This window comes from Flavisolibacter nicotianae (assembly GCF_003628535.1).
GTDB classification, from domain to species: Bacteria; Bacteroidota; Bacteroidia; order Chitinophagales; family Chitinophagaceae; genus Flavisolibacter; species Flavisolibacter nicotianae.
Genome location: NZ_RBCI01000003.1, coordinates 691,672 through 749,342 on the forward strand (window position 1 = coordinate 691,672; position 57,671 = coordinate 749,342).

General features: G+C 50.2%; 51 protein-coding genes (1 of these 51 running past the window's edge). 24 read left to right on the forward strand and 27 right to left on the reverse strand.

Annotation, left to right across the window (positions count from 1 at the left end):
- The 4 genes in view from D6024_RS11355 to D6024_RS11370 are tightly spaced (at most 1 nt apart) and all read left to right on the forward strand, a layout consistent with a single transcriptional unit that may run on beyond the window.
- Positions 1-337, forward strand: the 3' end of a protein-coding gene (locus D6024_RS11355; protein ID WP_121354702.1) for a DUF4129 domain-containing protein. It extends 422 nt beyond the left edge of the window; only the last 337 of its 759 coding nucleotides appear in the window; the start codon falls outside the window, past its left edge; its stop codon occupies positions 335-337.
- Entirely contained in the window at positions 334-1,551 is a 1,218-nt protein-coding gene (locus tag D6024_RS11360; protein WP_121354703.1) for a DUF4350 domain-containing protein, read from the forward strand. The genes D6024_RS11355 and D6024_RS11360 overlap by 4 nt, the downstream gene beginning before the upstream one ends.
- Position 1,552: 1 nt before the next feature.
- On the forward strand, positions 1,553-2,533 hold the full coding sequence (locus D6024_RS11365; RefSeq protein WP_121354704.1) for an AAA family ATPase: 981 nt from the start codon (positions 1,553-1,555) through the stop codon (positions 2,531-2,533).
- The gene (locus D6024_RS11370) at positions 2,533-3,882 is read left to right on the forward strand and encodes a DUF58 domain-containing protein (protein ID WP_162944711.1); all 1,350 of its coding nucleotides are present in this window, start codon (positions 2,533-2,535) and stop codon (positions 3,880-3,882) included. The genes D6024_RS11365 and D6024_RS11370 overlap by 1 nt, the downstream gene beginning before the upstream one ends.
- A gap of 88 nt (positions 3,883-3,970) precedes the next feature.
- Here D6024_RS11370 and D6024_RS11375 read toward each other — a convergent pair whose 3' ends face one another.
- The 12 genes from D6024_RS11375 to D6024_RS26685 form a co-directional block, all read right to left on the reverse strand.
- On the reverse strand, positions 3,971-4,789 hold the full coding sequence (locus tag D6024_RS11375; protein WP_121354705.1) for a TIGR03915 family putative DNA repair protein: 819 nt from the start codon (positions 4,787-4,789) through the stop codon (positions 3,971-3,973).
- 301 nt (positions 4,790-5,090) lie between these two features.
- Positions 5,091-5,621, reverse strand: a complete 531-nt coding sequence (locus D6024_RS11380) for a DinB family protein (protein ID WP_121354706.1) — start codon at positions 5,619-5,621, stop codon at positions 5,091-5,093.
- 111 nt (positions 5,622-5,732) lie between these two features.
- The gene (locus D6024_RS11385; RefSeq protein ID WP_121354707.1) at positions 5,733-6,467 is read right to left on the reverse strand and encodes a DUF72 domain-containing protein; all 735 of its coding nucleotides are present in this window, start codon (positions 6,465-6,467) and stop codon (positions 5,733-5,735) included.
- A 134-nt stretch (positions 6,468-6,601) separates the two neighbouring features.
- Positions 6,602-7,003, reverse strand: a complete 402-nt coding sequence (locus tag D6024_RS11390) for a response regulator (RefSeq protein WP_121354708.1) — start codon at positions 7,001-7,003, stop codon at positions 6,602-6,604.
- The gene (locus D6024_RS11395; protein WP_162944712.1) at positions 7,000-10,605 is read right to left on the reverse strand and encodes a PAS domain-containing protein; all 3,606 of its coding nucleotides are present in this window, start codon (positions 10,603-10,605) and stop codon (positions 7,000-7,002) included. Before D6024_RS11395 ends, D6024_RS11390 begins: the two co-directional genes overlap by 4 nt.
- A 106-nt stretch (positions 10,606-10,711) precedes the next feature.
- The gene (locus tag D6024_RS11400) at positions 10,712-11,110 is read right to left on the reverse strand and encodes a hypothetical protein (RefSeq protein WP_121354710.1); all 399 of its coding nucleotides are present in this window, start codon (positions 11,108-11,110) and stop codon (positions 10,712-10,714) included.
- Between the two features lie 50 nt (positions 11,111-11,160).
- Positions 11,161-11,592, reverse strand: coding sequence for a hypothetical protein (locus D6024_RS11405; RefSeq protein WP_121354711.1), 432 nt, complete (start codon positions 11,590-11,592; stop codon positions 11,161-11,163).
- Between the two features lie 423 nt (positions 11,593-12,015).
- Positions 12,016-12,897: an ABC transporter ATP-binding protein gene (locus D6024_RS11410; RefSeq protein WP_121354712.1), complete on the reverse strand. Its 882-nt coding sequence runs from the start codon at positions 12,895-12,897 to the stop codon at positions 12,016-12,018.
- A 3-nt stretch (positions 12,898-12,900) separates the two neighbouring features.
- Positions 12,901-13,638: an MlaE family ABC transporter permease gene (locus D6024_RS11415; protein ID WP_205573264.1), complete on the reverse strand. Its 738-nt coding sequence runs from the start codon at positions 13,636-13,638 to the stop codon at positions 12,901-12,903.
- Between the two features lie 107 nt (positions 13,639-13,745).
- Entirely contained in the window at positions 13,746-16,097 is a 2,352-nt protein-coding gene (locus D6024_RS11420) for an NADP-dependent malic enzyme (RefSeq protein WP_121354713.1), read from the reverse strand.
- A gap of 251 nt (positions 16,098-16,348) precedes the next feature.
- The gene (gene ytxJ / locus D6024_RS11430) at positions 16,349-16,684 is read right to left on the reverse strand and encodes a bacillithiol system redox-active protein YtxJ (RefSeq protein ID WP_121354715.1); all 336 of its coding nucleotides are present in this window, start codon (positions 16,682-16,684) and stop codon (positions 16,349-16,351) included.
- 20 nt (positions 16,685-16,704) lie between these two features.
- Positions 16,705-16,845, reverse strand: a complete 141-nt coding sequence (locus D6024_RS26685; RefSeq protein WP_162944713.1) for a hypothetical protein — start codon at positions 16,843-16,845, stop codon at positions 16,705-16,707.
- A 148-nt stretch (positions 16,846-16,993) separates the two neighbouring features.
- On the opposite strand from D6024_RS26685, the gene D6024_RS11435 reads away from it, so the two are divergent.
- The 5 genes from D6024_RS11435 to D6024_RS11455 all read left to right on the forward strand — a co-directional run bounded on the left by D6024_RS11435 (position 16,994) and on the right by D6024_RS11455 (position 24,597).
- On the forward strand, positions 16,994-18,361 hold the full coding sequence (locus D6024_RS11435) for a UDP-N-acetylmuramate--L-alanine ligase (RefSeq protein WP_121354716.1): 1,368 nt from the start codon (positions 16,994-16,996) through the stop codon (positions 18,359-18,361).
- A gap of 60 nt (positions 18,362-18,421) precedes the next feature.
- Positions 18,422-19,198 (forward strand): exonuclease domain-containing protein, encoded by a 777-nt coding sequence (locus tag D6024_RS11440; RefSeq protein ID WP_121354717.1) that lies wholly within the window; start codon positions 18,422-18,424, stop codon positions 19,196-19,198.
- 4 nt (positions 19,199-19,202) lie between these two features.
- Positions 19,203-19,973 carry a polyprenol monophosphomannose synthase gene (locus D6024_RS11445; RefSeq protein WP_121354718.1) on the forward strand — a complete coding sequence of 257 codons (771 nt, stop codon included), beginning with the start codon at positions 19,203-19,205 and terminating at the stop codon, positions 19,971-19,973.
- A 697-nt stretch (positions 19,974-20,670) separates the two neighbouring features.
- Complete coding sequence (locus D6024_RS11450; protein ID WP_121354820.1) at positions 20,671-21,567, forward strand: DMT family transporter; 897 nt, start codon at positions 20,671-20,673, stop codon at positions 21,565-21,567.
- Between the two features lie 105 nt (positions 21,568-21,672).
- Positions 21,673-24,597, forward strand: coding sequence for an alpha/beta hydrolase family protein (locus D6024_RS11455; protein WP_121354719.1), 2,925 nt, complete (start codon positions 21,673-21,675; stop codon positions 24,595-24,597).
- A 92-nt stretch (positions 24,598-24,689) separates the two neighbouring features.
- On the opposite strand, the gene D6024_RS11460 is transcribed toward D6024_RS11455, so the two are convergent.
- Positions 24,690-25,400 (reverse strand): hypothetical protein, encoded by a 711-nt coding sequence (locus D6024_RS11460; RefSeq protein WP_121354720.1) that lies wholly within the window; start codon positions 25,398-25,400, stop codon positions 24,690-24,692.
- A gap of 86 nt (positions 25,401-25,486) precedes the next feature.
- Here D6024_RS11460 and D6024_RS11465 point away from each other — a divergent pair, with 86 nt between their 5' ends.
- On the forward strand, positions 25,487-25,987 hold the full coding sequence (locus D6024_RS11465) for a SixA phosphatase family protein (RefSeq protein ID WP_162944714.1): 501 nt from the start codon (positions 25,487-25,489) through the stop codon (positions 25,985-25,987).
- 339 nt (positions 25,988-26,326) lie between these two features.
- On the opposite strand, the gene D6024_RS11470 is transcribed toward D6024_RS11465, so the two are convergent.
- The gene (locus D6024_RS11470; protein WP_121354821.1) at positions 26,327-27,700 is read right to left on the reverse strand and encodes a dihydrolipoamide acetyltransferase family protein; all 1,374 of its coding nucleotides are present in this window, start codon (positions 27,698-27,700) and stop codon (positions 26,327-26,329) included.
- A 244-nt stretch (positions 27,701-27,944) separates the two neighbouring features.
- Positions 27,945-29,207 carry a CinA family nicotinamide mononucleotide deamidase-related protein gene (locus D6024_RS11475; RefSeq protein ID WP_121354722.1) on the reverse strand — a complete coding sequence of 421 codons (1,263 nt, stop codon included), beginning with the start codon at positions 29,205-29,207 and terminating at the stop codon, positions 27,945-27,947.
- Positions 29,208-29,244: 37 nt separating this feature from the next.
- Here D6024_RS11475 and dacB point away from each other — a divergent pair, with 37 nt between their 5' ends.
- Entirely contained in the window at positions 29,245-30,654 is a 1,410-nt protein-coding gene (gene dacB, locus D6024_RS11480; protein WP_162944715.1) for a D-alanyl-D-alanine carboxypeptidase/D-alanyl-D-alanine endopeptidase, read from the forward strand.
- Between the two features lie 83 nt (positions 30,655-30,737).
- Here dacB and D6024_RS11485 read toward each other — a convergent pair whose 3' ends face one another.
- Positions 30,738-31,148 carry a DoxX family protein gene (locus D6024_RS11485; RefSeq protein WP_121354724.1) on the reverse strand — a complete coding sequence of 137 codons (411 nt, stop codon included), beginning with the start codon at positions 31,146-31,148 and terminating at the stop codon, positions 30,738-30,740.
- Positions 31,149-31,318: 170 nt separating this feature from the next.
- Between D6024_RS11485 and D6024_RS11490 the strand changes: the two genes are divergently transcribed.
- The 4 genes from D6024_RS11490 to D6024_RS11505 all read left to right on the forward strand — a co-directional run bounded on the left by D6024_RS11490 (position 31,319) and on the right by D6024_RS11505 (position 37,704).
- Positions 31,319-34,354: a tetratricopeptide repeat protein gene (locus tag D6024_RS11490; RefSeq protein WP_121354725.1), complete on the forward strand. Its 3,036-nt coding sequence runs from the start codon at positions 31,319-31,321 to the stop codon at positions 34,352-34,354.
- Between the two features lie 121 nt (positions 34,355-34,475).
- A complete protein-coding gene (locus D6024_RS11495) occupies positions 34,476-36,104 on the forward strand; it encodes a TonB-dependent receptor (protein WP_121354726.1) in 1,629 nt (542 codons plus the stop codon).
- Position 36,105: 1 nt separating this feature from the next.
- Complete coding sequence (locus D6024_RS11500; protein WP_121354727.1) at positions 36,106-36,738, forward strand: hypothetical protein; 633 nt, start codon at positions 36,106-36,108, stop codon at positions 36,736-36,738.
- Positions 36,739-36,807: 69 nt separating this feature from the next.
- A complete protein-coding gene (locus D6024_RS11505) occupies positions 36,808-37,704 on the forward strand; it encodes a class I SAM-dependent methyltransferase (RefSeq protein ID WP_121354822.1) in 897 nt (298 codons plus the stop codon).
- Between the two features lie 23 nt (positions 37,705-37,727).
- Here D6024_RS11505 and D6024_RS11510 read toward each other — a convergent pair whose 3' ends face one another.
- A complete protein-coding gene (locus D6024_RS11510; protein ID WP_121354728.1) occupies positions 37,728-38,531 on the reverse strand; it encodes a glutaminyl-peptide cyclotransferase in 804 nt (267 codons plus the stop codon).
- A 205-nt stretch (positions 38,532-38,736) separates the two neighbouring features.
- On the opposite strand from D6024_RS11510, the gene D6024_RS11515 reads away from it, so the two are divergent.
- Positions 38,737-39,927: a M43 family zinc metalloprotease gene (locus D6024_RS11515; protein WP_121354729.1), complete on the forward strand. Its 1,191-nt coding sequence runs from the start codon at positions 38,737-38,739 to the stop codon at positions 39,925-39,927.
- Here D6024_RS11515 and D6024_RS11520 read toward each other — a convergent pair.
- The gene (locus D6024_RS11520; RefSeq protein WP_121354730.1) at positions 39,924-41,054 is read right to left on the reverse strand and encodes an NAD(P)/FAD-dependent oxidoreductase; all 1,131 of its coding nucleotides are present in this window, start codon (positions 41,052-41,054) and stop codon (positions 39,924-39,926) included. The genes D6024_RS11515 and D6024_RS11520 overlap by 4 nt on opposite strands.
- A 64-nt stretch (positions 41,055-41,118) precedes the next feature.
- On the opposite strand from D6024_RS11520, the gene D6024_RS11525 reads away from it, so the two are divergent.
- Entirely contained in the window at positions 41,119-41,856 is a 738-nt protein-coding gene (locus D6024_RS11525; RefSeq protein ID WP_121354823.1) for a DUF4197 domain-containing protein, read from the forward strand.
- Between the two features lie 48 nt (positions 41,857-41,904).
- On the opposite strand, the gene D6024_RS11530 is transcribed toward D6024_RS11525, so the two are convergent.
- A complete protein-coding gene (locus D6024_RS11530; protein ID WP_121354731.1) occupies positions 41,905-42,639 on the reverse strand; it encodes a DUF3575 domain-containing protein in 735 nt (244 codons plus the stop codon).
- A gap of 105 nt (positions 42,640-42,744) precedes the next feature.
- Positions 42,745-44,148 carry a dihydrolipoyl dehydrogenase gene (gene lpdA, locus D6024_RS11535; protein ID WP_121354732.1) on the reverse strand — a complete coding sequence of 468 codons (1,404 nt, stop codon included), beginning with the start codon at positions 44,146-44,148 and terminating at the stop codon, positions 42,745-42,747.
- 150 nt (positions 44,149-44,298) lie between these two features.
- Here lpdA and D6024_RS26690 point away from each other — a divergent pair, with 150 nt between their 5' ends.
- The 5 genes from D6024_RS26690 to ftsY all read left to right on the forward strand — a co-directional run bounded on the left by D6024_RS26690 (position 44,299) and on the right by ftsY (position 46,475).
- Positions 44,299-44,520, forward strand: a complete 222-nt coding sequence (locus D6024_RS26690) for a hypothetical protein (RefSeq protein WP_162944716.1) — start codon at positions 44,299-44,301, stop codon at positions 44,518-44,520.
- Positions 44,521-44,609: 89 nt separating this feature from the next.
- Positions 44,610-44,846, forward strand: coding sequence for a 50S ribosomal protein L28 (gene rpmB, locus D6024_RS11545; protein WP_121354824.1), 237 nt, complete (start codon positions 44,610-44,612; stop codon positions 44,844-44,846).
- Between the two features lie 83 nt (positions 44,847-44,929).
- Positions 44,930-45,112, forward strand: coding sequence for a 50S ribosomal protein L33 (rpmG, locus tag D6024_RS11550; RefSeq protein WP_121354734.1), 183 nt, complete (start codon positions 44,930-44,932; stop codon positions 45,110-45,112).
- A gap of 86 nt (positions 45,113-45,198) precedes the next feature.
- On the forward strand, positions 45,199-45,372 hold the full coding sequence (locus D6024_RS11555; RefSeq protein WP_121354735.1) for a DUF4295 domain-containing protein: 174 nt from the start codon (positions 45,199-45,201) through the stop codon (positions 45,370-45,372).
- 137 nt (positions 45,373-45,509) lie between these two features.
- A complete protein-coding gene (gene ftsY, locus D6024_RS11560) occupies positions 45,510-46,475 on the forward strand; it encodes a signal recognition particle-docking protein FtsY (RefSeq protein ID WP_121354736.1) in 966 nt (321 codons plus the stop codon).
- A 58-nt stretch (positions 46,476-46,533) separates the two neighbouring features.
- Here ftsY and D6024_RS11565 read toward each other — a convergent pair whose 3' ends face one another.
- The 4 genes from D6024_RS11565 to D6024_RS11580 form a co-directional block, all read right to left on the reverse strand.
- Positions 46,534-48,747: a family 1 glycosylhydrolase gene (locus D6024_RS11565; RefSeq protein ID WP_121354737.1), complete on the reverse strand. Its 2,214-nt coding sequence runs from the start codon at positions 48,745-48,747 to the stop codon at positions 46,534-46,536.
- Between the two features lie 72 nt (positions 48,748-48,819).
- Complete coding sequence (locus D6024_RS11570; protein WP_121354738.1) at positions 48,820-49,998, reverse strand: glycosyltransferase family 1 protein; 1,179 nt, start codon at positions 49,996-49,998, stop codon at positions 48,820-48,822.
- Between the two features lie 185 nt (positions 49,999-50,183).
- Complete coding sequence (locus D6024_RS11575) at positions 50,184-51,722, reverse strand: aromatic hydrocarbon degradation protein (protein WP_121354739.1); 1,539 nt, start codon at positions 51,720-51,722, stop codon at positions 50,184-50,186.
- Positions 51,723-51,817: 95 nt separating this feature from the next.
- On the reverse strand, positions 51,818-52,546 hold the full coding sequence (locus D6024_RS11580) for a hypothetical protein (protein ID WP_121354740.1): 729 nt from the start codon (positions 52,544-52,546) through the stop codon (positions 51,818-51,820).
- Between the two features lie 167 nt (positions 52,547-52,713).
- Here D6024_RS11580 and proS point away from each other — a divergent pair, with 167 nt between their 5' ends.
- Both proS and D6024_RS11590 read left to right on the forward strand, forming a co-directional pair.
- Positions 52,714-54,192, forward strand: coding sequence for a proline--tRNA ligase (gene proS / locus D6024_RS11585; RefSeq protein ID WP_121354741.1), 1,479 nt, complete (start codon positions 52,714-52,716; stop codon positions 54,190-54,192).
- A gap of 110 nt (positions 54,193-54,302) precedes the next feature.
- Entirely contained in the window at positions 54,303-54,758 is a 456-nt protein-coding gene (locus D6024_RS11590; RefSeq protein WP_121354742.1) for a DUF5362 family protein, read from the forward strand.
- On the opposite strand, the gene D6024_RS11595 is transcribed toward D6024_RS11590, so the two are convergent.
- The 3 genes from D6024_RS11595 to D6024_RS11605 all read right to left on the reverse strand — a co-directional run bounded on the left by D6024_RS11595 (position 54,755) and on the right by D6024_RS11605 (position 57,217).
- Complete coding sequence (locus tag D6024_RS11595; RefSeq protein ID WP_121354743.1) at positions 54,755-55,558, reverse strand: RDD family protein; 804 nt, start codon at positions 55,556-55,558, stop codon at positions 54,755-54,757. The two genes, D6024_RS11590 and D6024_RS11595, sit on opposite strands and share 4 nt — an antisense overlap.
- Before the next feature lie 129 nt (positions 55,559-55,687).
- Positions 55,688-56,419: a hypothetical protein gene (locus D6024_RS11600; protein ID WP_121354744.1), complete on the reverse strand. Its 732-nt coding sequence runs from the start codon at positions 56,417-56,419 to the stop codon at positions 55,688-55,690.
- Positions 56,420-56,440: 21 nt separating this feature from the next.
- A complete protein-coding gene (locus D6024_RS11605) occupies positions 56,441-57,217 on the reverse strand; it encodes a hypothetical protein (protein ID WP_121354745.1) in 777 nt (258 codons plus the stop codon).
- Positions 57,218-57,671: the final 454 nt, after the last annotated feature.

Genomic DNA, 57,671 nt, shown 5'->3' on the forward strand with positions numbered 1-57,671 from the left:
AGATGGGGAGGATGCCGTGCCCGACGACATTTTTGCACTGGCGTATGCTACCGAAATTGCCAACGCCGAAAATTCGGCAAACTTCCGCCTGGCCGTGCGTCTGCGTTACCTGCAAACCCTGAATGAACTGGCCGAAAAAAGCCGCATTGAATACCAACACGGACGAACCAACAGCGACTATGTGCGGCAGTTGCAATCCTCGCCGCTATACCGCGACTTCTTTCGCCTGACCCGCAATTTCGAATACACCTGGTACGGGCAATTTGATTTATCGGAGGCAGCTTATGAAATGATGCGAAACGATTTTTCTTCTTTTCAAAACCGGCTGCGCGGATGAAAAAGTTTACACCCTATATCGTTGGTGGCGCTGTGCTGCTGTTGTTCGTTGTGGTGTTGCTCGCAAGCAGGGGTAAACCCAGCCGCCGCCTGGATGAACGCATAACGCTTCGCCAGCAGGATAAAATTCCCTACGGAACAGCCGTGGCCCGTCACCTTTTGCCCACGCTTTTCCCGGTGGCCGACGTGGCAACCGATTCCCGCTACCCGGGTTCGTGGGATCGGATCGACATGGATGATTCTGGCCAGGCCGTAATTCTCGTGGCAGATTATTTTGACGCCGAGGAATCCGAACTGCGCAGGCTGGGACGTTTCGTGGAAAAGGGCAATGCCGTATTCATCATTGCCCGTGCATTTTCGGATGATGCTTCAAACTTCTTCCACATTGCTGCCAGCGGCTATAACAGCCTTTTTTACGAAAGCAACGAAGACAGTTTGCAAATACGGTTGGAGCGGACGTCGTTTGCACCCGACTCTTTTTTTGTTTATCCCGGCAAACGCTACGAAAGTTACCTCCGCCGGTTCGACACGGCAAGAACAATAGTTTTGGGCCGCAATGATGGTGGCTGGGCCAACTTTATCAGTATGAAAAAGGGGAGTGGGAACTTTTTTCTTCACACGGCACCGCTGGCCTTCAGTAACTATTTTATCCTGCACAAACAAAACATCATCTATTACCAGAATGCGTTGTCGGTGCTGCCGCAAAATGTAAAGACAGTTGTATGGAACGAGTATTATTTGCAGAAGGCGCATAATCCTTCCGATGATAAAGACGTCAACTGGCTGGGTGCTTTGTTCCGTCAGCCGGCTTTCCGGCGAGGCTTCTTAACGGCGATCGCCACGTTGCTGTTTTTTCTCCTGCTCGGCATGCGCAGAAAACAGCGGATGATACCGCCTCACGAAAAACCCAAAAACGATTCGCTTGATTTTGTTAAAACCTTGGGCCGCCTTTATTACGACAAGGGTGATCATCAAAACCTGGCGGAGAAAATGGGTGCTTACTTTTTGGAGCATGTGCGGTCGAAATACAAAATTCCAACGCATACGTTTGACGAAGACTTTGTAAAGACGCTGCAGGCTAAAAGCGGCTACCCCGAACCGGAACTCAACCAGATCGTCAGGGAGATGAAGCGGTTTTCCGATTCGGATTATGTGAGCGAAGAAGAGCTGGCGCATTTTCACAAAAACCTGGAACTATTTTATCAAAATACCTGAGATGGAAGAACAAGTCATATTTGAGCAACGAACCGACTTAACCAAATTGAACGAAGCGGTGCAGGCCGTGCGGCAACAGATCAAAAAGATCATTGTCGGGCAGGACGAGATGGTAAAACTGATCCTCGCGGCGATCCTGGCCGATGGTCATGTGTTGATTGAAGGCGTGCCGGGTGTTGCCAAGACCCTTACCGCAAAACTGGTTTCCAAATCATTGGCGGTGGGATTTTCACGCATCCAGTTTACTCCCGATTTAATGCCCTCCGATGTGCTGGGCACACCTGTTTTCAACCCGAAGGATGCCGTATTCGATTTCAAGCGGGGACCGCTTTTCAGTAACATCGTGCTGATTGACGAGATCAACAGGGCACCGGCCAAAACGCAATCGGCGTTGTTTGAAGTGATGGAGGAAAGACAGATTACGGTTGATGGAAAGACCTATGCCATGCAGGCGCCGTTCATGGTAATGGCGACGCAAAATCCCATCGAGCAGGAGGGGACCTATCGCCTTCCGGAAGCGCAGTTGGATCGTTTCCTTTTTAAAATCGTGGTGCCTTATCCCAACGAAGCCGAGGAGTTGGAGATCCTCACCCAGTTCCACCAGCTTGGTAGCACCGATGTTCTGTCTGCCATTGAACCGGTGTTGAAGGGCGAGGTGATCGTGGAGATCCGCAAGGTGGTCAAGCAAATCGTGATCGAAGAGAGGCTGCTGGCATTTATTGCCAAACTGGTGCACCAGACACGGAATCACAAATCGATCTACCTGGGTGCTTCACCACGGGCTTCGCTTGCCATCATGAATGCTGCGAAGGCGATCGCTGCGATGAACGGTCGGGATTTTGTAACACCGGAAGACATCCTTGAAGTGGTGCCACCCGTTTTGCGGCACCGCATCATCCTGTCGCCGGAAAAGGAAATGGAAGGCGTAACCGAAGACATCGTGATCAAGCAAATCATTCAAACCTTCGATATCCCCCGCTGATGCTGCGACGCCTGCTTCACTATTGGGACATTACAACCTTTTACCTTGACAGGAAGGTATACTATGCCGGCTATTCTATCGCGGCTCTTTTTGTCCTTTCGTTTTTTGTGCCGCTGCTGGAGTCAATTGCTTTTTTTCTCCTCCTTGCACTGGCGTTGCTGGTGGTCGCCGACACGTTCCTGCTTTACCAGAAAAAAGGACTGACCGCCGCCCGGCTCCTGCAGGACCGGTTCAGCATTGGTGACGAAAACAAGGTTGTGGTTCTTTTTCACAACGAATACCCGTTTGCCGTTACGGCGACCGTCATCGATGAATTGCCTTTTCAGTTGCAGGAGCGTAAATGGAAGCGTGCGTTAACAGTGGCAGGCAACAGTACGGCCGAATTGGTTTACGCCATCACGCCGCAGGAAAGGGGCGAATACCGGTTCGGATTTATCAATGCATTTGTCCGTGGTCCGCTGAATGTGGTGCAGCGACGTTTTATCCTTGGTGAAGAGCAAACGGTGAAAGTATACCCCTCCTATATCCAAATGCGCCGCTATCAACTGCTGGCCGTTGCCAACCGCCTGCAGGAGACCGGCTTAAAGCGGTTGCGCCGGCTGGGGCACAGCATGGAGTTTGAGCAGATCAAGGAATATGTGCGTGGCGATGATTACCGCACCATCAACTGGAAGGCCACCGCCCGTAAAGGGGACCTGATGGTGAACAATTACACGGATGAGCGCAGCCAACAGATTTATTGCCTGATCAACAAAGGCCGGGTGATGAAGATGCCGTTTGAAGGGATGACCCTGCTCGATTACGCCATTAACGCATCCCTTGTGCTTTCGGGTGTTGCCGTGCAAAAGCAGGACAAAGCCGGACTGATTACGTTTGGGCAGACCATCGATGCCTTCGTAACGGCTGATAAAAAGCCCACGCAGATCAATGCGATTTTAGAAGCGCTTTACAAGCAGCAGACGGCATTTCTGGAGCCTGATTTGGAAAAGCTTTTTTCGGCTGTACGCAACCGCATTACCCAACGCAGCCTTCTGGTATTGTTCACCAATTTCGAATCGTTCGACAGTCTCGACCGGGTGCTTCCTTCGCTGAAACGGCTGGCGCATTATCACCTGTTGATGGTGGTGTTTTTCGACAATACGGAGCTGAAGGTGCTTACGGAAAAACGAGCAAATACAACGGAGGAAATTTATATCAAAACAATCGCGGAGAAATACCGCTACGAAAAGCACCTGATTGTAAAAGAACTCCAACAAAACGGCATTATAGCGGTTTTATCGACCCCGCAAAACTTGACGATAAACGCCCTGAACAAATACCTGGAACTGAAGACGAGGCAGTCAATTTAGCAGGATATTGTGCTATTTTGATATTATGATTTTGGTGGCATAAAATATCCCAATATCCCACTATCTGATTATCCGAGTCTCCTGCTATCTACGCTCTCCTGTATGTCCAATTGGTCAGACGGTCCTGCAAGTTGCCACCGGTAAACGGAGATTTTTCTGGTAGGTATTTCCAATAGCGACGCGGCATGTGCTGAATGTGCAGCTTTGTATTTTTCCGGGCTGCGATGTTCACGCCTTTGAAATACTGTTTCCACAGCTGCTGGTAAATGACTTCCGTTTCGTCGTAAACAGGCGAAACATCCTTGCCTCCTGAAGTTGTTTCGGAGAACTGGATTTGCACAGTGCTTACTGTGTTCAGGTCGTAATAAAGCCCATAGCGGCGGCGGCCGTCGTAGATCATCCACCGCTGGTGCTGGTAGCGGGTTTTGAAGTGCTCCGCGATCAGGGGCAGCACGTTATAATCCGGCTCAATGATGGCATAGTACAAATCGTCGGTCGTGCGCTGAAACTGTACAAAGGCCTCCATGCGGTGCTTTTCCCGCCACACTTTTTTGGCTGTCTGAACTACTGACACGACAGCAGTATGGCTGTAATCTTCTTCCACGAAGGCGTCGGAAGAAAACACATACTGGATGTATTGCAGCAGCGTGTTTTCGATGCCATCCAGTTCGGAAAGGAAAGCCCTTTGTAGCTGGTCCTGCGCCTCGTGGGTGAGCTTTTTTTGCAGCCCTTTCCAAACACGGTCGCTGTGGCGCAGGTCAGGGTTGGCGATATGCGGTTCGGCAAAAAGCGAAGGCTGGTGCCTGTGTGCCGGTACGATATCCACATCGGTGAACTTGTATTCGTACACATCGAAAACTGCGCACAGAAAGCCCTCAAAACTGCCGTTGTAAACAATTGTTTGCATGGTTTAAAACAGGTTTAATTGGGTTGAATGATTTGCAGCGTATTTGGCATGCGGGGTCGCCAGGATTAACTCCCGATCTGCCCCGGTGTGGTCATTGAGTGGGAAATCCTGCCCTTCCTTTTCGTTAGCTGCCGTTCGGCGATAGGTCGTATTTGGCAGCGTCGGCAAGGATCGAAAGCTTCTCCAGCACCCGTTCATTCATCCTTTAAAAATACTAAAAAACATAGCAAAAACGGGTGCCGAAATGTGGTAATTTTCTTAAAGAAACAGCGCCTTGAAGCGCGGCTTTCCAGAGAAGAAATCATTGAATAAATTCTTCCGGCTCTTTGCGCAAAAGGCCAGAAATTTTAGCAATGTGATGGTCGTCGTGCTCCGCCACAAAATAGAGCGAATCGATCAGGCGCATGGGCTGCTGCAGGCGGGGATGCACCGATTGCAAACCCAATGTGCCCCTGTCTAATCCATACGCCGTTTCCAGGAGTCGCTGCCGTTCAACGATAAATGATTGCAGCAACTGTTCCAGGGATTTTTCGTTGTGGCGGGCTTCTTTGGTTTTGGTATTGTTCAGGTCTGCCGTGGCCAGAATTTCTTTTCCTTCAAGAAAATCCTGCAGGCGCTTCCACCAAAGTTCTTCCAGGTCGTACAGGTGCCCCAAATGTTCTTTCACTGACCATCCATCATTGCTTGCACCGGAAGCTTCCTCATCGGCCGTGGCCAGGATGTATTGCAGTCGGAATATCGTGCCTTCGAGCCGGCTGAAAATCACCGGGAAATTGGTAACGGGAAAGTCAAAGTTGAACGACCGTTCGAACCAGGGCGTTTGCTGTATCATGCGATATGCATTTAGGTCACTAAAGATAGTTTACAAGTTCTCTTGTTCACCAGTTCAGATGAAGACTATTTACGTACAAAAAAGTTTCTTTTGCAGGTTTATCGGGTTCATTCAGGGGCTTGTTGCGACGAGGTATTGCAGGTATTTCGCATTTTCCAGTGCGGCGCCTTCGGCCGTGTTGTTGAAGTATACATACGCTTCCCTTGTTTCGCTGCCGGCGATCTGCCTGGCAATGCGGTCGACAAAGCTGTCGTCGTACCGCGAGTAATACAGTTTTGGCACACCGTGAAAGCGGTAATAATTCACCGGCAGGTCAACCACCGGATCGCTGATCAGGCCCGGGTAGCTCACCCCGCAAAAAATAATATTGGCTTCTTTTAAGGCGGCATACACTTCCTTTCGCCACCAGCTGTTGTGGCGAAACTCAATGACGTTTTTGTAACGGACGTTCAATTGGCTGATGATATTCTGCAGCAGGCCCTCCTCATACTTCATTGACGGAGGGAGTTGAAACAGCACAGGCCCGAGCTTTTCTTTCAGTCCCTGGTGCGCAATGGTGTAAAAATCGTCGAGGATTTTTTGGGTATCCCTGAACCGTTGGAAATGGGTAATGAGCTGTGGGACTTTCACCGAAAAGCAAAAATCCGGGAGGGCTTTGGCGTACCAATTATCGAAGAGCTTTTGCTCCGGAAACCGGTAAAACGTATTGTTGATTTCGATGGTGTTGAAATGCTGCGCATAAAATTCAAACCATTTTTTTTGTGCCAGCTTTTCGGGGTAAAACAGGCCTTTCCATTCGCGGTAATAAAACCCGGAGCAGCCGATATGCCACTGGATATGTTGCATGGTATAAGCTGCTAAAAATCTGTGCCGGGAGGAAAGGATATTGGGATATTGATTATTGGACTATTATACGTCGCTGGTATTGGCAGCGGTTACCGAATATCCATTATCCCAATAGCCAATATCTTTTTGAAAACTCACTGCAGCCACAGCTTCGTGATCGAATTGGTCATCTCGATCAGCTTATTGAAGGTGTCGGGTTTGGTGATGAAACAATTGGCCCCGAGTTCGTAGACCATCTGCTTGTCGCGTTGTGAGGAGGAGGTCGTAAAAACGATCGTGGGGATGTGTTGAAAACGACCGTTCATCTTCAGTTCTTTCAGTGTTTCCCGGCCGTCTTTTCCCGGCATATTTAAATCGAGCATGATCAGCGACGGCGTATCGCCGTTGGTTGCGTTTTCAAGGTATTCAAGGAGCTTGTCCCCGTTTTCGATAAAGACGTATTCCTGTTCATCGACAGAACTCATAAAGGCATCGCGAATGATTTCCCTGTCGTCGGCGTCATCATCAACGATCAATATCTGGTGTTTTCGTTTCATGCTGGCAGAATAATGGTAAAAGTCGCTCCCTCACCGGGTTTGCCTTCGGCAAAAATAACGCCTCCGTGATGCTCCACAATTTTTTTGCAAATGGCCAAACCGATGCCCGATCCTTCGTACTCGCTGCGGCCGTGGAGGCGCTGGAAAATGGCAAATATTTTTTGTGCGTATTCGTTTTCAAAGCCGATGCCGTTATCGGCAAACCTGATCTTGATGTAACGATTGGCTTTCGCCAGTTGGTAGGGAGCCACTTCGTACGCATCGGCTTCGCTGCAGGTAATTGCGATCACCGGCTGCACATCCTCCCGCACAAATTTGAGGGAATTGGCCAGCAGGTTTTGGAACAGTTGCCTGAATTGGGAAGGGATAATGCTCACTTCCGGGAGCTGCTCGTAGCGAATGACGGCGTGCTGGCTTTCGATCTTGTATTCCAGTGTTTGTACGGTTTCTTCCAGGATCTTTTGCAGGCTGTACATTTCGAAGGAGCGGTTGCCGCTGATCATGGAGATGGAAAGCAGGTCGGAAATCATGTTCTGCATGCGCTGCGACGCATCCACGATTTTGCGGAGATAGATTTTGCCGTCGTCGTTCAAGCGGTCGATCTGCGACGCCACAAGGCGGTCGCCAAATGTTGATATTTTGCGGAGCGGCTCTTTCAGGTCGTGGCTGGCTACGTAGGCAAATTCTTCCAGGCTCGCATTCGACTGCTCCAGTTGCAGCGTGTTTTGCAAAATGGTCCGCTCCATTTCTTTTCGCCGGTTGATGTCGAGTGCCGCACCAATGATTTGGCGAATGCTGCCGTCTTCACCAGTCTTGAACACGATTTCCCGCACCAGCAGCCAGCGATAATCACCATCCTTGTGTTTCATCCGGCATTCGTACTGGATCATGCTGTCCACCTGCTGAAATGCTTTGGTGCTTTGCTTGCGGCAGGGCAGGAGGGCCATGTCTTCCGGGTGGTAGAGAAAGTCGGTGATGTTGGCGCCTTCTTCCAGGATTTCATCCGGCAAATAGCCCAGCACAAAAAAGGCTTCCCGGTTGATATAGGCCATGCTTTGCGTGGGAACGTCAAACAGGTAAAGTATAGTGGGCGAGGCATCGGCGATCTGCTGGATAAAATGTTCCTGTTCCTTGATCTTTTCCGAAGCCTGCATTTGGTCGGTCACGTCCAGCGAAATGTTGAGAATATTCTCAACGCGGCCCTGGCTATTGTAATCGAAGACCGTTCCATACGTATGAAGCCACCGCCACGATCCGTTTTTGTGCCTGACCCGGTAAATGAATTCTGCGACAACATTCGACTTGTCTTTCTCTTCGTTGGCTTTTTCGAGAGCCTTTGCGTTTTTATCCAGCAATTCCGGCAGGTCGTCCGGGTGAATGGTGTTGATAAAAAAGTCTATACCTTTTTCCAGCACATCTGCCGGCTGGTATCCCAGGAGCTTTATAATGCCTTCGCTAACGAAGGTGTACTGGCCGCTGTTAACGTTATACGTGGTGATAATGGATGGCGTGGCGTCGGTAATCTTGCGGATAAAGATCTGGCTTTCCATCAACTCATTTTGTACCCTGAATTGTTCGGTTACGTCCTGTGTGGAACCCACAATTTTCAGGGCGTTGCCGCTTGCATCAAAAATGGCTTCCCCTTTGCGGTGAAGCACTTTTTTCTTTCCGCTTTCCAATACGATGGAATGGATGATATCCATGGGTTTTTTTTCTTCGATGGCCAACCGGAATTGTTCCCGTACCGTGTCGCGGTCGACAGGGTTCACAAAGGAGAACCATTCCTCGTAGGTTAGCGGCTTCCCTTTTTCCCGCTCGTAAATGGCATATAGTTCGTCCGACCAGGTCACTTCTTTTGTTTGCAGGTCGTAGACCCAACTGCCAAGATGGGACAATGCCTGTGCCTGTTTGAAAAGTTTTTCACTTTGTTGCAGCCGTTCGATCAATTCTTCTTTTTCGGTGACGTCCTGTGCTGTACCGACAATGCAGCGGACATTGCCTTCTTTGTCAAGGCGTACATCGGTGTGCAGGTTGATGTACCGCAGCCGGCCGTCTGCCAACCGGATCGCATAATTCACGCTCTGGCCCTCTTTGGTGAAAACGACTTGCTGGATGGCCTTTTGTACGGTTGTTTTGTGTTCGTCTACGATTGATGTGAATGCATCTTCAAAACGCACCGGTGTGCCAAATGGCCGTTCGTAGATCTTGTAAACTTCATCCGACCAAAACACCTCGTTTGTCTTTATGTCCCAGGAAAAATTACCCATATGGGACAGCTCCTGCGCCTGTTTATAAAGCCGCTGGCTTTCCTGCAGTTTGTCGATCAGGCGTTGTTTTTCGGTTACATCCTGCTCAATACCGATGATCGTACTGACCCTGCCTTCCTTGTCACGGATCACATGCGCAATGGAGCGGAGCCATTTTGTTGTGCCGTTGGCGGTGATGATGCGGAAGGTGTAATCGAGGCTTGATTCCGAATGGAGTTTTTCCACGCCGGCACTGACAAATTCCCTGTCGTCGGGGTGTATAAAGGAGAGGAACCGGTCGATGGTGATTTCTTCCGACTGCGGTTCCAATCCGTAAATGCGGTAAAGCTGGTCGGTCCAGTCGAGCCGGTTTTTCTTCACATACCAGGCCCAGTTGCCCATGTTGGCAATCTCTTCCGCCTTTTTATAAAGCGCCTCGGACCGGCTTAGTTTTTTAATCAGTAGCTGGTTTTCGGAAATGATCGTTTGTTCGTTGGTCGCATCCAGTGTGATGCCGATGGTTTGCAGCACCGATCCGTCTTCGTCCCGTTTGAAAACCGATTCATGGTTTGCCAACCAGCGATAGGTGCCGTCTTTGTCCCTGATTCGGTAGCGGCACACCAGCGTTTCACCGTCTTTTGCCGTTTTCAGTGTTTCCAACTGTTGCCGCATCACTTCCTCGTCGTCCGGATGCAGCAGGGAGCTAAGGGCACTTTCTCCCAATCGATTCAGTTCTTCGTGTCCGTACCCGATGATGGATGAGATCTTGTTATTGGAATAGATGCTTTTGAATTCGCGGAGGTCAAAAACGTAGAGGGCACCGGGAACGGTTTCGTTGACCTTTTGAATCAAATGCATGTGCTCTTCGATGCGTTCCTTCAGCAGGTCGATATATGTATTGGTGGAGGAAGTTAGCAAAGCGTTCTGAAACAGGTCGATTTCGCCGACCAGCGCCAGGATTTCTTCGGGCTTTTGTGTAAACGCCTGAATAAAATACAGCATTGTTTTTTTACGCAGGTAGTTCGCCAGTGTAATGTCTTCGGCCACCACTGCATCGCGGTTAATAATGGGCAAGTGGTTGGTCTTCCAGCGTTGGATGGAAAAAGGGATATATGCTGCTGCATCGTTACGGGCAAGGAAGTCCAGGAATTCGCTGGCGCCTTGTTTTGTAAGAGCCAGTTGTTCTTCTTCGGGCATGCTGGCGAAATATTTCAGCATGGGCAATTCTAACTCATGGCCGATCCGGAGTTGAACCCGGCAGTATTCATCCAGCTTTTCCGTTAAAAGATACCGGGCAAACGCTGGCAGGCTATGCAGGTTCTCTAAAGGCACCAAGGTTTTGTCAGTCGGGTTCACAGAAACTTAAAAATTTAAAACTGGGAAATCCGTTTATGGTTTCGGGTCAGGTAAAGGTAAGCGGAATGAAGAAAATTCATCCCGGGGCCGAAAAATAGTAAACCCGTTAGCGGATTGCGATCTCGATAACAGAACTGCCGCTTCGGCGGCGTGCCAAAAGATAATCACGAAGTTCGGCAAGTGAGTCAATCCGCAATTTTTGTGACGGCAACGTGAGTTGAAAATATTCCAGGCGGTGAATGACTTTTTCCACTTCCGCCGGCGTCCATTTGCCAACGCCGAACGATAGCTTGACCGCAGAGTTCCTATGGGGAGGGATGATGAATCGCAGTTCCTTTGAGTTGCTGATGTTGAAAGGATTAAAGCCAATGCTATCGGTTTTGGCTTTCCAAACAACTTCGACCGTGTCGTTGGTGTAATTTTTCATTTCGATACGGCGCGAAGGGTCACAACCCTGTAGAAAGACAGTGCACAGCAACGCGAGGATCGCTCCGCATTTTATCATAAAAGGGACTAATTTTTTTTGCCCGGGCTATTTGCCCTGTTTGAATGGATTCAGGGGTTTAGCGAACCTTTTTCTGCCGCTTCGTCTATGTCGGTTCCCGGCAGATCGGTGTTGCTGTTCAGGTCCTCGTTCGAAACGTTTTGCGGCACACCGCGTTCGTCGTTGTTGTTGTTTGTCTCCTCGCTGACATCGTCGCGGTGAACGGCATTGGATTGAGCCCGGTCTGACTCCTGGCCGGACAGGAAGCGCTGGTTTACGCCGCTCGAATTGGGACCTGTACCCATTTCTTCCAGGTTGGCATCAACACGGTGCGAACCGGTGCGCTGGTCCATGATGTCTTCTTTTGCCGGATAATGCGGGTAACCGGGGAAGTCCTGGTCGGTTTTATCATCCGGCGACTGGGCTACCTCTTTTTTGCTGTCCATGGCTTTGGAAGGCTCGTTCTCCGGTATTTTATTGCGGTTGTCTTCGTTGCTGTTCATGTTGCTGTTTAAAAACAGCTATAAAAATGTTGTGCCAGAGAGATGGAGTTTGGAGTTTGGAGTTTGGAGTTTGGAGTTTGGAGTTTGGAGTTTGGAGTTTGGAGTTTGGAGTTTGGAGTTTGGAATAAAATGGAACCCGGTAAGATAAATAAGGATTTTCTTTTCTCTGCGAAGCAATGCCATGCTTATAGAAACCAATGAGAGAAGAGTACCGGCTCCGAAGGGGCCGCGTGTTTTGCACTGCCGCAAAAATGAGCGAAAAAAATCTACGGCTATTTGCTATGACCACATCGGTATTGCAATCTCCCAAAAAGCCCGTGGATGAATGACCAAAGGAGTGGCCCCTTAAAATGACGGGCTCTCAACCTGTATCCATTGTTTCAGTAAATGAAAATTGCCTTCGCGTTGGTAATGACCAATCGATTATTTTTCCATCCCATCTTGCTCTCCGGATTCTTCCTTTCCATCCGGCGGGGGAACGAGGGTGGGGGCATCGTCGTGAGTGAGTTCGGCCATGTTGCGATCGTTGGCAATCTTTCCGGTTTCTTCCAGCATGCGCATGTCCTTGGCATCCCGCAAAAATTCGGAGGCAAAGATGAAATCATTCAGCAGCTTGTTTTTACTGAAGATGATCTCTTTGTTGTTGCCTTCCCATTCTTTTTGGCCTTTGTAGAGGTAGATGATGTGGTCGCCGATTTCCATCACGCTGTTCATGTCGTGGGTAACAACAACGGTTGTAATCTTGTATTCGTCGGTGATTTCTTTAATCAGGTGATCAATCAATCCCGAGGTTTGGGGGTCGAGACCGGAGTTGGGTTCATCGACGAAAAGATATTTCGGGTTCAGCACAATGGCTCGTGCAATGCCTACCCGTTTCATCATCCCGCCACTGAGTTCGGCCGGAAATTTTTTGTTGGCGCCTTTGAGGTTGACACGCTCCAGTACTTCGTTCACGCGGTCGAGCTTTTTGCGGGTGGGCCAGTCCGTAAACATATCGAGGGGGAAAATGACGTTTTCTTCAACGGTCATACTGCTGAAAAGCGCCGAGCCCTGGAAGAGCATGCCGATCTCTTTGCGAACTTCTTTTTTTTCTTCCTGCGACATGGCCGTGAAGTCCTTGCCATCATAAAGCACATGGCCTTCGTCCGGTTCGAAAAGTCCCACGACACATTTGGTAAAGACGCTTTTGCCGCTGCCGCTGGTACCGATAATCAGGTTACACATCCCCGGTTGCAACTCCACATCAACCCCGTTGATGATGGCCTTACCAGCAAAACTTTTCCGTAAACCTTTGACTTCAATCATACCTTACAACAATAATGCAGACAACAAATAATCGGCAAAAAGGATGGCTATGCAACTCACCACGACCGACCGGGTACTGGAGCGGCCAATCTCCAGGGCGCCACCTTGCACATAATAGCCGTAAAACGAGGGAACACTTGAAATGATAAAAGCAAACACATAGGCTTTGACCATGCAGAAGAAGGCGTTATAGGGATCAAAGGAGGCCAGCAGGCCTTTGTCAAAATCATCACCCGAAATAATACCGGTTGCGGTTCCCGCGAGCCGTCCGCCCCAGATACCCAAACCGGCTGCCAGCACGACCAGCATGGGAATGACCACCAGTGCCGCGAAGATCTTCGGTGCGACGAGGTAGGCTTTTGTATTGATGCCCATGATCTCCAGGGCGTCGATCTGTTCGGAAACCCGCATGTTGCCCAATTCGCCGGCGATCTTGCTGCCGATCACACCCGCCAGTACGATACAAACGAGGGTCGGGGCAAATTCAAGGATCACGGTATCGCGAACGACCTGCGCAATGGTGTAACGGGGAACCAGCGGGCTGGTAAGCTGATAGGCCGTCTGCACCGTGGACACCGCTCCCATGAAAACGGAAATGATCACCACGATGCCCAGGGCACCAATGCCGATCTCGGCGCATTGATGCATAAATTCCCGCCAATACATCTTCCAGTTTTCCGGTTTGGAAAACATGGTTTTAATCATCAGCAGGAATCTGCCCAATTCAGCAAAAAACTTCATACGTCTTTATTTCATTTCTGTCGTTGCAATTATTCCAAGCTGTACCTCCACACCGAAAAGCAAAACGTAAAAAGGAATCAGTTAGCTGAACCTTTTAGCATTTTGACTTAGGAGCCACTTCCTTCACTGCGCTTTTTCCGCGACCGTTTCCACCACGGCGAACGCTCCAATACTGTCGGTGACGCCATTTGTCCTTTCATCTGTGCATCCACGACGGCTATTACTGCCATGCTGGTGATGCTTCGCACCGAACTTCCCAATTGCAGGATATGGACGGGCTTCTTCAGGCCTAATAAAATCGGGCCAATGGCATCGGCCGCACCCAGTTCTTTCAACAGGTTGTACGCAATATTTCCGGATGAAAGATTGGGGAAGATCAAGGTGTTTACATCCTTGTCGACCAATTCACTGAATGGGTAGTTTTCCTTCATCAGCTCTTTGTTGAACGCCACGCTGGCCTGCATTTCGCCGTCCACGATCAGGTTGGGCATCTGCTGCTTCACCAGGTCCCTCGCACGGGCTACCATGCGGGCTTCTTCCGAATTGGAGGCGCCGAAGTTGGAATAACTCAACATCGCGATGCGGGGAATGATGTTGAAGTTCCGTACTTCTTTTGCCACCAGCATGGTGATTTCTGCCAGTTCTTCCGCCGTTGGGTGAAAGTTTACCGTGGTATCGGCTAAAAAGATAGGACCTTTTTTTGTGAGCATGAGATACATGCCCGCAATTTTTTTCACACCTTCTTCCACACCGATGCAATGAAGCGCCGGGCGGATGGTATCGGGATAGTTTTTGGTCAGACCGGAAATCATGGCATCGGCATCACCGCATTCCACCATCATGCAGCCAAAATAGTTGCGGTCCCGCATCACCTTTTTGGCCTCGTAGGCATTGTAGCCTTTTCGCTGGCGCTTCTGAAAGAAAATCTCGCTGTACTGGTTTCGTTTTTCCTCCATTTCATCGCTGCGGGGATCAAAGATGGGAATGGCGTCGATGTCGATATGATTGGCTGCGGCAATGGAGCGGATCTTGGTTTCGTCGCCCAGTAAAATGGGATAGGCGATGCCATCGTCAAAAATAATTTGGGCTGTTTTCAGGATTTTGACATTATCGGCTTCGGCAAAGACAATGCGGCGTGGATCGCGGCGGGCCTTGCTGCCCAGCACCCGCATCACCTGGTTGTCGAGACCCAGGCGCCTGTTCAGGTCTGTTACATAAGCTTCCCAATCCTGGATCGGCTTTTGCGCCAGCCCACTTTCCATGGCTGCCCGGGCTACTGCCGGTGCGACGGTTGCCAGGAGACGAGGGTCGAGTGGTTTGGGAATGATATAGTCGGGACCGAATGTAATGGTCTTGGCGTTGTACGCAAGGTTCACGATATCGGGCACCGGTGTTTGCGCCAACTCGGCCAGCGCTTTAACGGCCGCCAGTTTCATGGCTTCGTTGATTTGCGTTGATCGCACATCGAGGGCGCCGCGGAAAATGTAGGGGAATCCCAATACATTGTTGACCTGGTTGGGGTAATCGCTCCGGCCTGTTGCCATGATCACGTCCTTGCGTGAACCGGTGGCTTCCTCCCAGCTGATCTCGGGATCGGGGTTGGCCATGGCAAACACGATGGGGTTTTTCGCCATGCTGCGCACCATGTCGGCGGTGACAACATTGCCGACACTCAGGCCCACAAAAACATCGGCGTCTTTCAGGGAACTGACCAGGGTCGCGTCGGGCTTTGCGTTGGCAAACTTTACTTTGAATTCTTCCAGGTCTGTGCGCTCTTTCGTAAGCGGTCCTTTAATGTCGAAAACATGGAAGTTTTCCGGCTTTGCGCCCAGCGAAACATAGAGGTTGATGCAGGCCATAGCCGCGGCACCGGCGCCATTGATCACAAACCGTACTTTATCGATCTTCTTTTTTTGAAGTTGCAGGGCATTGAGCAAGGCGGCCGAGGAAATGATGGCCGTGCCGTGCTGGTCGTCGTGCATGATAGGAATTGATAGTTGTTCCCGCAAGGCCTTCTCGATCACAAAGCATTCGGGAGCCTTGATGTCTTCGAGGTTGACACCGCCAAATGTCGGCTCCAGCGCCTTCACGATCTGGATGAATTTCTGCGGGTCCGTTTCGGCAATCTCGATGTCAAAAACGTCGATGTCGGCGAAAATCTTGAAGAGAACGCCTTTCCCTTCCATCACGGGCTTGCTGGCCTCGGGACCGATGTCGCCAAGACCCAGCACCGCCGTTCCATTGCTGATCACGGCAACCAGGTTGCCCTTGGCGGTATATTGGTAAACATTTTCTTTGTTGCGGGCAATTTCTTTGCAGGGTTCGGCCACGCCGGGAGAATAAGCCAGCGACAGGTCGCGCTGTGTTTTGGCTTCCTTGGTCGGCACTACTTCAATCTTTCCCGGTCTTCCTTTTGAATGATATTCTAACGCAAGCTGTTTTCGTAAGTCTTTTTGCATGGATTTGTTTTTCGAACTAAAAGAGAAAGCGGAGGAAGGAGAAAAAGAGAAGGGAATCCACTCTTTGTCTCCTTTCGGCTTTTTTCTCTTAGCCCGCAAAGTAAAGGTATACTCTGCTTGCCGGAAAAACTTCCCTTGCAAAATTGAACAGCAACATCCTGTCGCCGGTGTTCTATCAAAAAAAAATGTTGGCGCAGTGGCCAACAAGAAAGTAGAATTTGCTTCACCCTGTGGGAAAATGCAATCGCTGACTAGGCTGCATTCGCACTATCGATGATATCCATCATCGAAATGCCTAAATGGCTTTCGTCGAAAACGCATTTGCCGTTTTTGATCACCAGGACCTGCGGCGACTCGTGGTGCACGTCGAACACCTCTGCTACTTTGTTCGAAAGCGGGCGGTGGGCCAGGAGATCCAGGTAATAAAAATCAAGGCCGTCGGGCTGCTGCGCTTTTTGCAACCGCTGATACGCCACGGAAGAAATGGAACAGCGGGTGCTGTGTTTGAAAATCACCTGGGGCTTAACGCCGGATTTTGTGATGATCTGCTTTAATTGCTCCTCGTCGGTCAAATGAATCCACTGCATACACAAAAAATATTAAAAACTTAAGCGGCGGTGTGAACAGGTGTGGTGACTTGCAGCTTCATTCCTGTAGAGTTGGGACAACCATACTTACGGGAAGCACAGGAGGTAATGGTGAATGCGGAGAGCAGGATAACTGTTAGGTAAAAAAACTTGTTTTTCATGATTTTAGATTAGTCTTTAGTCGGAAACGAATTAATTTGCCCGATATTTTGCAAAAATGCCATAAACCGGACAGTTTTACAAGCCGCAATTGCAAAATATTCCGAAACATATTGTTATAATCTTTAAAATCGACCTTTCCCTCATAACATGAACATCCATTTTATATCTATCGGCGGCAGTGTAATGCACCAGCTGGCCATTGCACTGAAGCGAAAGGGATACCAGGTAACAGGTAGCGACGACGAGATATTTGAGCCGGCAAAAACCGCCCTGGCGACTGAAGGGCTTCTGCCCAAAGAAACTGGTTGGTTCCCCGGCAACATTCACCCCGGCCTGGATGCCGTGATCCTTGGAATGCATGCAAAAGGCGATAACCCCGAATTGTTGCGGGCACAGGAACTGGGTCTCCCCATTTATTCGTTCCCCGAATACATTTTTAAGGAAAGCAGGGAAAAAACCCGGGTGGTCGTTGGCGGTAGCCACGGTAAAACCACTACCACGTCGATGATCATGCACGTGCTGCGCGAAGCCGGCCAGGCCTTCGATTACCTGGTAGGGGCCAGGCTGCAGGGTTTCGACCAGTCGGTGAACATCACCGATGCGCCGGTGATCGTTTGCGAAGGCGACGAATACCCGGCCAGCGTGGTTGAAAAGCGTCCGAAATTTCATTTTCTTTTTCCCCATATCGCCGTGCTGACGGGCATAGCCTGGGACCACATCAACGTGTTCCCTACATTCGATTTTTACCTGGAGCAATTTGCCATCTTCATCCGCATGATTGAAAAAGGCGGTCACCTGATGTACAACGAAACGGATGCAACGCTGAAAGAACTGGTGGAAAAAACCAGGCGTGACGATTTGCAGTACCACCCTTACCAGGTGCCGCAGCATACCATCAGCAACGGGCTCACGAACGTCACGATCGACGGCGTGGAAACAGAGCTCAAAGTTTTTGGGGCGCACAACCTGCTGAACATGCAGGCCGCCTGGCTGGTGTGCAAAGAGCTGGGTGTGGATGCGTCCACCTTTGCCAAGGCAATCGGCACGTTTACCGGCGCAGCCAAGCGACTCGAACTGCTGGCCAAAACCGAGTCGACAGTTTTTTACCGCGACTTTGCCCATGCTCCCTCAAAAGTGAAGGCCACCATCGAGGCAGCCAGGGCACAGTTTCCCGGCAAGAAACTAATTGGCATCCTGGAACTGCATACCTACAGCAGCTTGAACGAGGCGTTTATGCAGGAATACCGGAGCGCTTTGGAAAAGGCCGACGAAGCCGCGGTGTTTTACAGCAAACATGCCCTTGAACTCAAGCGCATGCCGGAGTTGAAAAAAGAGGTTGTGCTGGCAGGTTTTGCCAAAGCGGGTCTCGAGGTGATCAATGACCGGCAGCACCTCGAAAGCTGGATAAGGAGCCGCGATTTCGCGGATGCCGTTGTGCTGTTTATGAGTTCGGGCAATTACGACGGCTTTGACATCGCCGCATTTGCCGCGTCATTCGGGCCAAAGGCCGAGTAATTTCTCCCTTCGAGAATGCAAAACTGTTACCTTTACCGCCTTAATTAAGTCGAGCAGAAGATGTTACAACTGAAAAAACCACTGGCTTTCCTGGACATTGAAGCAACCGGTTCCAACGTTGCCACCGACAGGATCGTGGAAATCGCTATCGTGAAATATTTACACGATGGCAACCGTACCGTAAAGCGCAAGATCATTAACCCGCAAATGCCAATTCCCGCAACGATCAGCGAGATCCATGGCATCACCGACGAAATGGTGCAAAATGCGCCAACCTTTAAACAGGTTGCACAGGAAATCAAGCAGTTTTTGGACGGTTGTGACCTGGCCTGCTACAACGCATACCGGCTCGATATCCCTATGCTCGTTGAAGAATTTATCCGTGCCGATGTGGATTTTGACGTCCGGAACCGCAAACTCGTGGACGTGCAAAAGATCTTCCACACCATGGAACAGCGGACGCTTGCGGCCGCCTATAAATTTTACTGCAACAAGACCCTCGAAGGCGCACACGGCGCAGAAGTAGATGCCGGTGCCACAGCCGAAATACTTTTTGCACAACTGGAGCGTTATCCCCAGTTAGGCAACAGCGTGGAAAGCATTGTCAAAGCCGTGGGCGAAGACAACGTCATCGATTTTGCCCGCCGCTTTGCCTACGACGACAAGGGGGTGGAAGTCTTCAACTTCGGTAAGCACAAAGGCCGTCCGATTGCCGACGTTCTGAATGCCGAGCCGCAATACTATGACTGGATGATGAGAGGTGAGTTCCCGATGAACACAAAGCAAAAACTGACAGAGATTTACACCCGCATCAAGCTGAAAAAACGCACAAGCTAAGCCCGTGGAGAAGCTGGTCATCATCCCAACATTCAACGAAAAAGAAAATATTGAAAAGATCCTGCAGGCCGTTTACGACCTGCAGCAGGATTTCCATGTGCTGGTCATCGACGACGGTTCGCCGGATGGCACAGCAGATATTGTCCGGGGGCTGCAGCCCCGCTTCAACGGCACCTTGTTTTTAGAGGAGCGCCGCGGCAAGCTGGGACTTGGCACCGCCTATATTCACGGCTTTAAGTGGGCCCTGGCAAAAGGCTACAATTTCATCTTCGAGATGGATGCCGATTTCTCGCACAACCCGGCCGATCTTCCCCGCCTGTACAATGCCTGCAAGAACGAAGGTGCCGACGTGGCTATCGGTTCCCGCTATGTTCGGGGAGGCGGTGTGTACAACTGGCCGAAGAACCGTATTGCCCTGTCCAAAGGCGGGTCGCTGTACACCCGGCTGATTTTGTGGACTCCCGTTCGTGACCAGACTGCCGGCTTTGTTTGCTTCCGCAGGGAAGTGCTCGAAACGATCAACCTCGACGAAATCCATTTTGTCGGTTATGCCTTCCAGATAGAAATGAAATTTGCCGCCTGGAAACTCGGGTTTAAATTGAAGGAAGTGCCGATCCAGTTTACCGACCGCCAGTACGGGGAGTCGAAGATGAACCGCGGAATTGTCAAGGAAGGCGTGCTCGGCGTGTTGAAGCTTCGGTGGTACAGCTTCTTTACGAATTATCGCCGGAGGGTAAAGAGCAAGCCCGCGGCGCCGGCAGAAAAACTGGTTTAATCACCCTGCTTTCCGTTTATAAAATTGGAGTGCCTGCCGACGCAGGCATTTTTTTATGTCCCGTGCGGACGTGCTACCATCGGGCTTTCGTTGCGTCGCCCTCTTGTACGTTCAGTAATTCTGCGCGGCATAAATTCCTAACTGGAGATTGGCTGTATTGGTTGAATGAAACCATAGATCTCACGCTGATTTCATGGATTAAAAAAATAGATTACAATAGTTCTGAAGGGACGCTATTGACAAACACGTGGCGCAGCCCTGTGTAGGGATGGTGTCTGCTCTCCAGTCCTGAAGGGGCGTGATATTTTCTCAAAGACCAGCGTGATCTCAGACTCATTATCCCACCTCTTCAGGGCTTTGCATTTTTGGTTGTTGGTACTTTTCACAGGGCTGCACCCTATGGTAAGAAACCTGGCCCTTGCAGGGCTTTGAAGGCTGGTCACTGTTGACGGTGCGTTGATGCTTTGTCGATAAAACACGTCCGTACCTGCCTGCTGCCAAACCAAAAAAGTCCCGGGACGAAGTCTCTTTACAATCACAACAAAGATTCAAAAGCTTCCTGGTGAGGCAGAAGATCTCTGCGCTCCATAGCGAAACGAACGATGAACGGAGCGTCGCAAGCAAAGCTTCATCGGTATCCTGCAGCCGGTTATATAAAAATCTTTTCATTTACCCTTCTTCCATTTTCTTTGCTTTCATGAAAAAGGCCTTGCTCCGCTTGCATACCGCTGTTTTCTTGTGGGGATTTACCGGCGTGCTGGGACGAGCCATCACCCTGTCGTCGACCATGCTGGTCTGGTGGCGGCTGTTGATCACAATGGTATCGCTCTGGGCCCTCTACCTGGTGCAGGGAAAGCTGGGCCGCATCGACAAGCGGGCAGGTTTGCTGATTGCTTTGCTGGGAACCGTCCAGGCCCTGCATTGGGTGACGTTTTATGCCAGCATCAAACTCGCCAACGTGACCATCGCCCTAACCTGCCTTTCCACAACAGCTTTGATCGCCTCACTCGTTGAGCCGCTGGTGATGAAAAAAAACTTCGACGCGGTGGAAATCTTTCTCGGTCTTTTTGCCATTGCCGGTATCCTGATTATTTACGAAACGCACCTGGCTTTTTCCACCGGCATTATCGTGGGTTTGATTTCGGCTCTGCTGACGGTGTTGGTTTCCGTGCTGAATAAAAAGATTGTCGACCGGCACAAGCCCGAAGATATTACGCTCTACCAGTTGACGGGTGGCTTTGTTGGACTAAGCATCTTGCTGCCGGTATTCCAGCTTTTCTTTTCCGAAAAATGGAGCCTGCCCACCGCCTGGGACTGGCTGTGGCTCGTTCTTCTGAGCTGGCTCTGTACCATCCTTACTTTTTTTCTTTACATCCGGGCACTGAAAAGCGTGTCGGCCTTTACGATGAACCTGACGCTGACGCTGGAACCGGTATACGGGATCATTCTTGCTTTTCTCATTTATAAAGAGAATCGCCTGTTCAGCCATTGGTTCTACGTGGGTTTTGCGCTGATCGCCGTCGCTGTTGTTTTTCACATGTGGCGCCTGCTGAAACCGAAAAGAGGAGAATTGGCGATAAACAATGGGCAATAAGCAGCAGGAGAATTCAGGTGCCAACGGGCCGCTTGTTTTTTGCCCCTTTCATCATCGTGCGAAAACGCCGAATCCCTTACTTTTAAGCACTACAAGACACCTTTTATGAAACGTCTCATTTCACTTTTTCTTTTTTCTCCTCTGATTCTCTTTGCCCAGAAAAAACCGCTCGACCACACTGTTTACGATGGCTGGCAGAGCATCGGTGAGCGCAGCATCAGCAACGACGGAAAATGGGTAGTGTACACCGTCACACCCCAGGAAGGTGATGCCAACCTGTTTATTCAATCCACCGAAAACCCCGCAAACAAACGACAGGTTCCCCGCGGCTACAATGCCGTGATGACCGAAGACAGTCGCTTTGTGGTTTTTAAAATAAAGCCGCTGTATAAAGAAACAAGGGAGGCCCGAATCAAAAAGAAAAAGCTGGAAGATATGCCCAAGGATTCCATCGGGATCGTACAACTGGGCAAGGAAGGCATCGTTAAAGTGGCGAAAGTCCGCTCTTACAAGGTGCCCGATAAATCTTCGGGCTGGCTGGCTTTTCACAAGGAAAGAGACGCCGCGACTATGCGTCCGTCGGCGCTGCCGACACAGAAAACCGTGGACAGCCTGCGGCAGAAGGTTGACTCGCTGACCCAATTGGTTGTGCAGTTGAAAAATACCAAAGGCGGCAATCGGGACGCAGGCGATGCGGACGAAGATCCGTCACCGGCAGCAAACGGCAGCGAAGGCAGCGACCTGGTGGTTCGCAACCTTCTCACCGGCAAGGACAAAATTTTTAAAAATGTAACGGATTACGCATTCAGCAAGAACGGGCAGAAATTGGTCATGCGCCTGGCGAAGGCACCAAAAGACAGCACCGCGAAAAACGCCGTTGCCGTGTACGATACCAAACGCGATGTAGTGGACACCATCCAGAAAGGCGGCAACGATTTTCGTGGCTTTGCGTTTACGGAAGACGGCAGTAAGCTGGCGTTTGTCGCCGAACGCGACACGAACACCAGGGCCCTGCAAAAATTTTATGGGCTTTATCTCTACCGCAGCGGTAGCGACAGCGCGGAATTGCTGATCGATAAAACATCCGTGGGCATGCAGGTGGGGATGACCGTTAGCGAGAACGGCACCCTTTCTTTCAGCAAAAGCGGGAACCGCCTCCTGTTTGGCATTGCGCCTATCCTGCCGGCGAAAGACACGTCCCTTGTCGACTTCGAACTGGCCAAAGTGGATGTATGGAACTACAAGGACGACTACCTGCAAACGCAACAGCTTTTCAACCTGCAAAATGAACTGAAGCGAAGCTATCTTACGGCTTACGATTTTGGACAGAACAAAGTTGTGCCGCTCGGTTCTCCCGGTTTGCCCAATGTACTGCCAACTGCCGACGGTGACGGTGTGTATTTTGTTGCCGTTACAGACACCGGCCGCCGGGTACAGGCGCAATGGACCGGGAGCACGGCCAAAGACGTATATGCCCTGAATCCCGTTACCGGCGAACGGAAGTTGGTGAAGAAGAACCTCGAAGGAAATATCTATCCTTCTGCCGCAGGCAAACACATTCTGATTTACGACAACAAGGCCAGGGCCTATTTCGCCTGGAATGGTAAGGAGTTGAAGAATGTCACGGCAAAAATTCCCGTTGCATTGTACGATGAAGAAAACGATGTGCCCGACGATCCCAATCCTTATGGTGTAATGGGATGGCACGAGGGTGATTCGGCTGTGTATGTGTACGATAAATACGATGTGTGGAAGGTGAGCCCGCAGAATAAGTTCGCGCCGCAGAAACTCACTTCCGGAAGAAACACCAACACGGTCTACCGGAACCTGCGTGTCGACACGGCCAGCCGGTTTATTTCCGCTAACCAGCCATTGTATTTCCGTGCCTTTAACAGGAAAACCAAGGCCAGCGCACTTGTGCTGTTCGCAGGGAAAAATGCACCGTTGTTTGTCGCCCATAACGATGCCGCAGCCTACACAACGTTCCTGAAGGCCAGGAATAAGGAGGCCTATCTCTATTCAAAAGAAAGTTATGTTCAGTCGCCCGACCTGTATTTTGTTTTGCAGGATTCAAAAAACAGCACCCTGCGTGCCAGCGAACCGGCGGCTGTAAAGCTTACGGCACTCAACCCACAGCAAAGCCAGTACAACTGGGGTACGGCAGAACTCTACAAATGGAAAACGTTCAACGGCAAAGAATCAACGGGCATTTTGTACAAGCCCGAAGATTTTGACGCAAAGAAAAAATACCCCATGCTGGTTTACTTCTATGAAAAGCTGAGCGATGGGTTGCATACCTACACGGCACCGGCACCGACGCCGAGTCGCCTGAACATCCCATTTTTTGTAAGCCGCGGTTACCTGGTATTTGCTCCCGACATCAGCTATACAAAAGGCCATCCCGGGAAAGATGCCTACAACTACATTGTTAGCGGTGCTAAAGCTCTGGCAAAAAACAGTTGGGTGGATGCGAAGAACATCGGGATCCAGGGACAAAGCTGGGGTGGTTACCAGGTAGCCTACCTTATTACGGCAACCAATCTGTTCAAAGCCGCATGGGCCGGCGCGCCGGTGGTAGACATGTTCAGTGCTTACGGCGGCATCCGGTGGGAGAGTGGATTGAACCGGCAGTTCCAGTACGAAAAAAGCCAAAGCCGCATCGGCGCCACGCCCTGGGAAAGACCCGACCTGTATATCGAGAACTCGCCTTTTTTTCACCTGAAAAATGTGACCACGCCGCTGGTGATCATGGCCAACGATGCCGATGGTGCGGTTCCCTGGTACCAGGGGATCGAGTTTTTCACCGCCATGCGCCGCCTGGGTAAAAAAGTGTGGATGCTAAATTATAACGGTGAAGCCCACAACCTGGTGGAACGAAGAAACCGCAAGGATATCCAGGTACGCGAACAACAGTATTTCGATTGGCTGTTGAAGGGCGAGAAGCCCGCCAAATGGCTTGCGGAAGGCGTGCCGGCAGTCAAAAAAGGCCGCGACTGGGGACTGGCAATCGACCAGGACGAAACGAATTGATACCCGTGTCTCTGTAATAATAAAAGAGGCGTTCGTAAATGAACGCCTCTTTTAATTTTCCCATCACTTCCACTCCACTCACAAATTCAAGTTCAGACCGTAATGTATTTTACCAACGACCGTTTTGCTACGGGCAGGAGGGTTTCGTCAACGGGGAAGCTCAGGTCCGTTTCGATGCTGTAGACCGCGGGGTTCGGCAATTCCTGCCGGGCCCTGATCAGTTCCGACTTCATACTCTCGTAGGTATTGGCAATGGAGCGCTGCAAGGTGTCGATGTGTGCGGTTTTGATACTGCGGTATTTTTCATCGTGCTTGTCGAATATGGACAGGCAGTACTGGTACACCCGTGTTGCCCGCGAACGGCCGGCACGCAAAAAGAAATACCCTTCGTGCACATCCAGCGGCAGCAGTCCAACCGGCGAAATAGAGAGTTTTTCTTCCACGAATTCATAAATCTCCGTTCCGCTACTGATGGTGGTTTTCATGTGGCCGGCAGCGAAGTGGATAATGTCTTCCAGTTCCTGCATCAGCTCACTGTCGTCAATCATTTGCTCGTACAGGACCTGCAGTTTTTCAATCTGCACACCGGTAAGTTTTTTGGGGAAATGTTCCTGGAGGTATTTTTTGTTTTCCCGGAAGGCAACAATATTGTTGTAGTGGAAGATCAGGTCTGCCAATTGCGGGTACAGTTTGTTTTCATCGAAATACCTGTTGATGGCTTGCAGGTAAGCCAGCAGGGTGTATTTCTTGAGTTCAAAATCAATGTACCCTTCTACAAACCACGTTTCGGATAATTGTTTCATAGCCCACGATTTTAGATACCTAATTTAGCCAATTCCTCTTTTAAATGCCAGCCCCCTTTATCTTTAAACTGTTAAATCAAAACGCTATGCTTCGCACCCTTTTACTGGCCGCTTTTTTCTTTTTGTTTTCGTGTAAAAGCACCACCTACTATATTGTTCGCCACGCCGAAAAAGAGCAGGGCACAACGATGTTGAGCGATCCGCCGCTGTCGGCCGAAGGGGAGAAGCAGGCCATTGATTTGAAAACGTATTTGCAGGACAAAAACATCAAAACCATTTACGCCACCAACTATGCCCGCACCATCGCAACGGCCGAACCGCTGCGAAAGGCGCTTGGCCTGAACCTGAAAATTTACGACCCGCGCAAGAACGAGCAACTGGTAGCGGAGTTGAAATCAATTGGTGACGGCAATGTGCTTGTTGTAGGGCATTCCAACACCGTGGATGACGTAGTGAACGGGTTACTGGGTGAAGCAAAAATGTCCGATCTGCCCGACACGGCCTACGGGAATGTTTTTATTGTCAAAAAGAAAGGCAGCACCTATATGTTCGAACAAATGAACGTACCGCGAACCGCACCGCGGTAAAATCCTCCCCTCCGCTGGTGGAAGGAGTCAACTCACAATACCCTGCTTGAGCAAGATGGTTTTTTGTTCAGTCGTGTTCTGAACGCTGAAGGGAGCGGGCCTTATTACTTCAGATTATCTCTATAAAAATCGAAGGAATATTCCGGCGATAGTCGTATAAAGAACCTGTCGCCCTTGCAAAGCTGTGTTTCTTTCCTTCTTATGTGCTATTCGCAGGTTGTCCTGCTGGAGCAAAAGAAAAAGCTTCCATCCTGTTGAATGATGGAAGCTTTTTCATATTGTGTAAAAGCAAGGCGCCTGCGTGTGCCAGGTAGCCCTTGAGGAATGAGGGGGTGGCTCTTAATACTGTCGGTTTACATCAAAGTTTTCCAGTTCGTTTGCAACCGCGGTGAGGAAGGTCGCGCCAAGGCTGCCGTCGACAATGCGGTGATCGTAACTCATCGACAGGTACATCATGTGGCGGATGGCAATGCTGTCGCCGTGTGGCGTTTCAATGACCACCGGACGTTTTTTGATGGCTCCCACAGCCAGGATTGCTACCTGCGGTTGGTTGATGATCGGTGTTCCCATCAGGCTGCCAAACGTGCCGACGTTGGTCAGCGTAAAGGTGCCGTCGGCAATGTCTTCGGGCTTCAGCTTGTTGTTGCGGGCATTGTCGGCAAGACCATTCACCTGCTTTGCCAGGCCCACCAAATTCAGTTGGTCCGCGTTGCGGATCACCGGTACAATGAGGTTGCCACTGGGCAGTGCGGCGGCCATGCCGATGTTAATGTCTTTTTTTACGATGATACGGTTGCCGTCGACGGAACTGTTGACCAGCGGGAAGCGTTTAATGCAGCGAACGATCGCTTCGATAAACAGTGGAGTGAAAGTGATTTTGGTGCCTTCCCGTTTTTCAAATTCTTTTTTCACCTTGTTGCGCCACAGCACAAGGTTTGTCACGTCGGCTTCGGTGAAGGAAGTTACATGCGGCGACGTGTGCTTGCTGCGCACCATATGGTCGGCAATCAGTTTGCGCATGCGGTCCATCTCGATGATCTCCACATTGCCGCTATAGGTTGCCAGTTGATTGGATGGTGGTTCGGACCTCTGTTCCACTTTTTGCATCGGGATAACCATCTCTTCCCGTACCTGCTGGCTTGCCGCCTGCGGCTGGCCGTGGGCATGCCCGGTTTTTCTGTCGCTGACGTATTGCAGGATATCTTTTTTCGAAACCCGCCCGTCGGCGCCGGTACCGGGAATGTTTTCCAGTTCACTCATGCTGACGCCCTCCTGTGCCGCGATGTTCAGCACGAGGGGAGAGTAGAAGCGATTGGGGGTTGGAGTCTGGGGTTTGGCGTTTGGGGTTGAAGTCGCCTGTTGTGCAATTGGCTGAACCGTTGGCTCCTGTTGCGCTGTATTTGCAGTAGGCGGGGGCGCCTGCGCACTTGCCGGTTGTCCATTGCCAGTTGCTGGTTGCGTGTCTTGCGCTGCGCCGGTTTTGATGCGGGCAATTACGGTGCCGATTGGCACGACGTCATTCACGTTGTACAGCAATTCTTCTATCACGCCTTCGGCGGTGGAAGGCACTTCGCTGTCCACTTTATCAGTTGCAATTTCCAGCACGGTTTCATCCATTTTTACAGAGTCGCCGGGTTGCTTGTGCCATTTTAAAATGGTGGCCTCCATAATGCTTTCGCCCATCTTAGGCATAACCAGATCAACAGTAGCCATAATCTTGTTTGAAGTTTGAGGTTTGAGGTTACTTGAAACCTCACCTGTTTGTTTTGCTTTCCGTATTTCTATATTCCCGGCTGCATTGCTGCTTTCATCGTCTGTGGAGTTTACCCTGACGAAGGAAGGGGCACACTCTTCAACGTTTGGAATCCTGTTGTGCATTTTTGTCGGCTCCCAGGAATCGCAAGCAATCGGTTTTAAAAAATCAGCGCCAAAAATAAGCAAACAGGACGGAATGCATTTATGCATTCCTGTTCTCCAGTACAAAGTTGCGCAGCAACATCAGCGCAGCGTTGGCGGTGAGCTCGGTATTCCGCATCCTGTCGAAACGAAAGTGGAATTTCTGCGCCCTGGCACTGCCCGCCCAGTTGGCCACCGCTATCCAAACGGTTCCTACCGGCTTTTCGGCCGTGCCGCCGTCCGGTCCCATAATGCCCGAGGTTGCAACGGCATAGTCGGTTTGCAGCAAGGTGCAGGCGGCAGTTGCCATTTGCAGCACCGTTTGCTCGCTCACGGCACCGTATTCTGATAATGTCTCTTCCTTTACATCCAGGACTGTTTTCTTTACCTCGTTGGCATACGATACAATGCTGCCTTTGTAAATGGCCGAAGAGCCCGGAACCGATGTGATAAGGTGCGCAATGTAGCCGCCCGTGCAGCTTTCGGCCGTAGCCAAGGTTTTCTGTTCCGTTTTAAAAAGCTGGCTGACGGCTTCCGGCAGGGTTGAATCTTCGTCGGCCACCATCCATTCTTCCACCAGGGTTTTTAAAGTTGTAAAGCACTCTTCCACTTTTTTCGTGATGATATTTTCGTCGGAACCCCTGCCGGTCAGCCGAAGGCGCACCATGCCAAAGGCAGGCAGGTAAGCCAGTTTGATGAACGGCGGAAGCGCTGCTTCAAAATCGACGAGTCTGTCGGCAATGCCCGACTCTCCCTGTCCTGCGGTAAGCAAGGTCCGGTGTACAACGGCTGGTAGCGTAAATGTTTCTTTGATTTTTGGAATCACACTGTCGATGATCAGCCCTTTCATTTCGTGGGGCACGCCGGGAAGGGATGCATAGACGATACTGTCTTTTTCAAACCACATACCCGGCGCTGTGCCGCGGCGGTTGGGCAACACAATGCAGCTTTCCGGTACTTCTGCCTGTTTGGCATTTCGTTCGGTGAGGCTGCGTCCCAGCCGTTGAAAGATGGTTGTTACGTTTTGCAGGGCGCCGTCATCCACAACAAGTCTGGTGTGGAAGTAGTCGCAGAGAGTCGGTTTGGTAATGTCGTCGGCAGTCGGACCGAGGCCGCCGGTGATGATGATAATTTGGCTTTGCGCCGCTTCGGCAGCAAGCGTATCAAGAATGGCCTGGCGGTCGTCTGCGATCGCTACGCGGCGTCGCACCCACACGCCGATTTTATTAAGCTCCTGCGCAATAAAAGCGCTGTTTGTATCGATCGTTTGCCCTATCAGTAGTTCATCGCCAATCGTGATGATCGAAGCATTCACTTCATTCATAGTCGAAAGCCTTTATTTTAGCGCAATGTACAAAAGGATGAAAAAAGCGGTTTGCCTGCTTGTCCTTGCAGCAACTGTGTTGCAGGTGAATGCGCAGTCTGTTCCCGAAAAACTCTCTACGGCATTTGCCGGATTTGAACAGGACCCACAATTGAAAAGCAGTATCGCATCGCTGTATGTGATCGATGCCGTTTCTGGCAACGTGGTGTTTGAAAAGAACGCCGGTATTGGTCTGGCACCGGCTTCCACGCAAAAGATCATTACGGCTGCAACAGCCTACGAACTGCTGGGAAGGGATTTCCGGTACGAGACCAAATTTGGCTATTTCGGTAAGTTGAAAGATGGCCGGCTGGATGGTGGTTTGTATTTCAAACCCTCCGGCGATCCTACGCTGGGCAGCTGGCGTTGGAAGGCCACAACAGAAACGGCGGTGATGGACCGCCTGTTTGCAGCGTTTCAGAAAACCGGAATCAAAACCTTCGGCAATTCGTTTTACGACGAGCGGGGATGGGAAAGCGAAGCCATTCCGGGAGGCTGGATCTGGGACGATGTGGGCAACTATTACGGTGCCGGCGCCGGTGCGCTCAACTGGCGGGAAAATCAATATGATTTGATCCTGAAATCCGGGCCAACGGTGAACGACGGCGTTACCGTAGTGGAATCAAAACCGCGGCTTTATGATATCGCATTCGATTGCCGCGTCACCGGTGCGCCAAAGGGTACCGGCGACAACAGTTATATTTATCTGCCGGTCGGTGGCAACGTTGCCACTGTCCGCGGCACCATTCCCGTGCAGCAGGAGCGCTTCGTGATCGCGGGTGCAATGCCTTCGGCGCCGCTGCAATTCTTTTCCACGTTGCACGACACGCTGGCAAAAAACGGGTATGCCTACCAGATGGTCACCATGCATGCCGATAAGTCGTCGAAAATGACCATCCCCTCTGCAATTACGTTTTTTCATACGGAGCAGTCGCCTGCACTCGACAGTATCGTTTACTGGTTCTTGAAAAAAAGCATCAATTTATACGGGGAAGCACTGGCCAAGACAATGGCGCTGAAAAAAGGTAAAACGGCATCAGCGGAAAATGGCGCCGACCTGATTCGGGATTACTGGAAAGATAAAGGAATCGGCATTGATGCCACCGAATTGAACCTGCAGGATGGTTCGGGGCTCTCGCCGCAAAATCGTGTGACCACCCATGCGCAGGTGGCGGTGTTGCAGTATGCGCAAAAACAACCCTGGTTTGAGGGGTATTATTACGCATTTCCCGAATACAATGGCATGAAGCTGAAAAGCGGTACCATCGGCGGAGCGAAAAGCTTTTGCGGTTACCACACCGGAAGGGACGGGAAAAAATACATCCTTTCGTTTATCGTCAACAACTACAACGGGGCGGCATCCGCACTTGTGCAAAAGATGTACAAGGTGCTAAACTGTCTGAACTGAGATTTTGAGATGAATGGGATAGTTTGAAAACATTTTTTTCTATTTATCCCATTCATCCTAGTCATCATAACTATCCCGGACGGCTATTTTCCAATTAACCTGTCCAGGCTAAAGCGGCCGGGGCCAGCCAGCAAAATGGTGAAAAAAGAGATCAGGTAAATACCGGCATTTTCTCCCGGACCAAAAAACTGGCCTTTGTGTGCAACGAATAACGCCACGCCCATCGCGATGACCAGGGGAATGGCCGCAAGCCGGGTAAAAAGGCCAAGGATAATGAAGGCTGCGCAAAAGAATTCTGCAAAAACCACCATCGAATACGACGTCGTGGAACCGACGCCAAACGGGTCGGCGAATTTTCCCGATTTGCTTGCAAAATGCTGAAGTTTGTCCAGGCCGTGCTGAATCATCATCAGGGCACCAACGCCTACACGAAAAATAAAAAGGGCAACACTCAACGTGCTTTCAGACACTTTTGTGCTGAAGATTTTTTTCATAGTCTATTGTTTTCAGGTGGCGCAAAACTATTCGAAAATAAGATTGAAGCAACCAATTGTTAAACTTGCTTGAAGCTTAATTTTAAGGTTCTCTTTGGAACGAAGTTTGGCCGGCCCTAAAATAATTCGAATATTTACGACGTTTTTTCCTCAACGGTTAACTGGACACCATGAAGAAATTTTGCTTATCAGTCGTTGGCTATTTTTTATTCTCGTCATTGTTCGCACAGCAAACAGAATTTTATAAAGCGTCCAAGGACCGTTTCTACGAAGCAAAAGAGTATTACCAAAAAGAGCAATACAACCTTGCTTATCCCATCTTTAAGGAACTGCAACAGACCGTTTCGCAATCGGAGCGAATCAACAATACGGTCGTGGCGCAGGAGATCGATTACTATGCCATCGCCTGTGCGCTGAAGCAAAATGAAAGCCGTGCCGAGCTGGATGCGCAGGTGTACATCGATGTCACGAAGAACAATGCCCGTGCACAGATGATGAGTTACCAGTTGGCGGAATACTATTTCCGGCAACAGCGGTTTTCCGATGCCCTGCCGCTTTACGAGGCGGCCAGCGTGGCCAACCTCAATAACCGCGAAGCGGCCGGCATGAAGTTTCACCAGGGCTATGCTTATTTCACCATGCAGCAGTTTGCCAAGGCAAAGCCCCTGCTCTATGCCATTCGCCAGGTGAAAAGCGATCCCAATTACATCGATGCCAATTACTACTACGGTTTTATTGCGTTCCGCGACCGGCAGTACAATGATGCGCTGGCCTCGTTCCGTGTTGTTGAAAACGAACCGCAGTATGCGCCCATCGTTCCGTATTACATCGCACAGATCAACTATGTACAGGGCCGCAAGGAAGAAGCCATTGCCTATGCCGAAAGCCGGATGAAAAGCGGCAAGACGCAGTTTTACGACCTGGAACTGAAGCAACTTTTAGGACATGCCTATTTTGAAAAAAAGCAATACGCCAAGGCGCTTCCTTACCTGGAAGAGTATGTGAGCCGTTCGAAAAAAGTGCGGAAAGAAGACGTGTACGAGTTATCGTATGCCTATTACCAGGCGGGCAATTATACCAAGGCCATTGATGGGTTTAAACAATTGAGCGGGAAAGACGACTCGCTGAGCCAGCATGCCATGTACCTGCTGGCAGATGCTTACCTGAAGACCGGTCAGAAATCGAATGCACGAAACGCGTTTTTGTTTTCTTCTTCCAACAACAGCAACCAGGAGCAGCGCCAGATTGCCCGCTTCAACTATGCCAAGCTCTCTTACGAACTGGGCTATCAGGACGAAGCCCTGAACAACCTGAAATCATTTCTCAACGATTATCCCGATTCGCCATACCGCGAGGAAGCGACAGAATTGCTGGTGGGTGCGCTGGCGAACACCAACAATTACCGCGATGCCCTGACCTTGCTGGAAAACATTAAAAATCCAACGCAAAATGTAAAACGGCTGCTGCCACGGATTTTGTACGGGCGGGCAACGGAACTGATCAACGACGGACAATTGCAAGAGGCCGAAAGCCTGCTGGACAGGGCGTTGAGAGACCCGAATAATGGGACAGTACTCCCGCTGATCAACTTCTGGAAAGGCGAACTGGCCTACCGCAACAACCGCATTGACGATGCCATCCGCTATTACAATGCCTACCTGCAGGCCGGAGCGCCATCGAGCGGTGAAGCCAACGAACGAAGCGTCAAATACAACCTGGGATATACCTACTACCGCAAGGAAAATTATCCCGTGGCGCAAACCTTTTTCGAGCCGCTTTCGAGGGGTGCCTCGCTCAATTCCGATCCCATTACGCAGGATGCGTATGTGCGAACGGCCGATGTTTATTACATGAACCGGAATTTTTCGCAGGCACGGTCGATGTATGACAAAGTCATCGGCTATTCCTGGCCTGCAGAAGATTATGCGACCTTCCAGAAGGCAATGATCACCGGCATCAACAGCCCGAACGAAAAAGTAAGCCTGCTTAATACCATGACCCGCAAGTTCCCGCGATCAACGCTTGTGAATGATGCCAACATGGAAATTGCCAACACCTACCTGGCGCAGGAACGTTTTCGGGAGGCCATCCCCTTTCTTAACAACATCATCAATGCATCGGGTAACAGCAGCCTGAAACCGCAGGCCTACCTGAAACTGGGGATTGCCTATTACAATGCCAACGACAACGACAAAGCCATTGCGCAATACAAGCAGTTGCTCAACACCTATCCCAACTCACCCGAGGCGGACGATGCGCTGGATAACCTGAAGACGATTTATATCGAGCAGGGTAAACCCGGCGAGTTTGCCGACGCGGCAAGAAGCGCCGGTCGTCCCATCTCGGTCACGGCAGAAGACTCGCTGACCTTTGCCGCGGCGCAGATCCAGTACGAGAACAACAACATGAATGCGGCCTTGGATGCGATGACGGCTTACCTCCAGCGTTTCCCCAACGGCAGCAAAGCGGTGAATGCCTATTACTACCGCGGTGAGATTTATAACAGCCGGAAAGACTGGGGCAACGCCATTGCCAACTATAGTGAAGTGGCCAAGCGGGCACCAAACACGTATGCCGAACCGTCGATCCTGCAGGCGGCACGCCTCAACTTTTTCGAGTTGAAAAATTATCCGGAGGCGGAGCAGTTTTATACGCAACTGAAGCAGGTAACATCGTCGCAGGAAAACCGGCTGGAAGCCATGCGGGGACTTTTGCGCAGCCAGTACCTGCAAAAGAAATGGAGCGAAGCGGTTGACAATGCCAAAGAGCTGATTGCACAAAAAGGTGCCAGCACCGATGATAAATCGCTTGCCAACATGGCCATCGGGAAATCGGCACAGATTGCCGGACGCTACGACGAGGCGTTGAATGCCTTCAAAGCGGTGGTGGCCGTCAACAAGGCTGCTGTTGGTGCCGAAGCCCGTTACGAAGTTGCCAATACCTGGTTCATGACCGACCGGATGAGCGATGCGGAAAAAGCAGCGTTTGAAGTGATCAACAAAAGCGGTTCATACGATTACTGGGTGACAAAGGCCTATATTCTCCTGGGCGATATTTACCTGAAGCAAAAGGATTATTTCAACGCGAAAGCGACTTTCCAAAGCATCGTTCAGAACAGCCTGAATGCGGAGCTGAAAGCAGAAGCGCAGGAGAAACTCAATAAGGTGAACGAAGAAGAAGCAAGGAACAGCAAAGTCGGATCGTGAGGAGGATAGTAGGATAGCAGGACATTGGATAGTGAAGCCATTGTCAGTTCTTACATTATCACATTATCGCATTATCGCATTATCGCATTTTCAAATTATCACATTGTCACATTAGCATATTATGAAGTCACCCATCTTAGTCATATCGGTATTATTGATTGGCATTGGCGTACAGGCACAGGATACGACAGGAAAAAAAGTAAAAATTACGTCGAGCTTTAAGCCGGTGTTGAAGGAAGCGGCCAAGGTAAATTTCAATGCGGCACCACCGAGCACCGATACGTCGCGGCCACGACTGCAATACAATATTCCCAACCAGAACTTGAATTTTGCATTTCAACCGGGTACGCTTCGGCCGCTTGCCCTGCAGGTGGATACCGGCGCCAACTGGACCAATGAAAGCTATGTCAAACTCGGTTTCGGCAACCTGAAAACACCGTTTGCGCAGGTTGGACTTTCGGTGGGCGACGGCAAAACAGCCGGCGTGAACCTCTATGGCAAACACACGTCTTCCAAAGGCAAGATCCAGTACCAGGATTACAGCACCACCAACGTGGAGTTGAATACCTTTCTGAAATCGGGCAATATCGAATGGGATGCACGGCTGGGTGCGTTGCAGGAGAATACAAAAAAATACGGCATCACTGCCTTGTCATCGATTCCGCCAAAAGATTCGCTGGATGTAAAGCTGCAAACCTGGCGGGGACGCATTTCGTTTCACAACATCAACCGCACTGAACTCGGACTTTCGTATGCACCCGAACTGCGCATTGACGCCTTCAGCGACGGGTTGAGCAATTCGGAGAGCAATACCTACCTGAATATTCCCGTGCAAAAGGAGCTGGGGAAAACGTTTGCCGTCGATGTAGCGCTGACGGCAAGCCTTAGCCGGTACAAACCCGAAAAAAAGACGGAGGTGAACAACAATTTCTTCATGATCTCTCCTTCGCTTTTGTACCGTTCGCAAAATATCAACCTCCAGGCAGGAATCCGGCCGTCCTGGAACAAAAGCAAGTCAAGGCTGTTCCCGAACATCACAGCGGAAGTGGCTTCGTCGGATAAACGTTTTTCTTTCCAGGCAGGATGGGTGGGTTACCTGCGGAATTCGGGCTTCCAGTACATGGCCGGCATCAATCCCTGGATATGGGCGCCGGAAACCGTTTATAATTCCAGCGTCGACGAACGTTATGCGGGTTTTAAGGGATCGGCCGGCGACCACCTGAGTTACAGTGCGAAAATTGGCTACAACAAGATCACCGACCAGCCGCTTTTCACCAACGATACATCCAGTACAAGTGGTGGCCGGTCGTTCATGGTGATCAATGAGCCCGAACTAAAAGTGTTCAATTTCGGTGGCGAGTTGGGTTATACGATCGGCGAAACATTTTCGCTGATTTCGAACATCCAGTTTAATCAATACAAAACAAAAGTGGCGGAGAAAGCCTGGGGCCTGCTGCCCATCGAATTCCGGACAGCGTTGCGCCTCCAGGTGCTGAAAGACCTTTACGTCACGACCGACATGTACACATTTAACGGCCCGCAATACCTCCGCAAAGACGGCAGCCGGGGAAACCTGGGAAGCGCCATGGACCTGAGTGCGGGTCTTGAATTCAAGGTGGTAAAGAACATCAAGCTGTGGGCCCAATTCAACAACATGCTGAACAAGGAATACCAACGCTGGAACCAGTACCCGGTTTACGGCTTCAACTTCTTGGGTGGAGTCGTATTTTCGTTCGCTCAAAGCAAATAGCGTGTTCAATCAACTGACAAAATATTTATTGCACTACAGGCGGGTGAGTCTTCCCTCAGTCGGTACCATTCAACTGGTGCAGGTTCCTGCGCAACTCAACGTTGCGGACAAAACGATACAACCGCCAACGTTTTCCGCCGAGCTGAAAGACGATGCAACGGTGCCGGATCATCAACTGGCTTACCTTTCTGCAGCGTTGCGCCAGGATAAGGACAGCGTGCGGCAGTCGCTGAACGATTTGGGTGCAGCGTTGAAAGAACGCATCGAGGATGAAGGTTTTTTATGGAATGGCATCGGGACGATCCGCCGGTCCGGAAAGATCGAGATGGAGCTGCCTGCCCTTGAACCTTTGCCGGCAGAACGGGTGATGCGGCATGATGCTGAACACATGGTCCTGCGGGGCGACCAACACATGACGTCTACCGAAATTGCCGGGTTAAAAGAAGCCACACCCGGAAAAAGACGTTCCATTTTTGTGATCATCGGTTGGATCGTGTTAGTGCTTTCCCTTCTTTTCATCATTTTCATTCTCTACCAGGGCAAGTTCAGGATCGGAGCCAGTGGTTCAAAGCAGGCGCCGGTCGGTTCAGTTTACCTTCCGGTTGGAAGCAAAAGTGGAGTGAAACCGCTCTAAGCGAGGTTGCCGTATTTTCAAAAAGCCAACCTTAATCAAACCGCGAACTGTTCTACATTTGCAGCCCTTATGAATCGCATTCATTATTCGCATTGCCCGGTGTGCAACAGCACCAATATCGATCCCTTGCTCAAGGTGAAGGATCATTCTGTCAGCAAGGAGGAATATGTTGTGTGGCAGTGCCGCGATTGCACCCTGCGTTTCACGCAGGATGTGCCTGATGAGGACTCGATTGGCCCATATTATGCTTCGCCCGACTATATTTCGCACTCCAACACGAGCAAGGGATTACTCAATCAGCTTTATCAAAATGTTCGCCGGCTGACGCTGGCACAAAAGGCCAACCTGGTAGAGCGCTATACCCGGAAAAAAGGGTCTCTGCTGGACATTGGTGCAGGCATAGGTGCGTTTCTGTCGGCGATGAAGCAAAGAGGATGGGAGGCCAGGGGAATTGAGCCTGATGAAGGCGCACGGACAAATGCAAAAGAACTCTTTGGGCTGACATTACAGGAGCCTTCGTTGTTGTTCGAAGCAGACGGACGCCGGTATGATGCGATAACCCTTTGGCATGTGTTGGAACACGTACACCAGTTGCATCCCTACGTAGCCCGGTTAAAAGAGCGGCTGGCAGAAGGAGGGAAGATCTTTATTGCTGTTCCCAACTATACCTCTGCGGATGCCGCTGCCTACAGGAATTATTGGGCGGCATACGATGTGCCGCGTCATCTGTATCATTTCTCGCCGCAATCGATTTCTGTACTGATGAATGCGCACGGCCTTCGGGTGATCGAAAAAAAGCCGATGTGGTTTGATTCGTTTTACATCAGTCTCCTCAGCAGCAAATACCACCGTGGACGAACCTCCTGGCTGGGCGCCGGTCTGAATGGCCTTCGTTCGAACCTCGCGGCACTGGTAAACAGGGACCGCTGCAGCTCGCTGATCTATATTGTTGAAAAGGCGTCGTAACGAAAAAAAACTGCAGGTTGCCATTAGAAAGCAAACTGCAACTGGTAAATCTTCGACCAGTTTTTTCCCGTCACGTAGAATTTTTTTGTTTCGGGGTTGTAGGCGATGCCATTCAGCACCTCGGCGTGCGGGTTGGTTGCCTGTTCGCGCTGTGCAAGATTGGACAAATCCATCTTTGCGACAACATTGCCGGTGGAGGGCTCAATTTTCAACAGGTAATTCATCTGCCATTGGTTGGCGTAGACAAAGCCGTTGACATATTCCAGCTCGTTGATGTTGACGGCCGGAACGTCGTTCTCTTTTACTTCCACTTTTTTCAGCAGCTTGAACGTACCCGGTTCGTAATAGTAAAGATTGTTGCTGCCGTTGCTGGCAATTAGCGCCGTGCTGTCGTGCGTCAGGCCCCAGCCTTCTCCGTTAAACGGAAGCTCTTTGATCTTTTTGAAGTCTCCCACTGTATATACATTCACCTTGCTTTCCCGCCAGGTCAACTGGTAAACGGTGTCGCGAAAAACGGTGATGCCTTCGCCAAAAGAAGCAGCTGGCAACGAAATTTGCTTTTGTGGTTTGCCGCTTTGCAAATCGTATTGCACCAGCTTCGACTTTCCTTCCAGGCCGGTGCTTTCGAGCAGCGTACCCTTGTAAAATTCCAGTCCTTCGGTAAAAAAAGACGTGTCGTGCGCTGCCGTTCCAACGATGGTATAATTGATGGACGGTGTTTGGGGAACAGAAGCGCTGCTGCTGTCGGTTGTGGTGTCGGGATTATTGGAACACCGGACGGATACGATGCCGACACAGAGTAACGCCAGCCAGAACGTTTTTTTCATAGAGCCAAAAATAAGGGTTGGCCCCAAAGCTTTTGTTAAGAGGTTTGGAATAATATTTGAAACTTACCCATCGGCCGATTATATTTGTTGCATCGCCTCCAGATCCTACCCAAATTCCGACAACTTCCATTTCCTCTTTTTTCCGGTATCGCTGCAAAAGCCAGTATAGATTCCAGTTACCTGTGGTTACCGTCAACCGGCAACTATGAGGACGTTTTTCCTGTTCGTATTTCTTCACTTTTCCGCTGTTTTGCTGGCGCAGGATCGCTGCATCACGGTTGGGTATCTTGCCGGAAAACAGCCCGGGTCACCGGAAGCCAAAGCCATTGCCGAACAAGGTCAGGGTAAAAACAATACACAACGCCAGGGTAACGACGATGCCGTCATCCGTATACCGGTTGTAGTACACGTACTTTACAATGATGCGACGCAGAATATTTCGGAAACGCAGGTCCGGAGCGGCATCGATGCGCTGAACAGGGATTTTCGCCGCAAGGCTGCCGATACAAGCAACACACCCTTGCGTTTCCGCTCCATCGCGGCAGATGTGCAGATTGAATTTTATCTCGCTACGGCCGATCCCTTTGGCCGCTCCACCAATGGGATCATTCGTAAGCAAAACTCTCGAATTGCATGGATGGCCGATGACAAGATGAAGATGGCTGCACAAGGCGGCGACAACCCCTGGAACAGCAAGAGCTATCTCAATATCTGGGTGGTGAACCTGGCAGGCGGCAGCGGTTATGCCAGTGTGCCCGGGTGCGCTCCCGAAACGGACGGTGTTGTTATTCACTACGCAGCTTTTGGCACCCTCAACACGACGGCACCCTTTAATATGGGGCGCACCGTTGTGCACGAAGTGGGGCATTGGCTGGGATTAAAACACATTTGGGGTGATGCCGAATGTGGTGATGATGGCGTGGACGACACACCGCAACAGGGTTTTTTTACGAAAGGATGTCCTTCCGGTTTTCGCAGCTCGTGCAACAACGGCACGCAGGGCGATATGTACATGAACTTCATGGATTATACCGATGATGCCTGTATGAACTTATTCACTGCCGGTCAACGCAGCCGCATGCGTTTACAATTTGCGGAAGGCGGGTGGCGTGCATCGCTTTTGCAAAGCAGGGGCCTGAGCGAACCCTGGATGCAGCAGGCCGCATTGCCTGCAGCCGCAGCAACACTCTACCCCAACCCGGCGCAGGATAAGGTTACGATACAGGTTGGCCAGTTTCTAATCGGGAAAAAGCTTAGTCTTTTCAACAGCCAGGGTTTACTGCAAAACGTGGAAACGATCACGTCTACCCTTCATACTCTTTCATTAGCGGGACTCAAATCCGGCGTCTATTTTTTACGTGGCGAAGATTTCCTGCAAAAATTCGTCAAGCTTTAATCCATCAGCGCCGCGACTTGTTGTGCCACAACCGGCGCCAGGGCAACGCCCATTCCGCTCATGCGCACCGCACAAAAAAGCGAAGGAGTCAGTTGTTTGACGATCGGTGTTTTTTCTTTGCCAAAAGCCATGATGCCGGACCACCGGTGCTCGATGATGTACTGGTTTTGAAACTGCGGCAGGATCACGTCTGCCAGGTAGGCCTCAAGTTCCTGTTGGATGCGTTGTGACGTATCCATTTCCGTTGTCGTCTCTTCTTCAAACGCTTTGTTTCTGGCACCGCCGAGTAGCACGCAATTTCCGAGGTTGCGGAAATAATAAAAACCTTCATCCGAGTGAAAGGTGCCGTTAAAGGGAAGGTTTTTGATGGGAGAGGTGAGGAGCACCTGTCCTCGTGCCGGAACAATGTCTATCTCCGGCAGCAGTTCTCTTGTAAACGCATTGGTGCAAAGCAAGACCCGGCTAGCTGTAAAGTGAAAATGGTGGGCTGTTCGAATAACCATTTTTTCATCGCCGGGTTCGAAGTGGGTAACCTCAATGCCATTCAATACGGAAACGCCCATGCGCCGCACTTTCTGCAACAGCGCCTGCAGCAGCTTGCCGGAATGAAGATAACCTTCGAGCTTGTTTTCCACGAGGTGGGCTGTTTTGCCAAAGCCGAATTCCCCGATCTTTTCATCCGCGAGGCGGTAGGTTTTCTTTGCGTTGGTAATGGGTTTTAAAAGGGAGTTGAGGTAGTCGATGTTTTCTTTTAATTTTTCCGGTGTCGTTGCACCATCGTACAATTCGTAGCCGCCGCACAGGTCGAAATCGATGCTTTTTTTACCAAAATATTTTTGGATTCGTTCCAGTCCTTTGAAGCGCATTTCGACCATAGAAAGCATTTTATCGGTCCCCATCGTTTGGGCATCCCAGGCCAGTTCGCTCAGGCTTCCAAAGCAGGCAAAACCGGCATTCCGCGTGCTGGCTCCCGTTGGGATAATGCCCCTGTCGATGACCGTGATCTTCCGCTCCGGATTCCGTTTTTTCAGGTAAAGTGCCGACCAAAGACCCACAAAGCCGCTTCCTACAATGACCACATCCTGGTGCGCAAAAAAGGTTTCCTTTTCCCAGATCGATACATTCATGCCGCAAAGCTACTTTAACCCGCCATTAAGTTTCGGGCAATTACTTTCACAGGAAAGTATTTCTATGAAAAAATTTCTTCTCCTGTTTTTTCTTGCTGCAAGTGCCGTTTCCCTCCAGGCACAGGGACTAAAAGGCCTGTTGAAAAAAGTGACCGGGGACTCTGCGCTTCGCCCAATCGTTTCGGCAACAAAAAGCAACGCCTTGTCGAATGATGAAATCATTAACGGCCTGAAAGAAGCCTTGCAGGTTGGCGCCGACAATGGAACAAAAAAGCTTTCGGCGGTTGATGGATTTTTTAAGGACGCGGCAATCAAGATCCTGATGCCCGAAGAAGCCAAAAAGGTGGAGCAGAAACTTCGTACTGTAGGGTTGGGCAAACAGGTAGACAATGCTATTCTTTCCATGAACCGTGCAGCTGAAAATGCTGCACAATCGGCAGCACCGATTTTCCTGAACGCCATCAAAGGTATGTCGATCCAGGATGGAATCAGTATCTTGAAAGGAGGCGATTTTGCTGCCACCAATTTCCTGAAAACAAAAACCCTGGCTCAACTGACTGATGCATTCCGTCCGGTGATTGAACAATCGCTGCAAAAGGTAAATGCAACCAAATACTGGAACACGCTTTTCTCCACCTATAATACGTTCAGCCGCGAGAAGGTCAACCCGGATCTTTCTGCTTACGTGACCGAAAAAGCCCTTGCCGGTATCTTCTATCAGGTTGGACAGGAAGAACAAAAAATCCGCAAGGACCCGATGGCACGGACCACCGACCTGCTGAAAAAGGTATTCGCAAAGTAGAAGGTAACATCGACCGGGCTTTTTGGCCGGCCATTCATTCGTTTCTCCTTAAAACGCAATGCCGATGGAGATGCCCGTTCGTATGCCGGGCAGAGCACCGCTGAAGTCTGCATTCACCCGCTTGTTTTCCCTGTCGACCATTACGGTGGATTTGTTTCGGATAAAGGGAAACTGGTCGAGAAACTCCCGTATGTTTTTTTCGGCTTCCCTGGCATCCACTTCCATCCACGGGATGGTATTGGAAACCTCCATGGCTTTAAGTGAATTGGTTGCCGAATTGATCTCGGGACCGAGGAAGAAAAAGTCGATAACAATGCGCTTGCCGACGATGAACTGTGCGCCCAGTTGAACGCCTACACCCAAACCGTTGTAATCATTGACAAAGTCGAAGATGGCTTTGCGATAGTTCAGCGTGCCGGTGCCCGTGCCTTCGCTGGTATGATGAACGTATTTGAAGAAGGGCTCGTAATACAGTCCGCGCAGGTGTTTCCTGGAAAAATAGGTTCGATAACCGGCCAGGAAAGATGTGGCCTTCATGGTAAAATCTGCATCCTTGTCGTCGAATGTAAATGCATGCCGTGCCGTTGCCGGTAAGCCGATTTTCGCGGTCAGCGAGTTGCGTCCACCAAAATTGTATTCGGCCTGCAGCGAGGCGCTGCCAAGAAACAATCCTGTCGGTGCCCATTTCAGGGTAATGTTTCGCGGAGGGTCGTTGGTTTTATCCTGTGCCACCGAACAAAGGGACAAAAAAAGGACGGCCAGGAAGATGGGTGTTTTTTTCATACGTCACTGTCTGCATTTCTAAGAGGGAAAAAATCGAACCAACGCTGCACAAAAAAAAGCCCGTCACGCAGACGGGCTTTCAACGTTGTACCACTGAAATCCGGTTTACAGGTGAATGGCTTCTCCGTAGGCCACCTCGATGGCATCTTTGATGCTTTCGCTGATGGTGGGGTGGGGGTGGATGGAATCAAGTACTTCGTGGTACGTGGTTTCCAGTTTGCGGGCCACGACGGTTTCGGCAATGATCTCGGTTACATTGTAGCCGATCATGTGTGTGCCCAGCCATTCGCCATACTTCGCGTCAAAGATTACTTTGATAAATCCTTCGGTATGACCGGCGGCGGAAGCCTTGCCCGATGCACTCAGCGGGAACTTGCCCACTTTTACTTCGAAGCCGGCGTCTTTCGCCTGCTTTTCGGTCATGCCAACAGAGGCGATTTCCGGCGTGCAATACGTACATCCCGGTACGTTTGCATAGTCGAGTATTTGCGGCTGGTGCTTGTATTTTTTTTCGTTGAAGGCGATGTTTTCCACGCAGATAATGCCTTCTTTCGATGCCACGTGCGCCAGTGCTTGGCCCGGCGTGCAATCGCCAATGGCGTAAATGCCCGGAACATTGGTCTGGTAATATTTGTCGGTAGAAATGCGGCCCTTATCCGATTTGATGCCCAGTTCTTCCAGGCCAATGCCCTCGATATTTGGCTGGATGCCTACGGCACTCAACAGAACGTCCGCTTCCAGCGTCACTTCGCCATTCTGCGTTTTGACCGTGGCTTTTACACCATTGCCCGATGTATCTACCTTGGTAACTTCGCTGTTGGTCATGATGTCAATGCCATTCTTCTTGAAGTTCTTTTCGAGTTCTTTGGAAATTTCTTCGTCTTCGACAGGCACCACCCGTGGGAGAAATTCAACGATAGTCACTTTGGTACCCATGCAGTTGTAGAAATAGCCGAACTCTACACCAATGGCGCCGCTGCCCACGACAATCATGGATTTGGGCTGCTGGGGCAATACCATGGCTTCGCGGTAGCCGATGATCTTTTTCCCATCGATCGGCATAGCGGGCAGCTGGCGGCTGCGGGCACCGGTGGCCAGGATAATATGCTTTGTTTCAACCGTCTGCTTGCTGTTATCGGCAGCCGTCACCTCGATCTTGCCTTTGGCGACAAGTTTGCCAAAACCCATAATGACGTCGATCTTGTTTTTGCGCATCAGGAACTGAACGCCTTTGCTCATTTTATCGGCAACGCCCCTGCTCCGCTTGATCACGGCTTCGAAGTTGTGCTGGCCGGAGGCTTCAATACCAAAGTCCTTTGCGTGCTTGATGTATTCCATGACCTGGGCACTTTTCAGCAGTGCTTTAGTCGGAATACAGCCCCAGTTCAAACAAATTCCACCCAAACTTTCCTTTTCGATGATGGCCGTCTTAAAGCCAAGCTGTGCGGCACGGATAGCAGCTACATAACCGCCGGGACCCGAACCAATGACAACTACGTCGTATGCCATGTTGATTTACGATTTAAGATGTAAGATTTAATGGTTTTCAAGCGTCATTGCTGCCGCTTTTTTTCGCGTGGCGAAGCTAAAGGAAAAACGGCTTACTGGCAAAAGAGAAGCGAAGGGCGGAATGGCCCTAACTTTGCGCAACGAACTACGATGGATAGCTTAAAAGAATACCTCGAAGAACTGATGGACCTGAAGCGGGTGGCCACGATCTCGTTCCGGTCGGTGGAAGGGGGCATGAGCACCGTGAAAGGACATATCGTGAAAATAGAGACAGTTTCCGGCAGAGACATCATTGAAACCGATGCCAGTATGGTGATCGGGGCTGACCAAATCCGGGAAGTCAACGGCCGGCGCTTCGAAAACATTTGCTAAACTTTTCTAAAGCGGTAAAAAAACTCAGCCATCAGACGGTAATTCTCAAATCATTTCCCTACTTTTGCCGTCCAAAATTTTTCCAAGTCATGGCACGAGTATGTCAGGTTACAGGTAAGACGCCCATTGGAGGAAACAAAGTGTCTCACTCCAACATCAAAACAAAGCGTCGCTTTTTACCGAATTTGCAAACAAAGCGGTTCTTCTTAGCGGAAGAGAACAAGTGGATCACACTGAAGCTCACAACCGATGCAATCAGAACCATCAACAAAAAAGGATTATTTAACGTTGTAAAGGAGCTGCGGGCTCAAGGTCAACATATTTAATTAGCAAATATGCAAATCTGGGAATGTGAAAATTCAGTTCCATTTTCAAATTTGCTAATTTTCAAATTTTCAAATTAGCGATAATGGCAAAGAAAGGAAACCGCGTACAGGTTATTCTGGAATGCACTGAGCAAAAGACAACCAGTGTTCCGGGAACCAGCCGATATATCACGGAAAAAAACAAAAAGAACAACCCTGAGCGTCTGGAGTTGAAAAAATACAACGCCAACCTGAAAAAGGTAACTGTTCACAAAGAGATAAAGTAGTTAGCAAATGTGCAAATGTGAAAATTTGAAAATGGTTTTCGTCATTTGCTAATTTTCAAATTTTCTAATTTTCAAATTATTCTACCATGGCAAAAGCAGCATCAAAAAACGCGAAAGTGAAAGACCAGAAGGCCGCCGCCGAAGCAAAGAACTGGTCAAAAGTGATCAGAGCTGTGCGTAGCCCGAAAACTGGTGCTTACACGTTTAAAGAGCAGATCGTTCACAAAGACAAGGTGAAAGATTTCCTGGCCCAGAAATAATCGTGAAGGCTCGTCAACTGATTCAAGCTGTCCCGCATTGCGGAGATGGCTTTTGTTTTTTAATCAACAGTCAAACGGAAAACTTCAACGCCGGAAAGGCAGCCGTCGTACTTTTGACTTTTTACTTTTGAATAACTATGGGATTTTTCAATAAACTTTTTGGCAAGAAAGAGAAGGAAAGCCTGGACGAAGGACTGCAAAAAACAAAAGAAACCTTCTTTTCAAAAGTTACCAAAGCCATCGCCGGCAAAAGCACGGTGGACGAAGAAGTGCTCGACAACCTGGAAGAGGCCCTGATCACCGCCGACGTCGGTTTGGATACAACGGTCCAAATCATCGAACGCATCGAAGAGCGGGTGTCGCGTGACAAATATGTCAGCACCGGTGACCTGAACAAAATCCTGCAGGACGAGATCGAAGCCACCCTCGTGGATGCTCCTTCTTCCAATGCCTATGATTTTCACTCCGAGCTTCCCTCCAAACCTTATGTGATCCTGGTGGTCGGTGTGAACGGCGTGGGAAAAACCACGACCATCGGCAAGCTTTCCTACAATTTCAAAAAAGCCGGGAAAAACGTATTGCTGGGAGCCGCCGACACATTCCGGGCTGCAGCCGTTGACCAATTGACAATCTGGAGCGAACGGACAGGTGTACCGATTGTCAAACAGGCCATGGGCTCGGATCCTGCAGCCGTGGCTTTCGATACTGTGCAAAGCGCCCTTTCGCGTGGCTCCGACGTTGTGCTGATCGATACGGCGGGCCGTCTTCACAACAAAGCCTATTTGATGGATGAACTGAGCAAGATCCGTCGGAGTGTGCAAAAAGTCATTCCGGGAGCACCGCACGAAGTGTTGCTGGTGCTCGACGGTTCAACCGGACAAAATGCAGTGGAACAGGCCAGGCAATTTACAGCCGCCACCGATGTCACTGCCCTCGCCATCACCAAGCTGGATGGCACGGCAAAAGGCGGCGTGGTGCTGGCCATTGCCAACCAGTTTAAGATTCCGGTGAAGTTTATTGGAGTTGGGGAAAAAATGGAAGACCTGCTTGTTTTTGACAAGCATGAATTTGTGGACAGCCTGTTTAGTTTGAAAGGCGAATAAAGACTTCGATTACATGAGCAGGAAACCCGGACGCCGCCAGGCATCCGGGTTTCTTCGTTTAAGCGCGGACGCTTTTGTGAAGTTGTTTTTCTTTTTGTACCGCGTCTTTCATTTGTTCCGTGTAGCGTCGCAGGGCATCATCCAGCGAAGGCAGGTGAATTCCCCTGCAACTGGAAAGCACACTATAGCGTGGACGTAAGGCAGGGTAATGACAATCCTCGTTCGAGACCGCCTGAATGAATTTCCGGTTGAGGCCAAAGCGGTCGGCAACTTCATTGGCAAGATCCGCCCAGCTTATTTCACCATTGTTGGCCAGGTGCCAGATTCCTTTTTCTCCATCTATCAGCAAATCCAGCGTGGCATGCACCAGGTCGGGAACATAGGTTGGCGAGACAACCGCATCGTGAACCACAGAAATTCGTTCTTCATTCAGCAAACTTTTCCGGACAAAATGGGCAAAATTGTATTCGTCCCATGGCCCGAAAAACGCACTGGTGCGGATGATCAGGGCATCGGCGTTGGCTGCGGCAACCTGTTCCTCCGCTCGGGCTTTGGTTAGGCCATACGTGTTGAGCGGATTCGGTTGATCGTACTCGGTATAAGGCGTTGTTTTTCGTCCGTCAAATACCAGGTCGCTGGAAAAGGTTACCAGCCTGATGCCATACCGGGCGGCGGCAACCGCGAGGTTCCAGGATGCGGTTGTATTGTCGGCAAAACATTTTTCTTTCTCGCTCTCGGCGTCGTCTACCCGCACAAATCCAGTCGCGTTGACAATTGCCCAGGGGCGAAATGTTTCGATTGCGGTGGTGATGGAAGCCGGATCGCAGAGATTGCATTCATCCCGGCTCAAAAGCTGGTAGTGTAAATGTCTTTCGTCACAAACCCGGCCAAAGGCCCTGCCGAGTGTGCCGTTTTTTCCAATGATCAGCAGGGGGCTGCCGTTGGGGGACACCGTTTCGAAATGCTGCTCCAATACAAGAGGCTTGTGAAAAAAACGGGATGGACGTTGCCACCAGCCCTTGCCCTTCGCCAATTCGTCGTGGGCGAGATCGCCTTTTCTTTCTTTTAAAAACCTCGCTAAAGCGGTGGGCCGCGGCAAGCCGCTCCGAACGTCGAATGTGCCGGGTTCGTACTCACCGTGCGGCTCGGTCAGTAATTTGTTCCAGCCAAAGGAGCCGAGCATCGCCCAGGCTGTGACGGCTTTAATCTCTATACCTTTTGTCAAAAGATTGCGGCAGGTAGACCAAACCTGCCGGAACCACCGCAGTTGTTCTTCGCGGTGACAGTGCAGGTGCACTTCTGTTACGGCCATTGGTTGCCGGTAGCGGTCCCAAGCCTCCTGCAACAAACAGCCAAGTCCCGATTTTCCCTTTCTTGCCACCCTGACCGCTTCCACATCGGCATAGGCGTGACGTCCGTTGCCGCCATGCGTGTGCCTGGGGTAGCGATGCAGGCGTCCATCCAGGAAGCGTTCGGATGTAAGGTAATGGTTGAATCCAAACACATCCGGCACGCATGGATTCTCCTGGAAGAATGCCAGCTCCTTTTCTGTGATGTTATTCCGGCGCAGGTAGTCCCAAAGCGGATGCTTCCTGTTCACCCGGCCACATAAAAAATCATAGGTTAACCAACGGCGCTCGTTTTCAAAATCGGCCTGGTATTGCAAAGGCTTCGTGCTGTATGTTTTCCCCAGGTCTTCCGTTTGCACCAGCCGCGCCGCCGGGTTAACTTTTCGTATTTCCTGCATGGCCAGCACCGTTCCTTTCAATTCGTTCAGCAGCATTTTCAGGAAGGAAGTATCGTCCGTTTTGTGTGGATACCACAAGCCGTAAAGGCCGCTGAATCGTGCCGTAGTAAGCGGTTCGTTGACGGGAGTGAAATCCGTCAGGTGCGGGAATTGCCGGATAACTTTTGCGGCATAGGCGGCAAGGTGCGTTGGAAAATGCTCATCGAGCAAATCGGTAAAGGCCGGGCCACTTCCATGATGGACTAACCCGGCAATGACATCTATATTTCGACTTTGGAGTTCCTGAAGCTGGGAGCTGACCCAGCTCCAATCGATTTCGGAATCTTTTTCCGGCTGGTGTTTCTCCCACAGGATCGGGTAGCGGATCTTTTGAATCCCCGTTCCGGCTAACAGAGCAAGGTCATGGGGCCTGCTGTAATTCCCGGAATAGTCAAGCTGGTCGAAGTAGTGATGATGAACCCTGTTGATTGTACATTCAATGCCACCCCATAATTCGGGATCCTGGTTGTGTTCTTGTTTTTGCATAATAGATCGTCTGTGTTGCAACACTCGTAACGAGGCCAGTCGCCAGTTTCTTACTTACTCTCGTGCATGCAATCAAACGTAAGCACCTTCTTTTGCTTTTTTCACCGAAGTATTTTGTTCCAGGGTCGCTGCCATATTTCGCACCATCTGGCTCCAGGTTCTGTCCCATGAATTTCCTTCCAGGAATTCATCCACCTTTTTTACCCAGGAACTGCGTCTCTTCTTTGCCAGTTCGGCTTCTGCCGCTGCAATGAATTCTTCCGCATTGCTTGCGATATGAACCAGTTTGTTGTTGCCATATGGCGAAACCACATCGCGGATCGGTGTCGAAATTACCGGCTTGCCGGCTGCCAGGTATTCGGGAGTTTTTGTCGGGCTGATAAAGCGGGTCGACTCATTGATGGCGAACGGAATGATCGCAATTTCCCAGCCTGCAAGATAATTGGGTAACTCTTCGTATTTCTTTCCGCCGAGGTAATGAACGTTGGCGTGCCGTGGAAGTGTTGCCGGATCAATTTTTACCACGGGTCCAAGCAACACGAATTGCCAGTCGGGTTTTGCATTGGCAACCGCATCGATCAGTTCAATATCAAACCGTTCATCAATCACGCCAAAGAAGCCAAAACGCGGATGTGGAATCGCTTTCTGGTCCTCTGGATCTTTGCGGATCTTTCTCGCCTTGCCGAAATGTGCTTTGTCGATGCTGCTGGGAAAGGGAAAAATATTGTGATGTGCATTTTTTTTGCTTTCATAAATGCTATGTCCACCCGTAAACACAATGTCGGCTTTGGCAAACAACTGCTTTTCGAATTGCGTCAATTCGGGTGGTGCAAATTTGAAGGCGGAGAGTTCATCCATGCAGTCATAGACGACCAGCTCCGGATTTAAATGCTCGGTAAATGGTAAGGCCATCGGCGTGTAATACCAACTAAAGAACCGGTTCACCTGCATTTGCAGTAGCAGGCTGCTGACCATTTTCTGAAGGCCACTCACGACTTCTTCACCATTCGGGCGGTGCTGCAAGTGTGGGGTTACCACGTACAAATTGTCGTTGTAGTTTTCTATGTGAATTTTATCTGCCGCATCATGAAAGATCGGTTCTTCAATAAAAAAAACACGCTGGTGTTTCGAAAAGCGGCTTAACAAATGGTTGGGCCGCTGAAACACGAATCCCCAACGAAGATGGGAAAAGCATAACAAGTCAACATCATGTAGAAAGGCGCACGAAACTTCTTCAATGTTTTTAATCATGCTTTTATACTTGCGATTAACATGCCAGCAATGATTTGTTTAGTAATCGTGGTTGACGTTCAAACGACAAAAAAAATCCTGTAGAAATTCGTCCTCAACCGCTTGTTTCTGGCATAGTTGAGGTGTTAAACTGAATTAAAAAAAGGCTGTCTTTCGACAACCTTTTTTTAACGAAATCATTTTTTTTAAATTTTGAAACCAACGGTGAGCAATACTTTTCCCACCGTGTTGCGAACGTCGGCATTGAAGTAGGGTGCATTTTGCAACCGGTATGCAACGTTGACATCTTTGGTGATCGAATGAACATAGGTTGCATCAACAAAAAATCCTTTGTTGCGATAGCCAAGACCACCGCTCAAATTGAGTCGACTGCCTTCTTCGTTGTGAATGTTTTTGTATGGGTTGCCGTAATACGCTGCGCCGGCCCGCACCATGAATGTGGTGAACTTCAGTTCTCCGCCAGCCCTGAAATTAAAGGCTCCTTTGTAGGCATTGCGAATGGCCGTGTTTAAAGATTTCAGGTAATCACTGGTTGCCTGGTCGGGAACGCCGTTCGAGTTGTCGGTGAAATAAGACGACATGCCATACGGAACATATTCAATATCGGCCGTCAGAAAGCCTTTTTGTTTTGTCACGTCTTCAATTTCACGCAAGACATAGGAAACGCTTCCGATGAGTTTCAACGGTGTCATGTGCATGTATTTGAATTCGGACGAGGCACCGGTGACATCCTGCAATGCTTGTGTTTGTGTGCCCATGTAACTTTCGGTGTTTGTTGTAATCGTAGCCGTGTTCCTGTCGGTAAGTTGATAGATGCTTGGCGAATGAAACGCAAAGCCAAGACGAAGGTATTCCTGTGCTTTGACGATGATGCCTCCCTTTAGATTCAGGCCTACGCCGGTCGTGTTGAGGCCCTGCCGGTAGATAGCATAATCAAACTTATTGGACGGGTTATCGGTTGCATCCGCTTCCACAAATTCCGATTGGCGATCCAGGTGCAAAAAGGGAATACCGATCGTGCCACCGATCAGCACTTTGTCGTTCAGGTTTGTGCCTACACCCAGAGCCAGTTCCGTGATGCCGCCGGTTGTGTTAACAGTGTTTTGCTGCAGCAGTCCCGTGGCGATCGGTGCCCTGGATTGAAACTGGAAATTCCCGTTGGTACTTCCGCCGACCGTATCGATCCAATAGGTATTGAAAGCAAGGGAGGTGCCAAACGGGAAGTCACTGGCTACGCGGTTCGCGTCTTTGATGTTGCCATTCCGTATCTCGTCAAGGAAAGCCTGGGAGTAGGAGCTTTGATTGTTCTGCCCCCTGTAAATGATATTGCTTTTAAAATCGGCCATTTGGTTGATGGCAATGGAGATGGCTGTGCTGTGTTGTTTTCTGCCATCGCTTCCGCCAAAAACAAAACCGGTTGTCCCGAACGCAAATTTGTTGGCAGAGCTGTCTTCCCTGCGACCAAGATAGGTGGACTTGGCTTTTCCAAATCCAAACGTCGGCGACAAGACCACATCGCCGGTGCGGTAAAAACCCAGTCCGGCTGGATTGACAAACGTAGCCGTGATATCACCGCCGAGTGAACCCATGGCGCCGCCCACTGCCTGGATGCGTGCAGACCCGCTTTGTACATTCCACGAATAGCGCAGGGCATCTTCCGGCGTTTGTGCAAAAAGACTTTGGTAAAGGAGGGGAGAAGAGAGTAACAGTAAATATTTTTTCATAAAACCAGTTTCGGAATTGATGGATCGGCAATAGGATAGCAGGTGATGCACAAGACATCAAACCCTGCCAGGTAACATAAACGAGTGTAAACAGCTTAAAACTTCCGCACCGGTGCGTGGCTGCTGCTGCTACTACTGCTGCTGCTCGACGAACTGCTGCTGGAGTTGTTGTTGGTGCTGGTCGGCGCCGTGTTGGACGAACTGCTCGAATTGCTGTTGCCGGACCCAAAAACATTGCGCAAAAAGCCGCCTGCGTTGGAGCCGCTACTGCGGTAGTTTTCGTCGCTGGATGAATTGGTGAATGTCCGGCTATTGCTATTGGGCAGGTTTGGATTGTAGGTGCTGCCGTTGCGGTCAAACACGTGCAGGTTCGTGGTGCGGGGCTTGTTGTAAACCGGGTTCACATTGCCGTAAACAACACCCGAGTAATACGGATTCTTATAATACGGGTTGTAATAATAAGGATTGTAATAATAGTTGTTGTAACCATAATTCCAGGGACTGCTGTAATAGGCGTAATTGTTCAACCGGTTGTAATCGTAGTAGCGATTGTAATTGCTGCCATAACAATAACAGTCGTAATCATTCTCGAGGAAAGCATACCGGCGGTTGCGGGTTTTCATGCGCAGGTAGCTGTCTTCAAGACTCTCATCTGCATACCGGTTATTGTATCTGCGGTCGTCTCTTTTTTCCACACGGGCATATTCCTCTTGCGGTCGTTGGGGGGAAAAATAAACGTCGTCCGGCGTTTGCCCGGATTTATAAACAGAAGAACAACTGGTCAGAAGGATTGCAAACGTTAGCAGGGGTAGATAAGATTTCATGGCAGATGATTTAGAGGTTAATGTTACTTTTGCCATCGCTCAGTAAATTTCAACCATTTTGCTGTTAAACAAAAACTAATTAAAGTTAAAGGTTTTGGGCCAGGTGTCGCATCTGCAGGCTTTTTGCACAAACGATCCAGCGCTCTGAATCAAACCCAAAAACGATCATGAGTAAAGAGTTGACATCACGTTCGGAAGATTATTCGCAATGGTACAATGACCTTGTCATCAAGGGCAGCCTGGCCGATTATTCGGCCGTCAGGGGCTGTATGGTCATCAAACCCTATGGCTTTGCCCTTTGGGAAAACATGCGTGACCAGTTGGATCGCATGTTCAAGGAAACCGGTCACCAGAATGCCTATTTCCCCCTGTTTGTTCCGAAAAGCCTGTTCGAGGCAGAAGAAAAAAACGCCGAGGGCTTTGCCAAGGAGTGTGCAGTGGTAACACATTACCGCCTGAAGACAGATCCGGCACGGAAAGGAAAACTGATCGTTGACCCCGAGGCAAAACTGGAAGAAGAACTGGTGGTGCGTCCCACGAGTGAGGCCATCATTTGGAACACCTATAAAGACTGGATTCAATCGTACCGCGATCTGCCGATCCTGATCAACCAATGGGCTAACGTGGTGCGCTGGGAAATGCGGACCCGCCTGTTTTTGCGTACGGCCGAATTTCTTTGGCAGGAAGGGCATACGGCACACGCTACAAAAGAAGAAGCGATTGAAGAAACAGAAAAAATGCTGGAGGTCTATGCCACCTTTGTCGAGCAATACATGGCGCTTCCGGTGATAAGGGGTGTGAAAACGCCCAGCGAACGTTTTGCAGGCGCCGAAGACACCTATTGCATCGAAGCGCTGATGCAGGACGGAAAGGCGCTGCAGGCGGGAACCTCGCACTTCCTGGGACAAAACTTTGCCAAGGCATTCGAGGTGAAGTTTTTGAGCAGGGAAAACAAGCAGGAGTACGTATGGGCTACTTCCTGGGGGGTCAGTACACGCCTGATCGGTGCCCTCATCATGGCGCACAGCGACGACGACGGCTTGATCCTGCCGCCCCGCATTGCCCCCTTACAGGTGGTGATTGTTCCTATTTACAAGGGCGAAGAACAGAAGGCGCAGATCGACGAACGGGTGCACCAGTTAATGAGCGAATTAAAAGCGGCCGGCATTCGTGTGAAATATGATGAGAATGATAACGTGCGTCCCGGTTGGAAGTTCGCCGAGTATGAATTGAAAGGCGTACCGGTTCGTATTGCTCTTGGCGCCAGGGACCTTCAGAATGGCGTGGCCGAAGTGGCCCGCCGTGATACAAAGGAGAAGGCATCCATTGCTCTGGATGGCCTGGCAGACCATGTCAAAACCCTGCTGGAAGAGATCCAGCAAAATCTTTACGACCGTGCCTTCCAGTTCCGTGAAGAGAAAACGACGAGAGTCGATAGCTGGGACGAATTTGTAAAAGTGCTGGATGAGAAGGGCGGCTTTGTGGCGGCACACTGGGACGGTACCGCCGAAACGGAAGAAGCCATCAAGGAAAAAACCAAGGCGACCATCCGTTGCATTCCGCTGAACAATGCACAGGAAGAAGGCCGTTGCATCCTTACAGGCAACCCTTCCGCGCAACGGGTGCTTTTTGCCCGGGCTTATTAATTTAGGAAAACCGTCTGCAGGTTACAGATCGCTTTTAAGTGGCGAAAATGTGATGGGCAGGCGGTTATCTTTTGCCGGTTGATTGCTTATCTTTAGTTCAAACCTGCTGCATGGACGAAAATGAATCACTCTTCTCGCTTTCCATTGATCCGGCAACCAAAGCACACCTTTTCGAAACGGCCAAGTGGGCCCGGTTCCTGGCAGTCATCGGCTTCGTTTTCGTGTTTTTTGTTGTGGCGTTGGGCGTTTATTCTTCGCTCACCATCAGCCGCTACGAAGACATGTTCAACGGCTATCCCGGCCGCCGCGGCTTGATAGATAGCATAGGAGTCGGCGTGGCCGTTATGTATGTGCTGTTGGCGCTGGTCGCCTTTTTCCCATTGCTCTTTCTATTGCGGTTTGCCAACCAGATGAGCAGTGCACTGTCCTCCAACAACCAGGCATTGTTGAATACTTCTTTCCAAAACCTGAAAGTTTATTTTCGTTACCTCGGCATTGTTACCATCATCTTCCTGGTGCTGACGATTCTTTCTTTGCTGATGGGAATCCTGGGGCGTGCAGTTTAGTTGGACGAAAGATAATTGTAGTCTTTCAGCAATACCTGCAGAAATTCTTCCGGCTCCAGTGGCGTGTCGATATGAAGATGCGCTTTGATTTTTTCCGATGCCAGCAGGGCCATGTGATGGTCTTTGTGCTTTTTCACCGTGTCGATGATTCCCTTCAGCGAATTGATGTCTTTATCGCTCAACTGCATGATCTGCGGAAACTGCGGAACATAATGTTCCGACACTTCCAGGAAAACCGTGTCGGTGATTTTTTCTTTTTGATGGGTATTGATCAGAACCGTGTGCGCCAGAATATCTCCCAGGCGTTGCTGCTTCCGGGTGTTCACCAGCACAAGGTCGGCGATCAGCAAACCGAGTGCGCCGGCCACTCCCCAATAAACCTGCGGACCGAAAATCTGTGCATAGGGGATGAGGATAATGATGAACAGCAGCGTGTAGTCCGAGGTGCGGATCAGCCAGCGGATAATGAATTGCCCGATTGAAGGGCGGCCGCCGTTCTCCGAAACGACTTTGATGCCCAAAAGCTTTTTACCGATGCTTTGTCCGTCCATTGTAATTTCCAGCACAACATGGTAAAGCAGGAAGGGAAGAAGAAGAACCATGCTGATCGCCCACATTTTCATGCTGCCGTCATCGCCTCTCATCGTTCTTGCGATCCAGCTCAGGAAGCGCAGCGCCACAACGAGGTAACAGACCTGGATAATGATGTCGATGACCCAGGCAAACAAGCGCCGGTAAAACGGTGGCGCCGTAAACTCGATGTCGATGTTGAAATTGGTGGCAATGCGCACAATGCTCATGTTTCAAATATACTCTTCGTGGTGTATATCCGGGGCGCCGTTGCCGAAAAAAAGGTTTCTAAAAGGCGGGCCTTTCCTACATAAAAAAGCCTGCTGATCGCAGGCTTTCTCAATAATAAACATATTGGTTTATTGAAGCATTCGGGCAATGTCCTGTATTGGCAAACTGCCTGCAATCTGTGCGACCTGTTCCTGCGTGGCACCTGGTGCTTTTACCGTGATCAGTGAACTCCCCAGCGGTAACTGCAGGTCGTAATTTGTTTCGTTGTTGCCCTGGTTTTTCGTCACCAGCGCTTTGTAACCGGCAATCTTGATCACCTTATTGTCGCCTGTATTGCCGATCAACGGAATGGACAGCAGGCTATTAATGCTGGCGATCAGCGGCGAATTGCTGATGATTTCAATAGAAGCATTCCTGTTCTCAGAGGTGTCCATGCTGTTGTATTCTTTGCCGTATTCGCGGTGAATGACAACACCGAGAAAACCCGAGGCGCCGGCAACATTGTCCAGCTTTGTCACCGCCGGTTTGTCCAGCATGGTTGCCGGCAGGGCTTTCAGCACTTCTTTACCAATGATCATGTCCAGTTCGGCCAGCATTTGCTGCATGGCGAAGCGGGAGTCGTCCAGTTTGCCGGCATCGTAGGTGGTACGAGCTTCGGACGTGTATTTCTTGAATTCTTCCGGCGTGCCGCTGACCATGTAAACGGCCTGCGTGGCCGTGGTCTTGTTCGCGCTGTTTTTGCCGGCTTCGGCTTTTTGTGTCGCGTTTGATGCAGTCGTTGGTTTGGGCGCCGGTTTCTTTTGCGCAGAAACGGTGGCCATCACGAAAAGGGAAAGGCTGAGAACGAATATGTGATTCATAAAAATCTTTTTTGGTTGCGGTTATTTTTCACCCAGTTTGGCTTTGATGGAATCGATGTCTATAGCATTGGCGGCGGCCATAAAATCCTGCTCCGTGGCATAGTTCACGCCTTCATAGACGAGGAGCGAGGTTTGTCCAAGCGGCGCGCTGAGTTTATAACCGGAACTCTCGTTGTATTCAATCACCGCCCTGTAGCCTTTGATACGGGTTTGCTTCCAATTTTGCTGGCCACCGGTCTGCTGCGCATAACCCACGTTATTGAAGTAAAGATTGATGGCCTGCATCCAGGCGGAGTTGTTGGTAATGGTAAACCGCAGTAGTTTATCGTCTTTTGTGTATTCACGTTTGATGGTGAGACCGGCCCAACCCCAGCCCGTGCTGGTTACCTGGTCGGCTTTGGGATTGTATCCAAGGCCGCCGATCGTTTCGGGCAGTGATTTTAAAATTTGCTGGCCGATCTGCAGTTCCACGCCCAGCATGGCTTGCTGTACGGCATAGCGGGCTTCGCTGTACTTGCCCTGGCCGAAAACAGTTTCGGCGGTGCCGAGGTTTTCCTTAACGTCGGGTGGTGTCACCACCAATCCCTGGCCACCCCTGTTGGATGGATTGTTTCCCTGGTTGGCAGCCTGCGTGTTTTGTCCCTGTGTACCGGCATTGCCTGCACTTTGCTGGCTTTCATTACCCGTCGCACCCATGACCTGGCTGGCTTTTTCCTTGAGTTTTTTGAGAAATTGGGCTTCGGTCGGGCTATAGAAAAAACAGCCCATGGTTAGCAGTAAAAATGGAATTTTTCGCATGTTAATTGGTTTTATTGTACAATAAAAGGATGACCGGGTTTGTAGATGGACAATAAGCAATTGGCTTCAGTAGGAGTGGATATGCATTTAAATGTACAATTCTTTTTGAGTAAAAAAAGCGCTGGACCGATTTCCGGTCGCCGCACGGCCGGCCCTGCTTTGGTGGTAACCCGTCGTTATTTACTTCTGTTTCCCGACTATCCGAACGTAGCAGTCCTCCGCCTCTTCTGTGGCGGCACGCTGCGAGGGTGCAATGTTACGGTGCAACGCCAGGTTTCAGGCCGTTCGATGGATGAACAGTCGGAGGATGGAATGGATTGGGAATGACGAAGGAACCGGAGCGAAATTGTTCACTCATTCTACAGCAAATATAAACACCTGGTATGTGCTGCGGAGAAAATACCGGCTATGAAAGATACCAGTGATACTTCGGATCGATACGCAAAAATCATCA

What these genes read in the sequence shown, in the direction of transcription:
- D6024_RS11360 (WP_121354703.1), top strand. Translation starts at nt 334, where the DNA reads ATGAAAAAGTTTACACCCTATATCGTTGGTGGCGCTGTGCTGCTGTTG.
- D6024_RS11365 (WP_121354704.1), top strand. Translation starts at nt 1,553, where the DNA reads ATGGAAGAACAAGTCATATTTGAGCAACGAACCGACTTAACCAAATTG.
- D6024_RS11370 (WP_162944711.1), top strand. Translation starts at nt 2,533, where the DNA reads ATGCTGCGACGCCTGCTTCACTATTGGGACATTACAACCTTTTACCTT.
- D6024_RS11375 (WP_121354705.1), bottom strand. Translation starts at nt 4,789, where the DNA reads ATGCAAACAATTGTTTACAACGGCAGTTTTGAGGGCTTTCTGTGCGCA.
- D6024_RS11380 (WP_121354706.1), bottom strand. Translation starts at nt 5,621, where the DNA reads ATGATACAGCAAACGCCCTGGTTCGAACGGTCGTTCAACTTTGACTTT.
- D6024_RS11385 (WP_121354707.1), bottom strand. Translation starts at nt 6,467, where the DNA reads ATGCAACATATCCAGTGGCATATCGGCTGCTCCGGGTTTTATTACCGC.
- D6024_RS11390 (WP_121354708.1), bottom strand. Translation starts at nt 7,003, where the DNA reads ATGAAACGAAAACACCAGATATTGATCGTTGATGATGACGCCGACGAC.
- D6024_RS11400 (WP_121354710.1), bottom strand. Translation starts at nt 11,110, where the DNA reads ATGATAAAATGCGGAGCGATCCTCGCGTTGCTGTGCACTGTCTTTCTA.
- D6024_RS11405 (WP_121354711.1), bottom strand. Translation starts at nt 11,592, where the DNA reads ATGAACAGCAACGAAGACAACCGCAATAAAATACCGGAGAACGAGCCT.
- D6024_RS11410 (WP_121354712.1), bottom strand. Translation starts at nt 12,897, where the DNA reads ATGATTGAAGTCAAAGGTTTACGGAAAAGTTTTGCTGGTAAGGCCATC.
- D6024_RS11415 (WP_205573264.1), bottom strand. Translation starts at nt 13,638, where the DNA reads ATGAAGTTTTTTGCTGAATTGGGCAGATTCCTGCTGATGATTAAAACC.
- D6024_RS11420 (WP_121354713.1), bottom strand. Translation starts at nt 16,097, where the DNA reads ATGCAAAAAGACTTACGAAAACAGCTTGCGTTAGAATATCATTCAAAA.
- ytxJ (WP_121354715.1), bottom strand. Translation starts at nt 16,684, where the DNA reads ATGCAGTGGATTCATTTGACCGACGAGGAGCAATTAAAGCAGATCATC.
- D6024_RS26685 (WP_162944713.1), bottom strand. Translation starts at nt 16,845, where the DNA reads ATGAAAAACAAGTTTTTTTACCTAACAGTTATCCTGCTCTCCGCATTC.
- D6024_RS11435 (WP_121354716.1), top strand. Translation starts at nt 16,994, where the DNA reads ATGAACATCCATTTTATATCTATCGGCGGCAGTGTAATGCACCAGCTG.
- D6024_RS11440 (WP_121354717.1), top strand. Translation starts at nt 18,422, where the DNA reads ATGTTACAACTGAAAAAACCACTGGCTTTCCTGGACATTGAAGCAACC.
- D6024_RS11450 (WP_121354820.1), top strand. Translation starts at nt 20,671, where the DNA reads ATGAAAAAGGCCTTGCTCCGCTTGCATACCGCTGTTTTCTTGTGGGGA.
- D6024_RS11455 (WP_121354719.1), top strand. Translation starts at nt 21,673, where the DNA reads ATGAAACGTCTCATTTCACTTTTTCTTTTTTCTCCTCTGATTCTCTTT.
- D6024_RS11460 (WP_121354720.1), bottom strand. Translation starts at nt 25,400, where the DNA reads ATGAAACAATTATCCGAAACGTGGTTTGTAGAAGGGTACATTGATTTT.
- D6024_RS11465 (WP_162944714.1), top strand. Translation starts at nt 25,487, where the DNA reads ATGCTTCGCACCCTTTTACTGGCCGCTTTTTTCTTTTTGTTTTCGTGT.
- D6024_RS11470 (WP_121354821.1), bottom strand. Translation starts at nt 27,700, where the DNA reads ATGGCTACTGTTGATCTGGTTATGCCTAAGATGGGCGAAAGCATTATG.
- D6024_RS11475 (WP_121354722.1), bottom strand. Translation starts at nt 29,207, where the DNA reads ATGAATGAAGTGAATGCTTCGATCATCACGATTGGCGATGAACTACTG.
- dacB (WP_162944715.1), top strand. Translation starts at nt 29,245, where the DNA reads ATGAAAAAAGCGGTTTGCCTGCTTGTCCTTGCAGCAACTGTGTTGCAG.
- D6024_RS11485 (WP_121354724.1), bottom strand. Translation starts at nt 31,148, where the DNA reads ATGAAAAAAATCTTCAGCACAAAAGTGTCTGAAAGCACGTTGAGTGTT.
- D6024_RS11490 (WP_121354725.1), top strand. Translation starts at nt 31,319, where the DNA reads ATGAAGAAATTTTGCTTATCAGTCGTTGGCTATTTTTTATTCTCGTCA.
- D6024_RS11495 (WP_121354726.1), top strand. Translation starts at nt 34,476, where the DNA reads ATGAAGTCACCCATCTTAGTCATATCGGTATTATTGATTGGCATTGGC.
- D6024_RS11505 (WP_121354822.1), top strand. Translation starts at nt 36,808, where the DNA reads ATGAATCGCATTCATTATTCGCATTGCCCGGTGTGCAACAGCACCAAT.
- D6024_RS11510 (WP_121354728.1), bottom strand. Translation starts at nt 38,531, where the DNA reads ATGAAAAAAACGTTCTGGCTGGCGTTACTCTGTGTCGGCATCGTATCC.
- D6024_RS11515 (WP_121354729.1), top strand. Translation starts at nt 38,737, where the DNA reads ATGAGGACGTTTTTCCTGTTCGTATTTCTTCACTTTTCCGCTGTTTTG.
- D6024_RS11520 (WP_121354730.1), bottom strand. Translation starts at nt 41,054, where the DNA reads ATGAATGTATCGATCTGGGAAAAGGAAACCTTTTTTGCGCACCAGGAT.
- D6024_RS11525 (WP_121354823.1), top strand. Translation starts at nt 41,119, where the DNA reads ATGAAAAAATTTCTTCTCCTGTTTTTTCTTGCTGCAAGTGCCGTTTCC.
- D6024_RS11530 (WP_121354731.1), bottom strand. Translation starts at nt 42,639, where the DNA reads ATGAAAAAAACACCCATCTTCCTGGCCGTCCTTTTTTTGTCCCTTTGT.
- lpdA (WP_121354732.1), bottom strand. Translation starts at nt 44,148, where the DNA reads ATGGCATACGACGTAGTTGTCATTGGTTCGGGTCCCGGCGGTTATGTA.
- D6024_RS26690 (WP_162944716.1), top strand. Translation starts at nt 44,299, where the DNA reads ATGGATAGCTTAAAAGAATACCTCGAAGAACTGATGGACCTGAAGCGG.
- rpmB (WP_121354824.1), top strand. Translation starts at nt 44,610, where the DNA reads ATGGCACGAGTATGTCAGGTTACAGGTAAGACGCCCATTGGAGGAAAC.
- rpmG (WP_121354734.1), top strand. Translation starts at nt 44,930, where the DNA reads ATGGCAAAGAAAGGAAACCGCGTACAGGTTATTCTGGAATGCACTGAG.
- D6024_RS11555 (WP_121354735.1), top strand. Translation starts at nt 45,199, where the DNA reads ATGGCAAAAGCAGCATCAAAAAACGCGAAAGTGAAAGACCAGAAGGCC.
- ftsY (WP_121354736.1), top strand. Translation starts at nt 45,510, where the DNA reads ATGGGATTTTTCAATAAACTTTTTGGCAAGAAAGAGAAGGAAAGCCTG.
- D6024_RS11565 (WP_121354737.1), bottom strand. Translation starts at nt 48,747, where the DNA reads ATGCAAAAACAAGAACACAACCAGGATCCCGAATTATGGGGTGGCATT.
- D6024_RS11570 (WP_121354738.1), bottom strand. Translation starts at nt 49,998, where the DNA reads ATGATTAAAAACATTGAAGAAGTTTCGTGCGCCTTTCTACATGATGTT.
- D6024_RS11575 (WP_121354739.1), bottom strand. Translation starts at nt 51,722, where the DNA reads ATGAAAAAATATTTACTGTTACTCTCTTCTCCCCTCCTTTACCAAAGT.
- D6024_RS11580 (WP_121354740.1), bottom strand. Translation starts at nt 52,546, where the DNA reads ATGAAATCTTATCTACCCCTGCTAACGTTTGCAATCCTTCTGACCAGT.
- proS (WP_121354741.1), top strand. Translation starts at nt 52,714, where the DNA reads ATGAGTAAAGAGTTGACATCACGTTCGGAAGATTATTCGCAATGGTAC.
- D6024_RS11590 (WP_121354742.1), top strand. Translation starts at nt 54,303, where the DNA reads ATGGACGAAAATGAATCACTCTTCTCGCTTTCCATTGATCCGGCAACC.
- D6024_RS11595 (WP_121354743.1), bottom strand. Translation starts at nt 55,558, where the DNA reads ATGAGCATTGTGCGCATTGCCACCAATTTCAACATCGACATCGAGTTT.
- D6024_RS11600 (WP_121354744.1), bottom strand. Translation starts at nt 56,419, where the DNA reads ATGAATCACATATTCGTTCTCAGCCTTTCCCTTTTCGTGATGGCCACC.
- D6024_RS11605 (WP_121354745.1), bottom strand. Translation starts at nt 57,217, where the DNA reads ATGCGAAAAATTCCATTTTTACTGCTAACCATGGGCTGTTTTTTCTAT.